35 protein-coding genes and 1 other RNA gene are annotated in these 44,310 nt (G+C 35.9%); 8 read left to right on the plus strand and 28 right to left on the minus strand.

The window, feature by feature from the left end; genetic code table 11:
• On the minus strand, positions 1-1,238 hold a 1,238-nt coding region (locus O99_RS06870), incomplete at its 3' end, for a hypothetical protein (protein ID WP_035006165.1).
• Between the two features lie 377 nt (positions 1,239-1,615).
• Between O99_RS06870 and O99_RS02505 the strand changes: the two genes are divergently transcribed.
• Genes O99_RS02505 through O99_RS02515 form a run of 3 tightly spaced genes read left to right on the plus strand, consistent with a single transcriptional unit; the run spans position 1,616 to position 4,930 of the window.
• The gene (locus tag O99_RS02505) at positions 1,616-2,215 is read left to right on the plus strand and encodes an SCO family protein (RefSeq protein ID WP_035006167.1); all 600 of its coding nucleotides are present in this window, start codon (positions 1,616-1,618) and stop codon (positions 2,213-2,215) included.
• 1 nt (position 2,216) lies between these two features.
• Positions 2,217-3,086, plus strand: a complete 870-nt coding sequence (locus tag O99_RS02510) for a 50S ribosomal protein L11 methyltransferase (RefSeq protein WP_035006169.1) — start codon at positions 2,217-2,219, stop codon at positions 3,084-3,086.
• A 17-nt stretch (positions 3,087-3,103) separates the two neighbouring features.
• The gene (locus O99_RS02515; protein ID WP_035006170.1) at positions 3,104-4,930 is read left to right on the plus strand and encodes an aminopeptidase P family protein; all 1,827 of its coding nucleotides are present in this window, start codon (positions 3,104-3,106) and stop codon (positions 4,928-4,930) included.
• Between the two features lie 181 nt (positions 4,931-5,111).
• Here the strand turns inward: O99_RS02515 and O99_RS02520 are convergent, their stop codons facing one another.
• From O99_RS02520 to O99_RS02620, 22 genes are all read right to left on the minus strand, one after another.
• The gene (locus tag O99_RS02520; RefSeq protein ID WP_051668840.1) at positions 5,112-8,225 is read right to left on the minus strand and encodes an autotransporter outer membrane beta-barrel domain-containing protein; all 3,114 of its coding nucleotides are present in this window, start codon (positions 8,223-8,225) and stop codon (positions 5,112-5,114) included.
• Positions 8,226-8,735: 510 nt separating this feature from the next.
• Positions 8,736-10,913, minus strand: coding sequence for an NAD-dependent DNA ligase LigA (ligA, locus tag O99_RS02525; protein ID WP_035006171.1), 2,178 nt, complete (start codon positions 10,911-10,913; stop codon positions 8,736-8,738).
• A 106-nt stretch (positions 10,914-11,019) separates the two neighbouring features.
• Positions 11,020-12,687, minus strand: coding sequence for a DNA repair protein RecN (gene recN, locus O99_RS02530; RefSeq protein ID WP_035006173.1), 1,668 nt, complete (start codon positions 12,685-12,687; stop codon positions 11,020-11,022).
• A gap of 6 nt (positions 12,688-12,693) precedes the next feature.
• Positions 12,694-13,587 carry an outer membrane protein assembly factor BamD gene (locus O99_RS02535; protein ID WP_035006174.1) on the minus strand — a complete coding sequence of 298 codons (894 nt, stop codon included), beginning with the start codon at positions 13,585-13,587 and terminating at the stop codon, positions 12,694-12,696.
• A gap of 156 nt (positions 13,588-13,743) precedes the next feature.
• Positions 13,744-14,610, minus strand: a complete 867-nt coding sequence (gene lpxC, locus O99_RS02540; protein ID WP_035006176.1) for a UDP-3-O-acyl-N-acetylglucosamine deacetylase — start codon at positions 14,608-14,610, stop codon at positions 13,744-13,746.
• Positions 14,611-14,815: 205 nt separating this feature from the next.
• Positions 14,816-16,567: a cell division protein FtsZ gene (ftsZ, locus tag O99_RS02545; RefSeq protein WP_035006178.1), complete on the minus strand. Its 1,752-nt coding sequence runs from the start codon at positions 16,565-16,567 to the stop codon at positions 14,816-14,818.
• 66 nt (positions 16,568-16,633) lie between these two features.
• On the minus strand, positions 16,634-17,929 hold the full coding sequence (gene ftsA / locus O99_RS02550; RefSeq protein ID WP_035006179.1) for a cell division protein FtsA: 1,296 nt from the start codon (positions 17,927-17,929) through the stop codon (positions 16,634-16,636).
• Positions 17,926-18,834, minus strand: a complete 909-nt coding sequence (locus O99_RS02555; protein ID WP_035006181.1) for a cell division protein FtsQ/DivIB — start codon at positions 18,832-18,834, stop codon at positions 17,926-17,928. The genes ftsA and O99_RS02555 overlap by 4 nt, the downstream gene beginning before the upstream one ends.
• Positions 18,822-19,742, minus strand: a complete 921-nt coding sequence (locus O99_RS02560; RefSeq protein ID WP_035006183.1) for a D-alanine--D-alanine ligase — start codon at positions 19,740-19,742, stop codon at positions 18,822-18,824. The genes O99_RS02555 and O99_RS02560 overlap by 13 nt, the downstream gene beginning before the upstream one ends.
• A 224-nt stretch (positions 19,743-19,966) precedes the next feature.
• Entirely contained in the window at positions 19,967-20,944 is a 978-nt protein-coding gene (gene murB, locus O99_RS02565; protein ID WP_035006184.1) for a UDP-N-acetylmuramate dehydrogenase, read from the minus strand.
• Positions 20,922-22,349, minus strand: coding sequence for a UDP-N-acetylmuramate--L-alanine ligase (gene murC, locus O99_RS02570; protein WP_035006186.1), 1,428 nt, complete (start codon positions 22,347-22,349; stop codon positions 20,922-20,924). The genes murB and murC overlap by 23 nt, the downstream gene beginning before the upstream one ends.
• Complete coding sequence (gene murG, locus O99_RS02575) at positions 22,333-23,469, minus strand: undecaprenyldiphospho-muramoylpentapeptide beta-N-acetylglucosaminyltransferase (RefSeq protein ID WP_035006187.1); 1,137 nt, start codon at positions 23,467-23,469, stop codon at positions 22,333-22,335. Before murG ends, murC begins: the two co-directional genes overlap by 17 nt.
• Complete coding sequence (locus O99_RS02580; protein ID WP_078674088.1) at positions 23,459-24,616, minus strand: FtsW/RodA/SpoVE family cell cycle protein; 1,158 nt, start codon at positions 24,614-24,616, stop codon at positions 23,459-23,461. Before O99_RS02580 ends, murG begins: the two co-directional genes overlap by 11 nt.
• A gap of 126 nt (positions 24,617-24,742) precedes the next feature.
• Positions 24,743-26,149, minus strand: a complete 1,407-nt coding sequence (gene murD / locus O99_RS02585) for a UDP-N-acetylmuramoyl-L-alanine--D-glutamate ligase (RefSeq protein ID WP_035006191.1) — start codon at positions 26,147-26,149, stop codon at positions 24,743-24,745.
• A 4-nt stretch (positions 26,150-26,153) separates the two neighbouring features.
• Positions 26,154-27,224 carry a phospho-N-acetylmuramoyl-pentapeptide-transferase gene (mraY, locus tag O99_RS02590; RefSeq protein WP_035006694.1) on the minus strand — a complete coding sequence of 357 codons (1,071 nt, stop codon included), beginning with the start codon at positions 27,222-27,224 and terminating at the stop codon, positions 26,154-26,156.
• Between the two features lie 23 nt (positions 27,225-27,247).
• Positions 27,248-28,666 (minus strand): UDP-N-acetylmuramoyl-tripeptide--D-alanyl-D-alanine ligase, encoded by a 1,419-nt coding sequence (locus O99_RS02595; RefSeq protein ID WP_035006192.1) that lies wholly within the window; start codon positions 28,664-28,666, stop codon positions 27,248-27,250.
• Positions 28,663-30,117 carry a UDP-N-acetylmuramoyl-L-alanyl-D-glutamate--2,6-diaminopimelate ligase gene (locus tag O99_RS02600; protein WP_035006194.1) on the minus strand — a complete coding sequence of 485 codons (1,455 nt, stop codon included), beginning with the start codon at positions 30,115-30,117 and terminating at the stop codon, positions 28,663-28,665. The genes O99_RS02595 and O99_RS02600 overlap by 4 nt, the downstream gene beginning before the upstream one ends.
• Positions 30,118-30,134: 17 nt before the next feature.
• The gene (locus O99_RS02605) at positions 30,135-31,886 is read right to left on the minus strand and encodes a peptidoglycan D,D-transpeptidase FtsI family protein (RefSeq protein WP_035006196.1); all 1,752 of its coding nucleotides are present in this window, start codon (positions 31,884-31,886) and stop codon (positions 30,135-30,137) included.
• A complete protein-coding gene (gene ftsL, locus O99_RS02610) occupies positions 31,886-32,293 on the minus strand; it encodes a cell division protein FtsL (RefSeq protein WP_035006197.1) in 408 nt (135 codons plus the stop codon). Before ftsL ends, O99_RS02605 begins: the two co-directional genes overlap by 1 nt.
• Positions 32,290-33,330, minus strand: coding sequence for a 16S rRNA (cytosine(1402)-N(4))-methyltransferase RsmH (rsmH, locus tag O99_RS02615; RefSeq protein ID WP_035006695.1), 1,041 nt, complete (start codon positions 33,328-33,330; stop codon positions 32,290-32,292). The genes ftsL and rsmH overlap by 4 nt, the downstream gene beginning before the upstream one ends.
• A gap of 213 nt (positions 33,331-33,543) precedes the next feature.
• An RNA gene (gene rnpB, locus O99_RS06650) (RNase P RNA component class A) lies at positions 33,544-33,932 on the minus strand.
• A 95-nt stretch (positions 33,933-34,027) separates the two neighbouring features.
• Entirely contained in the window at positions 34,028-34,546 is a 519-nt protein-coding gene (locus O99_RS02620) for a lytic transglycosylase domain-containing protein (protein ID WP_035006199.1), read from the minus strand.
• A 571-nt stretch (positions 34,547-35,117) separates the two neighbouring features.
• Between O99_RS02620 and O99_RS02625 the strand changes: the two genes are divergently transcribed.
• Entirely contained in the window at positions 35,118-35,465 is a 348-nt protein-coding gene (locus tag O99_RS02625; protein ID WP_051668841.1) for a hypothetical protein, read from the plus strand.
• Positions 35,466-36,671: 1,206 nt separating this feature from the next.
• Entirely contained in the window at positions 36,672-37,028 is a 357-nt protein-coding gene (locus tag O99_RS02635) for a DUF2293 domain-containing protein (RefSeq protein ID WP_035006202.1), read from the plus strand.
• On the opposite strand, the gene ettA is transcribed toward O99_RS02635, so the two are convergent.
• On the minus strand, positions 37,018-38,667 hold the full coding sequence (gene ettA, locus O99_RS02640; protein WP_035006204.1) for an energy-dependent translational throttle protein EttA: 1,650 nt from the start codon (positions 38,665-38,667) through the stop codon (positions 37,018-37,020). The two genes, O99_RS02635 and ettA, sit on opposite strands and share 11 nt — an antisense overlap.
• 142 nt (positions 38,668-38,809) lie before the next feature.
• On the opposite strand from ettA, the gene O99_RS02645 reads away from it, so the two are divergent.
• Positions 38,810-39,346 carry a hypothetical protein gene (locus O99_RS02645; protein ID WP_035006205.1) on the plus strand — a complete coding sequence of 179 codons (537 nt, stop codon included), beginning with the start codon at positions 38,810-38,812 and terminating at the stop codon, positions 39,344-39,346.
• Between the two features lie 50 nt (positions 39,347-39,396).
• Positions 39,397-40,005, plus strand: coding sequence for a bifunctional nicotinamidase/pyrazinamidase (gene pncA / locus O99_RS02650; RefSeq protein WP_035006207.1), 609 nt, complete (start codon positions 39,397-39,399; stop codon positions 40,003-40,005).
• A 67-nt stretch (positions 40,006-40,072) separates the two neighbouring features.
• Here the strand turns inward: pncA and O99_RS02655 are convergent, their stop codons facing one another.
• Positions 40,073-41,107, minus strand: a complete 1,035-nt coding sequence (locus tag O99_RS02655; protein ID WP_035006209.1) for a DUF475 domain-containing protein — start codon at positions 41,105-41,107, stop codon at positions 40,073-40,075.
• 359 nt (positions 41,108-41,466) lie between these two features.
• On the opposite strand from O99_RS02655, the gene O99_RS02660 reads away from it, so the two are divergent.
• A complete protein-coding gene (locus O99_RS02660; RefSeq protein WP_035006210.1) occupies positions 41,467-42,006 on the plus strand; it encodes a helix-turn-helix domain-containing protein in 540 nt (179 codons plus the stop codon).
• Between the two features lie 613 nt (positions 42,007-42,619).
• Here O99_RS02660 and O99_RS02665 read toward each other — a convergent pair.
• The 3 genes from O99_RS02665 to O99_RS06820 all read right to left on the minus strand — a co-directional run bounded on the left by O99_RS02665 (position 42,620) and on the right by O99_RS06820 (position 44,102).
• Positions 42,620-42,922 carry a PfkB family carbohydrate kinase gene (locus O99_RS02665; RefSeq protein WP_153300823.1) on the minus strand — a complete coding sequence of 101 codons (303 nt, stop codon included), beginning with the start codon at positions 42,920-42,922 and terminating at the stop codon, positions 42,620-42,622.
• Between the two features lie 722 nt (positions 42,923-43,644).
• Positions 43,645-43,800, minus strand: a complete 156-nt coding sequence (locus O99_RS06815; protein WP_153300824.1) for a hypothetical protein — start codon at positions 43,798-43,800, stop codon at positions 43,645-43,647.
• A gap of 152 nt (positions 43,801-43,952) precedes the next feature.
• Positions 43,953-44,102 carry a hypothetical protein gene (locus O99_RS06820; RefSeq protein WP_153300825.1) on the minus strand — a complete coding sequence of 50 codons (150 nt, stop codon included), beginning with the start codon at positions 44,100-44,102 and terminating at the stop codon, positions 43,953-43,955.
• Between the last annotated feature and the right edge of the window lie 208 nt (positions 44,103-44,310).

A 44,310-nucleotide genomic window follows, 5' to 3' on the forward strand; every position in this document is an offset into this window, starting at 1 on the left:
TCTGATAAATTAAAAATAAGCTCCGCCTTAACACCATTATAAATAGCGGTACTATTAGGAACAATAAAATTTGTTTTTTTCAAAGAAATAGTTGCAGATCTTTCAAACTCCTTGTCCTTGTCATCACTAACAGAAGGTACTCCATACATGCCATAATATTTATCACCCTCTATTTTAACGTCTACATTTTCAAGATTTACATTCTCTTTCTCCTCCTCCTCCTCATCATCTTCTTCATCGTCACTCTCATCTTCATCACCATCTTCATCTGCTGTCTCATAATCTTCTGTATCCTCATATGGTGAAAAGTCAAATACAAATCCATTCCCACTTTTGAGATGAACTTTCCCTTCCTTCATCTCAAAAGTACTCTGTGGATGCATATAAACGGCAGCACTACGACTATAATCTACATTCTCGTTCGTCTGGACAGAAGTATTATCATTAATAGTATCATTAATAATATTAACTTTCTCTAAAGAAACCTCTCCTGTATTCATATAAACTGCGGAACTTAGAGTAAAATTAATGCCTGCATCCGATTTATCTATACCCTGCATATCAATATAGCCACCTTTTGTAGTGAAAAGACCTTTACCCCCTTTTAATACTAAAATATTTGTATCCAATAGCTCAACTATAGAACTTGAACCCTTAGCTTTAACAGCAATCTTATTATTACTTATCAATGTCTTATCTGCGTTTACCGAACTATTTTCTACAACAGAAATACCTATCGTTAGGTCTTTTAAGGTCAATTCATTAGCAACAATTGTTCCCCATTCCCCGAGCAGTATACCAATATAAATATCATCATCACTGTGTACGGGGCCTAGAATTTGCACTTTATTTACATTAACATTACTAGTATTTACATTCTCTTCATCACTCGAACTCGAATATATACCAATTACTCCACCGGTTTCAGAAGTTTCACTGTCTGTCCGTTTCCTACTATTATTCCGGTTAGAATTATTTCCCATTTGATATTTTCGGTCATTTATCTGTCCATTTACACTTTCTTTACACTCTTTCACAATGAAAGTACGGCTACCCAATTTCATAGTGGTCTTGTTCGAACTTGAAGAAGCTTTACCGTTCGCAGCGTTACTTTTCTGACACTTCTTAACAGAACCAGCCTCATTAGCAAAAGAAACATTAGAAGGACTAACTAAAAGAGTATTAAGTATGAGAAAGAAAGAAAGAAAGAAAGAAAGAAAGAAAGAAACGCGCAACATTAAAATACCAATAACTTTTCAAAATAAACTGAATACATTATGGATTATATTAAATAAATAAACACATTTCAAGTTATTATCATAACATAAGTTTTTCACATATTGAACTTATCTATTAACATTTATTGAATAAATATAAATAAAGTTAAACTTTACACTTAAATACAAAAAATTCTTTCGAATACCTATTCATTTTTCACATATTGCTTTTGCAATAAAATATACGAAACGATAGTATGCAATATTTTATCTAGATAAAATATCTCTTTGTTTATATATTTTTGGGTACTCATCAACATACACACTTTTTATCCAAAACAGTGATTGCAAAATTAAGTTATAATTGCTATAATTTTTGTATATGAAAGAGTTAATTTATGAAAAATATAATACGGATACTAGGGCTAACTGTTATATTTCTTGCTGGTGTTTTCACCTATGATGCGTTTAGAAATAAGCCTTTAGGTGAGAATTTTACGCTCATTGCTTCTAATGGTAAAATCGTCACTGAAGCCGACATACGAGATAAACCTGCAGTAATCTTTTTTGGTTATACTATGTGCCCTGATAGTTGCCCTACTACACTTATGGATCTTAATCGGTGGCTTATGGAAATTGGTCCAGATGCAGATAGATTGGGTGTATGGTTTGTCACGGTTGATCCTGAACGCGATACACCAGAGGTGCTTCATGAATATTTAAGCAATTTTACTGATAAAATTATTGGTATAAGTGGAGATCCTAACGCAGTTCATAAGATGGTTGCCTCTTTTAATATTGTTTCTGAAAAAGTAATCGGAACAGATGACAGCAACTATACCTATAACCACACAGCTGCCATTTTTTTGCTAAAAAAAGGTGGTAAACTAGCCGGAATTATTCCATATAATGTTGAAGAAAACGAGAATAAATTAAAAGACGATATTGCTATTACACGGCTTAAAAAGCTCGTTTCAAGTTCCACTAATAAAAAATAGTATGTCACAACAAATTCGTCTATATTGGACAGCTCTTAAAAATGAAGCAGAGAAATTTTACGCTCGTATGGAAGTAGCCTTTGAAGAGGAAGGTTATCCTCTTGCTCTTACAGAAATAGACGACAAAAATGCTATTTATGAGATTTCACTCTATGTTGATCAAAAAAATCAGAAAAGTGCTTCTCAACGTTTTTCAAGCATTCTTGCAATAGATCCACATAAAATTAATATAGAAATCTTGCCTAATATTGATTGGGTAAAAAAAAGTCTTGCAGAATTGAAACCGGTATGTGCTGGTCCTTTTTTTATTCACGGTAGCCATGAACGACAAAACATTCCACCTAATGTTTTGCCTATCGAAATTGAAGCTAATCAAGCTTTTGGTACAGGTCATCACGGAACGACATTTGGCTGCTTAGAAATGATTACCAAAGTAATACAAAATGAAAACCCGAAAAATGCCCTTGATATCGGTACAGGTAGTGGAATATTAGCTATTGGTATCGCGATGCTTAAACCTATTGTTGTGCTTGCAGCTGATATAGATCCAATAGCTATTAAAGTTGCACAACAAAATATCAGATTTAATGGTGTTACAGACTATGTTACAGCTATTACAATTACAGGTTTTAGCGATAATAAAGTCGCATCACGCGCTCCCTTTGATCTTATTGTTGCTAATATTCTTGCAAACCCTTTAATCGAGCTTGCACATAATATGGTGCAAGCATTGCGAAAAGGTGGATCTATTATACTATCTGGAATTATTGAAGAGCAGCATGATGATGTTTTAAAAGCTTACGTAAAACAAGGTTTAAAACATATTGAAACATATTCCCAACAAGGGTGGATTACTTTGCATCTGAAATAAAAGAAAAGAACATCTTTATGTATCAATCTTTTGAAATAAGCACAAATCCCACTTATGCTGCAAAACGCGTTGCGGCTCTTCGTAAAAAAATTGATCACTTTGGACTAGATGGCTTTTTAGTACCGCATACAGATGAACATCAAGGAGAATATGTTCCTAAACATGCTCAACGTCTTGGTTGGCTTACTGGTTTCACTGGATCAGCTGGTATAGCATTGATTTTAAAAGATCAGGCTATTATATTTACAGATGGACGTTATAAACTTCAAGTCCGTCAACAAACAGATTCCTGTATCTTTAATTATGAAGATTTAGCAATCTGCTCACCAGCACAATGGCTCGAGAAAAATAAACAAAAACTTTCAATTGGTTTTGATCCATGGCTTCATACTATTAATGCTACAGCTATATTGAGGCAAGCATTAGAATTGAAAATAGGTGGGAAACTTATAGAAAGTGAAACCAACCTCATTGATCTTATTTGGAATGATCAACCCAAATATCCACGAACTCCTTTATCAATTCATCCTCTCAAATATACAGGGTGCAGCACCAATGAAAAGCTATCACAAATTCGCAAAAACATAAAGCAATCTGGTGCAAATGCTTTTATTTTTACAGATCCGTCTTCTATTGCATGGACATTCAATATACGTGGCAAAGATGTTTCTAATTCTCCCTTTTCCCTTTGTTTTGCTATCATTTCAATTACAGAAAAACCAATCTTATTTATTGATAGTAAAAAAGTTGGTAGTAAGCAAAGACAATACCTAAAAAGTTATGCAAAACTATATGAACCAGAAGAACTTATTTCAAATATCAAAGATCATGTTCAACAAGGTACTGTTTTTGCTTTAGATCCATTTTTAACGTGCGAAAAGTTACGTACTGTTATTGAAGATACAGGAGGGTCTTTCGTTAGACTAAGGGATCCTGTTATCTTACCACGTGCCATTAAAAATACTACAGAGCTCAATGGTTCACGCAGAGCACATTTATGTGATGGTATAGCTCTTACTCGTTTTTTGTCCTGGCTCGATAGACAAATACCAGGTACAATTGATGAAATTTCAGCTGCTAAAAAATTAGAAAAATTTCGTATTATAACAACACAAGAAATGGGAATGAAACTCGAAGATCTTTCCTTTGATACGATTTCAGCAGCAGGTAAAAATGGTGCAATTATTCATTATCGTGTAACCACTCAGACAAATAAACGACTGAATGCAGGTGAACTTTATCTTGTTGATTCAGGTGGACAATATCGAGAGGGCACAACAGATGTGACTCGTACAGTAGCGATTGGAAACATTGGAGAAGAAGAAAAGCGCTGTTTTACCCTTGTTCTCAAAGGCATGATTGCTCTTTCAAGTGCAAGATTTCCGAAAGGGACACGCGGACAAGATATTGATGTTTTAGCACGTAATGCTTTATGGAAAGCTGGTTTTGATTATGCACATGGCACTGGCCATGGAGTTGGTTCTTACCTCTCTGTTCATGAAGGACCACAAAATCTCTCACGCTATGGAAGCCAAGAACTTATTCCCGGTATGATTATCTCTAACGAACCTGGATATTACCGTGAAAAAGCTTTTGGTATTCGTATTGAAAATTTGATGATTGTCAAACCAGCACAAAAAATTACTAATGGCGATATAGATATGCTATCATTTGAAACGCTCACATATTGTCCTATTGATCGACAATTAATTCTGATAGAGCTTTTAACGACACAAGAGAAACAATGGCTTAACGACTATCATGCCCGTGTTTATCAAGTTAATGCACCCTACCTTGATAAAGAAGATAAAAAATGGCTGAAAAAAGCTACAATGCCTCTTTGAGAGTAAAGACACCTTTAAATTAAATATCTAATCTAAAGAAATCTTCAAAAAACTCATTTTCATTCTATAAATAGAGTGCAAAATAAAATACTCTCATTCCTAGAAATCAGAGCTAAAGCTTTATCAACCAAATTTTCTAGGACTTGAGCAAAACTGATAAATATAAAACCAATCCTTGCTTTTAAAATTGATAACGTAAGCCACCCGAAACACTAATTCCAGAAAAGCCAGCTTTGGTTAATTTATGTTGGTATAACAAATCACCATGAAGTGCTATCCTATTAGACAATTGGGCATAAACACCCGCACCTGTTTCAACTGTAGAACCGAATGCACCTAACTGAAATGCATCTTTAAAATGCACTATCCGCTTCTTTTCATAACTATGCGCAACATGAAGTTTACTATAAAAGGAAACAACATGTCCCTTTTCGGAAGAAGCAAAAGCTTTTATTAAACGACCACCTATCCGCCCTATCAATTGATCATGCTTTCCTAAATCAATATCAAACCGATCAATATCACGCGCTTCATCAAACAGGAGAGACTGGTAAATAACTTGAAGCTGTGGCTCAAGAATAAAACCATGATAGCCTGTGATAATGGCCTGACCACCCGATAAAGCAGCATTCAAAAGTCTCCCTTTTAATTCTGCTGTTTTTCCACGAGAAAGAGTGACAACATCGCCCTTAAAAAAATCATACGAGAGAAAGCCATTCGCATAAAAGCCTGTATCATGATCCAAATTCGCATAAAGCTTGCCTGACCATTTATCAAAAACACTCTTTTGACTGTGTTTAACTGCACGAGGATGAAGAGAGAGCTGACCATAACCGCCCATAACTCCAAAGGACGAAGCACTATCTTTACTCTCTAATGTATTGAATACAATTCCTGCTGTCGCATTATTATAGTCAAGATCAGCTCCATAACCATATTCAAAAACAGACAAATTGGAAGTATAACTATGGTTGCTACCATAACCACGGATGAAAAAGTTTGTCTTTCTCTTTTTAGCCGCTTCATGAAAAGCACTTTGCATGATTTCCAACAGTTCATGTTGATTACTTACATCGACCAAACCTGTATGAAATAAAGCATGAGGTAAAAGCAAATAACTTGGGAGTTGTGGCACAACTGCCGGTACTCTTTTTGCAGGTAAATCTGGTTTTATCGGATCCTCAGGTTCTGAGGGCACTGGTGGTTCCGGCGCTGGTGCTGGTGCTGGTTTCGGCGATGGTGGTAATGGCTCTGGCGATGGCACTGGTGGTACTGGTTCTAGTTCTGGTTCTGATGGAGAAATATATTCACTTTGCAGCCGATAATCCCAAAAATTATTATTAGGTTTACCTTCTTTTTCCTCATTCTTTCCAACCAATTTTTGTCTCGGATCCGATCGCCCTAACTTAGAATTTGGACCATAAGCAAAAAGCTTATATCGATAAGGAGAAGCATCTACTGTAATATAATCACCCTTCAGTTTGAAGGAATCTTCTTGCGCTGTACCTGAAACTTGAATAAGCGAAACACCCTGGGTATTACCTGAACCCGTTTTATCTCCTAGATCTCCTACTGTTGTAGAAACAGAAACTACAGTAACACCAGATACATCACCATCGATTAAAAGTCGATCTGTATCCGAGTTACTTTGATCTAAATAACTATTAAGATAAAGCTCCGCATTCCCTTCTGCTGTATAAACAAGACTATTCCCTATGCCAATAGAGAGTGTTTGATAAACATTATCGCTTGGCTTTTCAAAAATAATTTTACTATTCTTAAGTGTCACAGTAGAAATAAATGATTTATTATTATCAGTTCCCTCATTCCCTCGATTACCCCGTGATTTTCTTTTTGTTAAAGTCCACATCGAGTTATTCTCTAATTTCAAACACGCTTCAGCTGAACCAGAAATTAAAGCACCCCCTTCGAGCTGTGAGTTATTAGCTTTAATGTTTATAATCCCGCTAGTACCTTCTAGCAAAAGACCACCGGAAAGTTTTGTATCTGATAAATTAAAAATAAGCTCCGCCTTAACACCATTATAAATAGCGGTACTATTAGGAACAATAAAATTTGTTTTTTTCAAAGAAATAGTTGCGAATCTTTCGGGCTCCCTATCCTGGCTATTACTAACAGAAGGTACTCCATACATGCCATAATATTTATCACCATCTATTTTAATGTCTACATTTTCAAGCTCTACATTTATCTTTTCTATATTACTATTGATAAATGCAGGTTTTTCTACCGCCTGTGTCTCTTGTGAACTTCTTACCGAAAAGTCAAATAAAAATCCACTCCCACCTTTGAGATCAATCTTTCCTTCCTTCATCTTAAAAGTACTCTGTGGATACATATAAACAGCAACCATATCATAAACAGCAACCATATCAGCACTAGATACAAACCTATTACGAGAAGTATTAATATTTTGGATACCTTCACTAATAATGTTAACTTTCTCTAAAGAAACCTCTCCTGTATCCATATAAACTGCGTAACCTTCGATAAAATTAATACTTGCATTCGATTCATTTACACCCTGCATTTGAATCGAGCCGCCTTTTGTAGTGAAAAGACCTTTGCCCTTTTCAGGCACTGTAATCTCTGTATTGGATACCTCAGCTATAGCTTTTAAACCATTAGCTTCAACAGCAATCTGATTATTACTTATCAATGTATTGTTCACACTTACAAAACTATTTTTTGAAACAAAAATACCTGTCGTTAGGTCTTTTAAGACCAATTTATCAGCGAAAACAAACCCCCATGCTTTTGAAACAGAAATACCTGTCGTTAGGTCTTTTAAGACCAATCCATCAGCGATAACACCCCCCCATTCTCCGGTCAGTATACCAATATAATCATTTTCATTACTGTCATTACTAACTTTTGGACCTAGAATGTTCACGCCATTTACATTAACGTTACCAGTCGTATATATACCAATTTCTCCTTTGCTTTCAACACTGCTGCTCTTTTCTTCACTCTGTTCAGAATTACTCCCCATTTGATATGTTTGATTAGTTAGATATATTTGATTAGTTAGATATGATCGATCAGTTATCTGTCTATCAACTTTACTTTTATCTTCTTTACAAACTTTTACAATGTAAGTATTCTCATCTAATGTTATAGTCATATTGTTGTTTGAACTACTATCTTCACCACTGCTAATTTGCTGACACTTATTAACAACAGTCGGTGAATCAACAACACTAGAAGAATTGCCTAAAAAAGTGCTCAACGCTACAACAAGTTCAGACAATAAAGCTGAAAATATAGCCGGCATAAAACCACCTAGTAATATTAATAAAAGTTAAATACATTGTGCATTTATATTAAATAAATAAATACATTTCAAGTTATTAGCATAAAAATAAATTTTTAGGTATTGGATTTCTCTATTAAGCTTTACTAAATGAAAACTATTCAATAAATAAAGCTAAGCTTTACACTGAATACAAAAAAGCATTTCTGAATAAATTTATGAAGCTGAATTAAACACATTGACAATAGCACATATCGACAAAAAACAATGACACCAAGTTAAGTAAAAAACATCACAGTACAATTTCTGTTAGAAATAGTTTATTTGCAATACCAATAGAATTTTTATACTTTTTCTTCTGCAGATCTGCAAAAAACTTATGTTTTGTATTTTATTATAAATTTCGATATAAAATCAGTTTCTTATAGCATAAAACATACATCCAAGGTATAATTATAAATTAAATAATAGAAAATTTACTAACTTGCTTTCTATAATTTATTATAAGAAATGATAATAACATTATGGGAATCACTGTTTGAGATGAAAATTCTCAATATAATGCTCATCAATTAACTTGAGCCAGTTTTTTTCATCCAGAACCTCAATACCTAATTGCTGTGCTTTAACTAGTTTCGATCCTGCTCCGAAACCTGCAACAAGAAGATCAGTCTTTTTAGAAATAGAATTCGATGTCTTAGCACCTAACCGTTCTGCCAAGGACTTTGCTTCGTCCCTTGACATATGCTCCAAAGTTCCCGTAAAAACAATAATTTTCTCTACTATTGGTGAATAATCTATTGCAATAGGCGCTTCATGAAGAGGAGTTACTTCCTTAAGTAAGGCCGATAAAACATCACGGTTATGCACCTCCTGATAAAAATCAATAATCGCTTCACCAACACGAGATCCAATTCCCTCAATATTGGTTAATTCCTTCCAAATCTCATTACCTTCACTGTTTTTATCAGGCGGCATAATAGCCGTCATCGCTGCAGTTTCAAAAGCAATGTAATTTTGGTAAGCACGAGCAAGACGTTGTGCCTTAACCTCACCAATGTGACGAATGCCTAACGCAAACAAAAAACGACTTAAAGAAATTTCACGACGAGCATTAATAGCATTATAAAGTTTACGAACTGAAACAACTCCAAAACCTTCCATATTTTCCAAACGTCTCAAAGAATTCTCTTGACGTCGTTGTAAAGTGAAAATATCCACCGGCGAACGAATACAAAGCGTTTTATCTTGAGCATGAAAAAAAAATTCCACTTGTTTTCTACCAAATCCTTCAATATCAAAGGCATTACGCGAAACAAAATGACAAATTCGCTCAATTGCTTGCGCGGAGCAAATAAGTCCACCCGTACATCGGCGAACTGTTTCACCTTCTTCACGAACAGCATGACTCCCACAAACAGGACATACGTGAGGAAAAATAAAAGCAGGAGTATCTTTTGAACGCTTTTCAACAAGGACATCGACAATTTGGGGAATCACATCGCCAGCACGTTGTATAATCACAGTATCGCCCACACGGATATCACGTCCTTCACGAATTAGCTCACCCTTATGACCGATTCCTTTAATATAATCTTCATTGTGCAAACTTGCATTAGTAATGACAACCCCACCTACAGTAATAGGTGTAAGACGAGCAACAGGGGTTAATGCCCCAGTTCGACCTACCTGAATATCAATATCTTCTAAAAATGCTATAGCTTTTTCTGCTGGAAATTTATGTGCAATTGCCCAACGTGGTGAACGAGCAACAAACCCTAAACGCGTTTGGAGCATTAAATCATTAACTTTATAAACAATCCCATCAATATCATAATCTAGTGATTGACGACATTCTTCGATAGAATGATAATATGAAATAAGATCTTCTACTTTTTCAAAAACCTTTGTTAATGGATTAATAATAAAGCCATATTCTTTAAGCTTTTTCATCATTCCTATTTGGCTTTCAGCAGGCATTTCACTTACTTCACCCCAAGCATAAGCAAAAAATTTAAGATTTCTGCTAGCGGTTATCCGTGAATCAAGCTGACGTAAGGAACCAGCTGCTGCATTTCTAGGATTTGCGAAAACTAACTTCCCTTCTTTCTGTTGGTTAATATTGAGTAACTGAAAATCTTTCTGTCCCATATAAACTTCACCACGAACCTCAATAATATCAGGAAAATTACCCTGTAAAATCTCTGGAATATCAGCAATTGTTCGCGCATTTGTAGTGACATTTTCACCTATGGATCCATTTCCACGCGTTATAGCACGTACAAGTTTTCCTGCCTCATAGCGTAAAGATAAAGATAAACCGTCAATTTTTGGTTCGGCTGTCATTTCTATTGTCTGTGTTTCTGGCAATCGTAAAAAACGACGAATACGTTCAATAAATTCACTAACATCTTCAAAATTAAATGCATTATCCAAAGACAGCATTGGCTGTGCATGAATAGATTTTTCAAATTTTTCAGAAATCGGTGCACCAATTTTAGATGAAGGAGAGTCCGCACGAATTAATTCAGGAAAAAGAGCTTCAATTTCCTCATTACGACGACAAAGAGCATCATATTCTGCATCAGAAATTTCAGGCTGGTCATCACGATGATACAACACATCATGACGTGCAATTTCTTTTGCCAACCATTCCAACTCACTTGCTGCTTCAAGAGCGGTTAAGTTTTTAATCACATTTTTGTCCATAAATTCTATTCCAAATCTTGAATGATGATTATACACAAATCCCAATGATTATTATAAAAAGAATCTAAATGAACATCTGTTTGTTAGTATTTTCATTACTTCTTAATTATGTCTGCGCTAAAAGCTTTTGGGCTGCTGCACGTGCTTCTTCAGTAACTTGTTCTCCTGCTAACATGCGTGCAATTTCTTCTGCACGTTCGTGAGTTTCTATTTTATTAACACTCGTAACAAAGCATCCTGTATCGCCGCTTTCAACCTTTGAAATCAAAAAATGATTATGGGCCTTAGATGCTACCTGCGGTGCATGCGTGACAGCAAAAACTTGAATATTTTTTGATAAACGCAGCAATCGTTGTCCAATTGCAGCAGCAACAGCTCCACCAACACCTGTATCAATTTCATCAAAGATTAATGTTGGTGCTGATCCACGATCAGCTAATACAACCTTCAATGCTAATAAAAAACGAGACAATTCACCACCAGAAGCCACACTTAATATCGGCCCTGCTTGTGTTCCAGGGTTTGTACGCACCCAATATTCAACACGATCAATACCATCTGGACTATATTTTTCAGCATCACTCTGTATTTCAACGATAAATTCTGCTTTCTCCAATTTCAACGCTGGTAGCTCATCCATAACGCTTGAAGATAAACGACGCGCTACTTCTTGACGTTTTATCGAAAGCGCTTGTGCCAATATATCGTACTCTTTTTGCGCTTTTTGAGCTTCAGTCTCTAAATGAACGAGTGTTGCTTGAGCAGAATCAAAATCAGCCAGTTCAGCACACATCTTATCGCGCAACTGAGCAAGTTCATCTCCAGAAACATGATATTTGCGAGAAAAACCTCGAAGTGCAAAAAGACGTTCTTCTATTCGTTCTAACTCGTTAGTATCAAAATCCAATGCTTGCATTGCAGCTTCAATACAATCTTGCGCTGTTGTGAGTGCACGCAATGCATCGTCAATAGATTTCACTATAGGTATAATCAAATCCTGCGCTTCAGGAATTTTCCGCTCCAAACGTCTTACCAAATTAGCAAGAACAGGGATTGGTGATTTTGAACCTCCTAAGAGATCATCAGCCTCTCTAATATCTGTTGCTATCTTTTCTAATTTAAGCATATCAGCCCGACGAAGAGACAAAGCATCTTCTTCATCAACTTTAAAATCAAACTTATCAAGTTCTTCTACACTTGCACGAAGATAATCAACTTCACGTACCGCACTTTCAACTTTAACATGTTGTTGTTGCACACGTTCTTTTAACGTATGCCATATGCGATAGCACTCGCGCAAATTTTCTACTTCACTTTCAAGACCACCAAAAGCATCTAATAATTGACGATGTGTACTAATATCAACAAATGCACGATCATCATGTTGTCCATGAATTTCGACCAACATACGGCCAATATCGCGCATCAATGTAATGCTAATCACTTGATCATTCAGAAAACCACGACTACGACCATCACTCGATTGTACACGCCGTAGAATGATATCACCTTCACAATCAAAACCATTTTCACATATCAGCCGCCGCACAGGATGCGAAACAGGAACATTAAAAACAGCCGTTACTTGCCCCTGTGTCATACCATGACGCACAAGGGAAGAATCTCCACGTCCACCAAGAGCCAACGATAGAGAGTCAAGCAAAATAGATTTCCCCGTTCCAGTCTCCCCAGTTAAAACGGACAAACCTTCTGTAAAATGAATATCAACTCTTTCGATTAAAACAATATTATGAATCGAAAGCTGGACCAACATATGAAATTAATTCACCTTGCTCTTATTGCCACTCAAAGCACGAGAAATCCAAGAAGATTTGTGCTCTTTAGGCGATATACTATTTTTTTGCAGTAAATCATAAGAAAATTTATACCATTTACTTTCTGGATAATTTCGCCCCAAAATCGCTGCGGCTGTCTGCGCTTCCATAGTTAAACCAAGAGCAAAATTAACTTCTGTCAATCGGAAAAGTGCTTCTTCAATCTGATTTGTATCTGGATATTCTTCAATCACAGTACGAAATCTTCTACTTGCTGCTAAATATCGCTGACCTTCTTCATAATAACGACCAATCTGCATTTCCTTACCAGCTAATTGCTCTCGGCCAAAACGTATTTTAGCCTTAGCATCGCTGACATACTCTGATTCTGGATAGCGCTCTATCAAAACCTGCATAGCAGCAATAGCACGCTTCGTATCCTGCTGATCACGTGTAACATCAGGAATCCGACGGAAAGAAGAGAGACCAATAATATAGTAAGCATAGGCAGAATCATCCGCTAGCGGATAAAGAGAAATATAATGCTGTGCCATAGAAATTGCATCATCATACTTAGCTAACCGATAATTTGTAAAAGCACCCATTATTAACGATTTACGACCCCAATCAGTATAAGCATATTGTTTTTCAATAATAGCAAACTTTTTTGCTGCTTCACTAAGCCGCCCCACATCAAGATTAGCAAGTGCTTGATTATATAAAACATCTGGTGGATCTATTTTTAAAACATGCATAGATGGATCAAGGATATTTTTTCCTTTACCTAAACAACCTGCTAAAAAGCAAGTTCCTCCTAAAAGAACCCCAATCAAAACTTTGCGTACAATGGTCAATTTTCTATGCGCTATATTCCCAATATACTTATCAGGTTTTTTCATAATCTCTCAGCCTCCAGAAAATATCATTTTACAGAAAAATACTCATTAAATTTTGTATCATATCGTTTTCAAAACGACTAACAAAATCTATATACTTTAAATCTATAATCCGCCTTTAAATTATATAAAATAAAGTAAATTTTATTTTTTTCCTACTTACATATTGCTTTTTTCGTAACACGATTCGTCCTGTAAAACAGCCTTAACTAATTTTGAATTAAGAGCATGCCCACTACAATAAGAACGGAATAATCCAATAAAAGGCGCACCAAGTAAAGCAGTATCACCAATAGCATCAAGCATTTTGTGTCGAACAAACTCATTTTCAAAATAAGCGCCAGCTGGATTAATAATTTGATCATCAAGACCAATAATAAGAGAGTTTTCTAAAGAAGAGCTTATTCCTTTTCCAGAAGTCCATAATTTTTCCACATCCTTCACAAAACCAAAAGTGCGCGCACAAGACAAATCATTTTTAAACCCTTGTGCAGTAAGATCAAAGCTCAAATGTTGTTTGCCAATAACAGGAGTAGGAAAAGAAATTGTAACATCAAAACGACACCCATCAAATGGCAAAAACTCAGCCATACCATTTGCTGTTTCAACACGCACTGTTTTTTTTATAACAAAATAAGATCGCAACGCTGTTTGCTGAACAATACCTATCTTTTCAAAACCTTGACAATAATGCCATGAAGCACCATCCAAAATAGGAACTTCATTACTTGACACCTCAATGATGAGATTATCCAGATTATACGCAGCAATTGCGGCCATCAAATGTTCAATTGTCTCAACTCTTATATCTCCATGTCCAAGCACTGTTGATAATTCAGTTGCTCCAACTTGCGATGCATGCGCTGGAAATATTTGCTCTTTTCCATCTATGCCATAACGCTTAAAAACAATACCACATTCAATATCAGCTGGCTCAATCTTCATAACAGATAAATGTCCACTATGAACACCACGCCCTTCAAATATTAATGTATCTTTAAGAGTCGATTGATATTTCTGTCCCAATTAATAATACCACTTCATTAATATTCTTAATAATTTTTTGGAATCTTCATAAGACTATCAAAAATTATCTCTACAATAAATAATAAACCCATTTAATGAATGGATTTATTATTTTCTATAAAAACTCCATAAATTTTACTATAATAAAGCTTCCATTGTATGATGGATAGAAATATAGAGTTCTCTTATTTCAATTTTCTATACATTAATTTGCTTGACGACGCAAAAACGCTGGTATTTCCAACTCGTCCTCTTCACTGATACAAATGTTTTGATCCTGCGATGCAGGTTGCTGCGACTCGGTAGAGTAACGAGGCATATAAACAGAAGTATCTTGAGAAAGATCCTGAGGATTGGCACTAGAAATATGAAAATCTTTATGCGAAGAAGAATTAACAGCAGGCTCTAACCGAGCTTCTGGTTCAATTTCTTCACGATACGTCAAACTTTGTTTCAAACGCTGCCAAAGATTACGTGGTCCTTGATCGACACTAGAAAAATTTGTACTTTGACTCCGAATAGAAGACGGAAAATCTTTTAACTCAGGCATACGCACCGGCGTTGAACAAGATTGTGTTTGCACTTGTTTTTTCTTCTGTTCTGCAACTCCAACCTTGTCATCAAGAACATGTGCTGTTGCTTCCATTCCCACTGCTCTAGCCATAGGCTGTTGAGAAACACAACCAGCCTGCATACGTAGTGAACTTGATGTCTTTGCATGTATATTTTGCCCATAAGGAGCAGTGTTTACAGTTCGTGGAGTATATGTTGTATCTGTAGTCTGCACAAAAAATTGACTTTTTGGACAAAATGGCTCTTCAATTGGCTGTTTCATTTCTACTTCTAGCGCTTCTATAACTTCTACCATTGATTCAGAACGCAAAGATGATGATGACTGAGAAGCAGTCTGCGTTACTCCAGTATCATTTTTACGCATTGAAGCTACAGGCCGATGAAATTTAGGATGTGAAGGTTGTATTATATCATTAATCTCACGATCAATACCAGTAGCAACCACCGATACACGAATAACACCCTCAAGTGACTCATCATCAATAGCACCAAAGATAACATTTGCATCAGCATCAACTTCTTCTCTAATACGATTAGCCGCCTCATCCACTTCAAACAAGGTCATATCACGACCACCCGTAATGGAAATCAAAAGGCCACGGGCTCCACGCATAGAAGTGTCATCTAACAACGGATTTGCAATAGCAGCTTCAGCAGCAGCCAAAGCACGTCCATCACCAGATGCCTCTCCAGTTCCCATCATTGCACGACCCATTTCATGCATAACAGAACGAACATCTGCAAAATCAAGGTTAATCAATCCTTCTTTAATCATCAAATCTGTAATAGAAGCAACACCAGAATAAAGAACTTGGTCGGCCATAGCAAAAGCATCAGAAAATGTTGTTTTTTCGTTCGCAATACGAAAAAGATTTTGATTCGGAATAACGATTAATGTATCAACCGATTTTTGTAATTCTTCTATGCCAGCTTCTGCTGTCTTCATTCGACGTGCACCTTCAAATTGGAAAGGCTTCGTCACAACACCAACAGTCAAAATACCTTTTTCACGTGCCGCATTAGCAACAACAGGTGCGGCTCCGGTTCCCGTGCCTCCACCCATACCTGCTGTAATAAAAACCATATGAGAATCTGCAAGATGATCGATAATTTCATCGATACATTCATCTGCAGCAGCTTGACCAACTTCTGGTAAAGCACCAGCACCTAAACCTTCTGTTACTGCTGCACCTAGCTGGATCACACGTTCAGCTTTTGACATAGCCAAAGCCTGTGCATCTGTATTAGCAACAACAAAGTCAACTCCCTGAAGACCAGCATTTATCATATTATTCACGGCATTTCCGCCACCACCTCCAACACCAAAAACGGTAATACGTGGCTTCAATTCCGCGATATCTGGCCGGTGCAGATTAATTGTCATGTTTTTTTTCCTTCTCATAAAACACCGCAAGCCAAAGCGATGAAAATTAATACCCAAATAGACCTACTAAAAACTCTCACGCAACCACTGACCGACACGTTGAAAATACCCACCTGTGCCAGTTGATAATTGTCTCACTGTTGTATGAATTGTTTTTTCTTCGAAACCCGCTAATTGCGGATAGATTAACAATCCAACAGCTGACGAAAACGCCGCTCCTTTTGCAGAAGCAGGAAGCCTAGAAACACCTAAAGGCCGCCCTATACGAACATTTCTTGCTAATATATTACGCGCCATCTCTGGCAACCCAATTAACTGACTTGCTCCTCCAGTTAAAATAACCCGCTTACCAACAATATGACCAAACCCAGAACAACTCAAACAATCACGAAGCATTTCTAATATTTCTTCAACACGCGCCCGAATAATACGACTAAGAACTGCACATGGATATTGAGTTCGCTCATTTCCAATTTCAGCGACATTAATCATATGATGAGCATCAATACTTTCTGAAAGCGTTGAACCATACATAACTTTTAAACGCTCTGCTTCTTCAATAGACATAGACAATCCCCGTGCAACATCAAGAGTTATATGGTGCCCACCAATTGAAAGTGTATCTGCATGAACAAATTTTCCTTCAGAAAATATTGAAAATGTTGTTGTTCCAGCCCCAAAATCAATACATGCAGCTCCTAAACGTGCCTCATCATTAATCAAAACTGCAAGACCACTCGCAAAAGGTGTTGCGACCATTGCTTCAACACTTAAATGAGCACGATTAATACAAGCTTCCAAATTACGTAAAGATGCTGTTTCTGCTGTCACCACATGCACATCCACCCCAAACAATTCACCCATCATTCCAACGGGATCAGAGATTCCTTTATCTCCATCCAATATATAAGATATCGGAACGGAATGCATAATATGCCGTTCAGCCTCAAAAGCTTTACGCGAAACATTTGCCAAGGCCATACGCATATCACGCGCAGTAACTTCACGCCCGCCCAAATGTACTGTACCGTTAACAAAAGTACTTTTTAATCGGTTTGAGGAAAAATTTACAATAACTGAATCTACCACCAAACCAGCCATTTTCTCTGCAGCATTAACAGCTAAACGTATTGATTGTTCCGCTGCAAGCATATCCATAACAACACCAGATTTAATTCCACACGAGCGCTGTACACCAAAACCCAAAACCTCCATAAAATGTGTACGACCGTGTAAATGTTGCGGATATTTCAAAGGACGTAAACAAGCAATAAGACAAACAACCTTACTTGAACCCACATCAAGAACTGTTAGAAAACGCGTCTTGCGCCCCCTCCCATGATGTGATTTCAAAAACATCATATATTCCTTTCTTTTAATACCTTTAAAATACGTTCTTCTTCCATTACCGTCGCACGATGCTGTGCTAACACTTCATCTGACAAAGCAATCGTTATTCGATCAGAAAGACGTAAATCAATGCTTAAAGCATCGCGAGAAAAAAGATCTTTTGCTGTATTTGTCTTTAAAAGAGCAACAAGCCTTTCAACAGCGCCTTGCTCAGGCAACATAATACGCACCCCATTTTCTAAAAAAATATCCCAACGTCGATCACCCACACGCACATAAGCACGAATACGATCACGGAATTGCGAATATGGTAACAACGACTGAATAAATAACTTCGCTGCTTTTTGCGCTCCCTGACCAACAACAAGTGGTAAATTCTGAACTAAACCCGCCTGAAATGGTAAAATAATACGCCCTGTATCATCAATCACATCCATTACACCATCATGTTGCCAAATTGCGTATGGCTCACGCTCTACCATTGAAATACATATCCGGTTAGGATAAATTTTCCGAATATCAACCGATTGAATCCAAATTTGTTGTTCTAAAGTAGAACGTGCTTTATCAACATCAAAGCTAATAATTGATGGATGAACATCAAGCCCTAAAAGCTTCAAAATATATTGTTTTGTCATATTTTTATTGCCACTCATATCAACATGAGTAATCACAAAACCAAAATTTAATGTCACAAGCCTTATAATTCTATTCACATGACCGCTAGAAACAATGCCATAAAATAAGGAAAGCAAGAAAAAAGAAAAAACAGCAAAAGAGCCAAAATAACGCGGCACATGAATATCAGAAAATACAAATTGCAATATAAATCGGAGAAAGCAACGATAAAAACGTGGGAAAATTGGCGTTGATAGCGCCTTTAAAATTCCCATTTCGCCAACATTTAACGCATACATGACGCGTCCTCCACTATCCATTTAACAATGTCGCTATAAGTACGACCACTTGCTTTTGCAATATCTGGCACAAGAGAGGTTGATGTCATACCAGGCTGCGTATTAATTTCGAGCCAAATCAGCTCTTCCGTTTCTTCATTAAAACGAAAATCAGAACGACTAACACCTCGACAACCTATCGCTTGATGCGCTGCTAAAGACATTCTTTGCACTTTTTGGTAAATATTTAATGAAAGTTGTGCAGGACAAATGTGAATAGAACCTCCGGACTTGTATTTTGAATCATAATCATAAAACTGGAAATGTTGATCAGGTATAATCTCACAGACATCTAAAACTTCATCACCCAAAACAGCGCAAGTAAGCTCCCGACCAGGAATATACTTTTCAACGATTACCTCATCTTTATCCATCCGCTCAGAGCTTACTATATTATGAGGTGGAAATGCTTCATCGCCATTCACAATAATAACACCAATGCTCGATCCTTCATGCACAGGTTTAATTACATAAGGTGGTTCCAAAGGATGTTGTGATCCAATTGCACAACGATCCATTACATAAGAAGGAGCAACAGGAACACCAGCACTAGCAGCAATAATTTTTGCCCGCCCTTTATCCATTGCTAATGCTGACGCCATCACTCCAGAATGCGTATAAGGAATTTTCAAATATTCAAGAATGCCTTGAATACGTCCATCTTCACCAAACGAACCATGTAATGCATTAAAAACTATATGTGGTTGTAATTTCTCAAGAACAGAAGCAATACGACTATCAACATCTACACGAGTTACAGAATAGCCATGAGCTTCAAGAATATCAGCGCAAGCAGAACCAGAAGATAAACTTACAGACCGTTCTGATGAAAGTCCTCCCATCAATACAGCTATATGCTTACCTCTCATAACGACTTATCCTTCTTCATATACTAAATACAGAATATATAAAAATAAAAATACTATATATAGGAAAAAGCTAGATTTATCTTTGCGAATCAATAACCTAGCGTCCTCTCTAATGAATCAGACTCAAGGGCTTGATGCAAGAGCTTCTCTGTTAATTTATTGATTTTTAATAGATTTTTTTCTTATCTCTTTGAAATGACTCAATTTTTTTAGTTATAAAAAAATCAATTATTCTGATCAAAAAGAGAGACTATACGATCTTGTTCAAATTGGCCAATACGCTGTATTTCCCACTGTAATAAATGTCCTGAATGAGCAAAAACACGAGCACGTACTGTTTCTCCTAATTTTTCAAGATCATAACCTGTTGCTTGATCAATATTAATCATAAAATTACAGTGCATCTCACTCATTTGAGCACCCCCAATTTTTAAACCACGGCACCCAGCCTCATCAATAACACGCCATGCAGATGTACCTACAGGATTACGAAAAGTGGATCCACCTGTTTTTTCACGAATAGGTTGTACCTTCTGCCGATGCAAAGCAACTTCCTCCATAGCTGCGCGGATATGATGTCTATTCCCTTGCTCCCCTTCCAATAAGGCAGCAACAAAAACAAAATCATCAGGAACATCGCAACAACGATAAGAATAATGTATATCGTTCACACTCAATATATGGCGTTGTCCTTTACGATCAAGCGCATAAACTTCAACAACACGCTCAGCAGTTTCAATACCATTAGCTCCAGCATTCATTTTTAATGCTCCTCCACAACCACCAGGAATACCATGATAAAAATGAAAACCAGAAAGTTCCGCTTCTAAAGCTGCTGCAGCCAAATGTTTACCCGCTACCGCAGCACCAACCAAAAAGCGTTTTGATGACACTTGCTTCAACTGCCCAAAACCTTTTGCGGAAAGACGAACAACAATACCAGGGATACCTCCATCACGGACCAGAAGATTAGAACCAATCCCCACAATCGTTACAGGAATGGTTTCAGGCAAAGACTGAAAAAATAAAACTAAATCTGCTTCATCAGAAGGTTGATAAAAAATCTCAGCGAGTCCACCGGTGCGAAACCATGTTACCTTACGCATATTGACATTAGGCATTAATTTGCCTCGTATACCACGTAACGCCGGCTGTAATTTCTTTAACAGCCCTTCACCATCAATCGGCCGAAAATTTGTCATTGTTATCAAGTACCATTAATTGATCGGGCAGTGCGTAAGCCCATTGTGTGATGCTACCAGCACCCAGAAAAACCACATAATCACCAGATTTAGCTAACCTAGATACAATAGAAATAATATCTTCTAAACTATTAATCAGATGCACATCACGGTGGCCAGCCATCTGAATATGCTCAACTAATTCTTTAGAACCAAAACCAGCTATTGGCTCTTCACCAGCTGCATAAACCGGTGTAATCATCACTGTATCCGCATCATTAAAACAAGTAGAAAAATCATCAAATAGATGATACAAGCGCGTATAACGATGTGGTTGCATAATCGCAATGATATTTCCTTTTGCGCTCTCACGTGCTGCATGCAAAACTGCTTTTATTTCAACTGGATGATGCCCATAATCATCAAATATCTCAACTCCGTTCCAATTCCCTGTTTTCGTAAAACGCCGTTTAACACCACCAAACTCTGCTAATCCTTTCTTTATAGCTTCAGGTGAAATGCCGAGTTCATGTGCAATAGCAATTGCTGCAGTAGCATTAGAAACATTATGCTTCCCCGACATCGGTAAAATCAAATTGTTGATTTCAGTTTTTTCACCTGTTTTTCGTGATCGAATAAGAATATCGAAACACGCTTTTTGACCCTCCATTGAAAGATTAAGAAAACGAATATCTGCTTGTGGATTTGCGCCATACGTAATCACCCAACGATCATGAATACGACTAGCTAATGTCTGAACTTCTGGGTGGTCAATACACATAACGGCAAAACCATAAAAAGGCACATTTTCTACAAACTGCCGAAAAGCTTCACGTATAGCATTAAAATTGCCATAATGGTCTAAATGCTCAACATCGATATTGGTAACAACTGCTATATCAGCTGGCAATTTTAAAAACGTCCCATCACTTTCATCAGCCTCAACCACCATCCAATCCCCATCTCCCATACGTGCATTAGTCCCGTAAGCATTTATAATACCGCCATTAATGACTATCGGATCAAAATGACCTGCATCAAGAAGTGCAGCTACCATTGACGTAGTTGTTGTTTTTCCGTGCGTACCACCAATAGCAATTGTCCGACGAAAACGCATTAACTCAGCAAGCATTTCTGCTCGCTTAACAACTGGTAAATGCCTTTTTTGGGCAGCAATATATTCAGGATTTGTTTTCTTAATAGCAGTAGAAATAATAACAACTTCCGCTGCTCCCAAATTTTCAGCACGATGTCCTATACAAATATTAATTCCCTTATTCTGTAAGCGTTCAACATTTGCGTTATAAGTTTGATCAGATCCTTGAACTTTATAACCAAGATTATGAAGAACTTCAGCAATTCCGCTCATACCTATACCTCCAATTCCTACAAAGTGGATAAGGCCAATATTAAGCGGCATTTTCATCAAATAACTCCTTTTTAATATCTAATAATGATCGTTCTAAAATCAATGCTTCAACCATATTTGCCAAAATAACGGTTGCATAAGGTTGCCCAACTTTTTTTGCAGACAGTGCTTGTTTTTCCAATAAGTGTGGCTCACAACAAACTTTTGTCAAGAGAGAAGCAAGTCTTTGCGTATCTAAATTTTTTTCTACTATAATCTGTGCTCCTCCTATTTCAGAAAGTTTAGCAGCATTCTCTGCTTGATCGTGATCTAGAGCGTAAGGATATGGAATAAATAAAGCTGGCCGACCAATCACAGCTATTTCACAAACTGTCGAAGCACCAGCACGTGACATAATAAAATGGGATTGAGCGATATGTTCAGCCATATTATCAAAAAAACGTGCAACTTCTGCCTGCACTCCCATATCATGATAAATTTTCATGAGATCTATGGTTTCATCATAAACCTGCTGAACAATGCGTAAACGTTTCCGTATACTTTGATCAAGTAAGGTAACTGCTCCAGGAACAACTTGTGAAAAAAAAGCTGCCCCTTGGCTTCCACCAAAAACCAAAAAATGAAATGGTTGTTCACCTATAGAAGGACAATAAGGAATCTTTGCAGCTTGAAGAATAGCCTTACGAACAGGATTACCTGTTATGAATGTTTTATGAGCATAAACACTGTTAGCTGATAATAAACCACCGGCAATAGCATTGACTCTAGACGCCAATAATCTATTAGCACGTCCCATAACAGCATTTTGCTCATGAATAAATGTCTTATATCCTATTAAGGTAGCAACTAAAAGTGGTGGAAAGGTAGGATAACCACCAAACCCACCGACAAGAACAGGTTGCAATTTATAAAAAAGCATCCATGATTGAAACATTCCCTTTAGCAAATACCAAAATGTTTTTATAAGTGCAAAAGGATGACGTCTTACAAAGGTTGCCGATGAAATAACATGAATATGTTTCTCATCAAAATGGCGGACAAAACGCTTAGCTCTTTTATCTGTCATCAAATGAACATCGTATCCACGCTCTCTCAGTTCAACAGCAAGCGCTTCTGCAGGGAAAAGATGCCCACCTGTACCACCAGCAGATAAAACAATAACTTTTTTATGTGTCATCAGCAGTATCCGAAACAAAAGTTGATAAAACAGTTGAAATACGCGCTTCTGGCCAACGACGTGTCAAACTCAGTAAAATACCTATCGAAATTGCAATTGCTACCATAGATGAGCCACCATAAGAAATAAAGGGTAGCGTCATACCCTTTGGAGGCATTAGGTGAAGATTAACCGCCATATTAATTGCTGATTGAAAACCAATTATCATTGCTATACCAGCAATACCAAAACGTGTGAAGATATCACGAGTGTTCAACGCTATATAAAGAGAACGTATAACAATAAAACCAAAAAGTGCTGTAATCAATAAACACAAAATAATACCATATTCTTCAGCTGCAACAGAAAATACAAAATCTGTATGGCTATCAGGAATAATACGTTTCACTGTACCCTCACCAGGACCTCTACCAAACCATCCACCATTTAAAATAGCTTCACGCCCTACATCAACCTGAAATGTATTACCTTCCCCTGTTAAAAAACCATTGATACGTTCACGGACATGATGAACAAAAAAATAAGCTAAAAAGCCTCCTAAAATGCCCAAAATAAGAAATAAGAAGACGACAATAAGAGGCATACCTGCAATAAAAAATAAGCCACCCCATGTTGCACTTATTAAAAGTGTTTGACCAATATCTGGTTGCAAAATAAGAAGCGTACAACAAATCACATATAGTGCAATAACCAATATACAGATAAGAACGCTTTTACGCTGTAGCTGTTCCGCAAAAAGCCAAGCAGATATAATAACAAAAGCCGGTTTCATAAATTCCGATGCTTGTAAAGAAATACCAAACACAGAAATCCAACGCCGTGCCCCTTTTAACTCAAGACCAAATAATAAAGTTGCAATCATAAGTACAAGCGTTGCAAACAATAACAAAATACATAAGCGGCGAATATTACGAGGCGAAAAAAAAGAAATAGTAATCATAATCACAAATGCAGGAATACTAAAAATAATATGCCAACGAACAAAATAAAAACTATCAGAAATTCCAATTTTTTTTGCAACAGAGGGGCTAGCTGCAAAAGATAGCATGATACCAATTCCCATAAGGATCAAACAAGCAGTAAAGATAGAGCGATCAATTGTCCACCACCAATTAGAGATTGGGCCTCGATCTGCACGAGTTATCATCATCTTCACTTTACCTTTTATAATCACATCTAAAAGAAATAATGTGATTTTCCTAATATCTTTGATGAGCAATTTAATCTAAATTACACTCAAAAAGATTCTCGACGGTTAACATAAAATAACTTTTTACAATTCTTGCTTCTTTAACTGCATAACAAGAGAAACAAAAGTCTCTCCACGTACCTCATAATTCTTAAATTGATCATAACTTGCACAAGCTGGAGAAAACAGAACCACAGCTTCTTTCTCCATATCACGGGCTGCATCACTAGCCGCTTCGCGGACTGCATTTTCTAAAGTCAAACTCATCGAAAAAGGAAAAGCAGAACCGATAATGCGCGCAAAATTTTCCGCTGTACTACCAATTAAATATGCTTTACGAATTTTATAAAAAAATCCTTTAAGAGCATCAATCCCACCTTCTTTTGCCTGCCCTCCAACAATCCAAAAAATATTATTAAAAGTAGTCAGTGCAGGAACAGATGCCTCTGCATTGGTAGCCTTACTATCATTAATAAACAAAATAGATCCAATTTTACACACCTGTTGCATTCGATGCGCAAGCCCTAAATAGCTTGCTAAATGCTCTTCTATATCTAAGGTAGTAATTTTTAATATCTGCAAAGTTGCTAAAGCCATAAGAGCATTTTCTGCATTATGACTTCCACGTAACGAAGCTATATTTGCCAAATCTGCAAGCATATGATGTTGCCCATAATAAATAGCAAAAAGTTTTGTTCCTTCTACATAAAAACCATTTTTAACAACATGCTCTTTAGACACTGGATCAATTGGATAACCTTCATCAAAAAGCTTTTGATATAAAGCACAGCAAACCAAACTATCAATTGAAATAAGAGCACGAGAAGCTCTAGAAACAACGCGTTCTTTGACCTGCACATAGCGTTCAAAGCTACCATGGCGATCAATATGATCAGGTGTTAAATTCAACAAAAGACCAACAGTTGGCTGAAGAGACGGAGCTAATTCTATTTGAAATGACGAACATTCAATAACATAAATACGTTTTTTTACAAATGGCTTAAGCGTTAATATTGCTGTTCCAATATTACCTCCCATTTGCACATCATAACCCATTTTTTCTAAAAGATGAGCAAGTAAAGCAGTGGTTGTTGATTTACCATTTGTACCTGTAATAGCAATAAATGGAACATCCTGGTCATCAAAACCATTTTGCTGTAAAAAAAGATTACGTGCACGAACAAATAGCTCAATATCACCGATAATTTCGATATTTTCTTGACGCGCTTTTTCAACAACCCAATGTGGCCTTGGATAAGTTAAAGGCACTCCAGGAGCTAAAATCAACGCAACAAATTCTGTCCAATCTTCATAATACAGATTCTTTGTGGGAATATTTTCCTTACAAGCAGCTTCCACACTAGAACAATTATCATCCCAAGCAATTACTTCTGTACCACAAGCAATTAAAACTTTTGCTGTAGCTATTCCTGATTTCCCTAACCCAAATACAGCAACTTTTTGACCTTTATAACACTCAACAGAAATCAAGATTTCACCTCAATTTAAGTGTTGAAAGACCAATCAATGCTAAGACAATCGTAATAATCCAAAAACGTATCACAATCTGACTTTCTGTCCAACCTTTTTTCTCAAAATGATGGTGAATTGGCGCCATAAGAAACACACGCGTTTTCGTCAGTTTGAACCAACCTACTTGAATAATAACTGACATCGCTTCTAAAACAAAAAGTCCACCAATAATAGCTAAAACAATTTCGTGCTTCGTGGCAACAGCAATAACACCTAGCAACCCGCCAAGAGCCAAAGAACCAGTATCTCCCATAAAAATAGCTGCTGGAGGTGCATTATACCATAAAAAGCCCAGTCCAGAACCAAAAACTGCTCCAAGTAAAACAGCTAACTCACCCGTGCCTGCCACATAATGAATTTGTAAATAATCAGCAAAATTCATATTCCCAGACAGATAAGCAATCAATGCAAAAGATAAAGAGACAACCATCACAGGAACAATAGCAAGCCCATCAAGACCGTCCGTTAAATTAACAGCATTACCAGTACCTACGATAACACAAGCAGTAAAAGGAATAAAAAACCAACCCAAATTAATAAAATAATCCTTTACAAAAGGCAAAGCTAATCCTGGTGAGCCAACTTTTAAAATAATAAAACACGCAATGACTGCGATTACAAATTCCAAACTTAATCGCGCTTTTCCAGAAAAACCTTTATGCGTTTGCTTTGTCACTTTAAGATAATCATCATAAAAACCGATTATCCCAAAAGAAAGCATAACAAATAACGAAACCCAAAAATAAATATTTAATAAATCACACCATAAAAATGCCGATACCATAATACCAATTAAAATCATTAATCCACCCATAGTAGGTGTTCCAGCTTTTTTAAAGTGAGTTTGAGGTCCATCAGTTCGAATTGGTTGTCCTTTCCCCTGCCGACTTTTGAGAAAAGCAATAATACTTGGACTAAACAAAAAAACAATCAAACCTGATGTCAAGATAGCTGCAACAGTCCGAAAAGTAATATACCGAAAAACATTAACACCTGGAATCCAATCATTCAGCAAGGAAAAAAATAGCATCATAGCGAAAAAACCTAATAAAATTATCAAGAAATGACTTTATAGCGATTAAGAATTTCAGCCACAATATTTGATAAATAAATATGGTGTGATGATTTAATCATAATAAGATCCCCATTTGAAATTTCTGAAAAAACAAGCGGAACAATTTCCTCAATATTTTCAGCATGATAAACAGTAACATAAGCAGAAAGATCACTGGCTAAAACGCCCATTTCTTTACCAACCAAAAAAACCAAATCAGCACCAGAAACACGAATGGGTTCCAACAAATCACGATGTAATTTTTCACTATGGTCCCCTAATTCAAGCATATCACCCAAAATAGCAATTCGTCTCCCACCTACACCTATTGGTCCTGTTGCAAGAAGATCAAGAGCAGTCCTCATAGAAACAGGATTAGCATTGTAACTTTCATCGATTAAATGAAACATACCACCATTTGATAAAGACAGCTTATAAAGAGCTCCACGGCCTTTTTGAAGAGAAAAACGACCCAAAGCGAGCGTAACATGTGCCAAATCAGCACAAACCGTATCACAAGCTGCAAGAACACTTAAACCATTTTGTACCATATGTTGACCAGGCGCACCAATTTTAATCATCATATCTTTCTGATCAAAATGTACAACCATACAAGAGCAATTCTCTAAAAGGTGAACCTCCTTCACTTGATAATCAGCAGAATTAGAACGGCCAAAACTTCGAATTTCTTTCACACCACATTGTTTTGCTTTTTTAAGCAAATAAGAAAAAAAATGATCATCTGCGTTTAAAAGAGCTATACCATTTTTGTCTAATCCTTCAAAAATTTCAGCCTTGGCATCTGCAACTTCTTCAAGATCTTTGAAAAATTCCATATGCCCAGCTGCAATACGAGTGATTAATACCACATGCGGACAAACCAACTTCACCAAAGGACGAATTTCATTTTTATGATTCATACCAATTTCAAAGATACCATAATCACTATCTATAGGCATTCGTGCCAAAGTCAGTGGAACACCCCAACAATTATTCAAAGAAGCAAGATTAGCATGAACCTTTCCAACAGTTTCAAGTGCTTGTTTAAGAGCTTCTTTTGTAGTTGTTTTTCCCACAGAGCCTGTAATAGCTATAATTCTAGCTTTTGAACGTTTACGTGCTGCTTGCGCGAGCTTTTCTAATGCCTGCAAAACATCAGGAACGACAATCAATGGAGCTGTTATTTTTTTCATTTCGTCTAAACGATTTTGTGCAACCACTAAAACTCCAGCACCTTGTGCATAGGCGTGCGCCGCAAAATCATGACCATCAAGATGGTGCCCTTTAATGCAGAAAAAAACATCACCTGCAACAAGAGTCCGACTATCAATAGAAACCCCAGAAAAAATTTCTGGTAAACATCCAACTGTAAAACCATCCATTGCAGAAATGAGTGCCTGTTTATCCCATAAAGCTATCACTTATTCCGCTCCTTTAAAGCAGCAATCACTTTCAAACGATCTGAAAAAGGATATATCTCTTGGCCTATAATTTGTCCATTTTCATGACCTTTACCTGCAACAATTAATGTATCTCCAGCTTTCAGCAATCCCACCGCATACTCAATTGCTTGACCACGATCCGCTATTTCTATTGCTTCCGGCACTGCTTGTAAAATATCTTTTCGAATTTTCTCCGGTGCTTCCGTGCGAGGATTATCATCGGTTACAATCATAATATCAGCTTTATTTCCTGCAATTTTTCCCATCAAAGCTCTCTTTCCTTGATCACGATCACCACCACAACCAAAAACAAGAATTAAACGTCCCTGTGTAAAAGGACGAACAGAAAGTAACACCTGCTCTAAAGCTTCTGGCTTGTGCGCATAATCAACGTAAACAGGTGCACCATCTTCTGTGTTTCCAACTAATTCTAATCGGCCAGGTGCCCCTTGCAATTTTTCAAGAGAACGAAAAACCATATCTGGAGGTGCATTTGTCGCAATCGCTAAACCTGCAGCCATAAGTGCATTAGTTACTTGAAAATCACCAGCAAGTGGCAAATCAAATGTATAAATATTATTTCCCATCCGACATTCAACACATTGTTTTAATCGTTGATGTTCAACACGATTAAGCGTGATGAATTTTCCTGTGCGACCAATTGTCAGAACTTGCCGATGAGCTTGTCTAACAGTATCGATAACCTTTTGTGAGTAAACATCATCTGCAAAGATAAGAGCAGGTGCATCTTGCGGTAAAAGCGTATGAAATAGTCTCATCTTAGCATGGAAATAATGCTCTATGGACTTGTGATAATCCATATGATCACGCCCTAAATTGGTAAAAGCAGCTGCCGCTAAATGCACTCCATCAATCCGACATTGATCAAGCCCATGTGAAGAAGCTTCAAAGGCTGCATGTGTAACACCTTCATCATTAGCAATTTCACATAATAAACGCTGTAACATTACTGGATCAGGTGTGGTTAGAGAACCAATATCATGACGTTTAGGTGATACAACGCCTACTGTTCCTATACTAGCAGCACAAAAACCAATATATTCCCAAATTTGCCGAACAAAAGACACAACCGATGTCTTACCGCTTGTACCTGTAACAGCAACCACTGTTTCAGGTTGAGAATTATAAAAACGGGCAGCTGCTATAGCTAATTTATGACGTACATCCAACACATGAATAACAGGAATAGATAAGTTCTCGAAAACAAAATTATTATCTGTAATAATGACCCGTGCACCACGCTGTATGGCATCATTTACATACTTTTTGCCGTCGCTTTGATTTCCCTTAAGGGCCACAAAAACATAACCCGGTAATACTTGACGAGAATCAGCACTTATCCCTGTAATTTCGATTGAGGCAAGACAATCATCTTTAATACACTCTATAAATAATTCTCCAAGCAACACGGCTATTTACCTTTATATTAGTTTTTCATTGTTGTTTTCGGTAATCTCAAATTGCTTTTTGTTCTTACAATTGGTTGATACTCTTTTTTAAAATCCGGTTCTATTCCAAGAAAAATAGCTGAACGTCGAATGATGTTGGCAAGCATTGGAGCTGCATTCATTGCTGCTGTTGCTGAATGTTTTCCATCTTCTGGCTTAGGCTCATCAATAATTGTTAAGACAATATAAGAAGGATTATCTATAGGAAAAGCAGCCAAAAAGCTATTAAAGTTCTTTACTTTAGAATACTTTCCATTTTCAACTTTTTCAGATGTTCCTGTCTTACCACCAATACGATAACCTACTACCTTTGCATTACGCCCCGAACCAATATCACTATTTAACTTATAAAGATAACGCATATCTTGGCTTGTTTGAGGATGAAGAACCTGCTTAGCATATTTCAAAGCCTCTTTTTTAGAGCGTTTTAAAAATGTAGGATCAATTAACAAACCACTATTCATTAAAGCAGCAGCAGCCACTGCTGTTTGCAATGGCGTTGTTGCCATACCATGTCCAAAAGAAATCGTCATAGAATTGATATCCTTCCAATAATGGGGATAAATCGGTTGGGCCACTTCAGGCAATTCCGTTGATATACGCTCAAGTAAACCAAGTCGTTTTAAAAAATTACGATGTCCATCTACTCCTATTGCCAATGCCTCTCTAGCAGAACCAATATTAGAAGAATAAATAAAAACTTCCCACAATTTTAAAAGGCGATTTTTCCCATGAAAATCACGAATAAAATGATTACGACTTGCTTGAATTGGTTGGGAAGCATCAATAATACTGTTTAAATCAAAAAGCCCTGAATCAAGCGCCATTGCTGTGGTGAAACTTTTAATAATTGACCCCATTTCAAAAGTTCCAGCGGTCATGCGATTAAAGCGGTCACTTTTAAGAGCATCAACAGGATTTGCAGGAGAAAAATCTGGCACTGATGCCAATGCTAAAACTTCACCTGTATAAATGTTTAAAATAATAGCACCCGCAGCAATTGCTCGATAACGTTTCATGGCTTCCATCAATTCATCATGTACAATTGCCTGAACACGTATATCAATAGAAAGTTGCACTGGCTTCAATGATTCCTCTGTAGCAAGACCGGTAGCACGAAGAACACTCAATCCATTATCATCAATATATTTTTCCATGCCAGCCAAGCCTTGATTATCAACATTGACCATACCAAGAATATGTGAAGCTATAGATCCTCCTGGATAAAAACGACGTATTTCAGTACGAAAACCAATACCTGGAATGCCAAGTTCCATAATTTGCGCCTTTTGCGTTGGAGTTAATCCACGTTGGATCCAAGAAAAACCAGAATTTCTTTTTAAACGTTTATGGACTTCCTGCCAATTCAGTTTTGGCAAAACTGTTGAGATTAATTCGATCGTCTCATCTACATCAATAATACGACGTGGTTCAGCAAAAAGCGAATAAGTTGTAATATCTTTTGCTAATAAACGCCCATTGCGATCAACAATATCAGGTCGAGAAGCTAATTGCACTATCAACGGCCCTTTTCCTTCTTCAATTTGACCACCTTTAATCCCATAAAAAATAAGGCATTTCCCTATAAGCCCATAAAGAAAAAGAAAACACAATAAAGCAAAAATCAAACGTGGACGATTAGAATACGGCTGATACATAGAAGAAGGTAAAGATTTTAACTGATTATTTGAATAATTGTTCTTTTGTGAAAATAAGAACGACAATTGCATCACCGCCCACCTTTTGGAACAAAACTATTTCTATGAACACTACGATTCTCAGCTAAAAAAGCTTTATCATCATCTTCAAAGGTATTCTGCTTGATCAATTCTTCAATTTTATCTTGCAAACGCATTGGAATATCTTTTAATTTTACAACTTGACGTGGCTGTATTAACTCTAAACTCAGTTCTTTTTTGTAACGTTCTGCAAGTTTTCTCATGCGTGAAGGATCAATCATTACAGCCCATTCAGTATGAAGCAAATTAACCATATTTTTTTCTTCTGCAATTTCCCGCTCAATACGTTTCACTTCACCAATCTGTTTTTGGACCCCATATTTAACCTTGTAAGTAAGACTCGCTATACAAATCATGACCACTACTAAAATCATATCGAATGTGCGAAAAATTATCATTTCTTACTGCCTTCAAAACGAACAATTTCTGCCAAACCAAATAATTTCATATCTGCTGCAATAGCAACTTCTTGAGTCCGTACCCCCATACGCAACCTCGCAGAACGTGCACGAGGATTTTGCTGTAACTCTTCTTGAGTTGGGGTTTTCACACCTTTAAACAAAGGAATAAAGGTTGCTGGAGCTGATTTTATTTCAGGAAGATAACGTGATCCCTTTTTATGACCAGAACGAGCAGAGAAAAATTTTTTTACCATGCGATCTTCAAGAGAATGAAAGCTAACGACTGCCAATCGTCCTCCTGCTTTTAAAACACGCTCAGCAGCGAATAAACCACATGCAAGCTCGGCAAGCTCATTATTAACATAAATGCGTAATGCTTGAAATACACGCGTTGCAGGATGAATATGATCGCCTGGTTTTCTTCCTATTAAAGATTCAACAGCATGAGCAAGATCAATTGTACGCAAAAAAGGGCGAATACAACGACGTTTCTCAATCATCCGAGCAATTCGAACTGCGTAACGCTCTTCCCCAAATGTTTTAAACAGTTGCGCCAAATCATCCGCCTTTAAATAATTAACAACATCAGCTGCTGTAAAACCAATCTGCCCCATTCGCATATCTAATGGACCGTCTTTTTGAAAAGAAAAACCACGTTCAGGTTCATCAAGTTGCATGGAAGAAACACCAATATCAAGAATAACGGCGTCGACTTTCTCTTCTACTATATGATCCAACTGTGAAAACTCTGCTTGAACTAAACGGAGACGTGGAAAAAATTGATCAACAAGTGCTTGTCCCTCACGAATTGCATGAGGATCACGATCAAGAGCGATAACTTCTGCACCCGCATTCAATAGGGCGCATGAATAACCACCAGCACCAAAAGTGCCATCAATCACTTTTGATCCAGCTAATGGTGCAAGCTCAGCTAATACTGACTGCAACAATACTGGAATATGGCGTTCGACTCCACTATCCTGCCTTCTCAAAATACCCCATCTTGATCTATGTTTTACAAAATCATTAACCATCGACGGCATATGAGATTATCATATGCCAAAACTTTAACTCTCATTTTTACTACAAAGAGCAAGTCAAGTTAAAGCTGAATCACTATATACATTGGCTTATTAATACTTAAAGAAATGTTATAATTTTTTAAAAAAATGCTTTATTTTTGAGCGTAAAAACTCTCAAAATATGCACTTTTATCAAAATATATGTAAATTTTTTATTATATATCAAATATCAGTCGGCCTATAAGCCGGGTTCTGTTAGTAAAGTTATGCTTTACATGGCAACCATTCATCTAGGACGGATGTTACCATCCGCCTCATGCAACCTACCCAAATGACTCGCCTGGAAACTGGCTGCAAGTCAAGCCTTGCGCATCATTTCTATTCGGTCTTGCTCCCGATGGGGTTTACCTTGCCACACTCATTACTGAGTGTGCGGTGGGCTCTTACCCCACCCTTTCACCCTTACCTATAAAAATAGGCGGTTTGCTTTCTGTGGCACTTTCCCTAGGGTCACCCCCGCCGGGTGTTACCCGGCATCGTTTTTCCATGGAGCCCGGACTTTCCTCACCTATTACTTTTTAATATTTAATAGGCGCGGCTGCCCAGCCGACTGATTTTTTATTTATACAATATTTTTCATCAAGTGAAAATAGCAACAAAAGGATATTTTTAAGCCTTATCAAAATAATTAGACTACTTACAAAGCATATTACTGCTTTAATGAAGCTAAATATGTTTTAACTTTTAAACAATATCTCGCTGAAATAGAATTCATTTTTTTTGCAGAATGACCTGCATTATATTTAAGAACTGTACGACACGTATCTCCCCTACTAAGTTTATGCGCCCGCGCTAAATAACGCATACCATATTCAAGATTAATTGCAGGCTCATAAAGATCTTTTACAGAACCGTTAAAACCCAACCATCGTGCAGTAGACGGCTTAATTTGCATCAATCCTATTTCACCAGAAGAACCTTTTGTATGAGCATTATAGTTGCTCTCAACACTGATAACAGCATGCACCAAATTTATAGGAACTTTATGTTTAATTGCAATTTTTTTGATAAGATCTTCATAAGGACGAACAGAAGCCTTAGAATTAGAAGAAGAAAACTCTAAGTTCTTACTTGAATCTACAATACTAATTACTGCAAAAGCTATTTTAATATTTAACACAAAAAATACAGCAAATGCTGTACTAAAAAAGATTTTTAAAAATTGCATTCTTTCTCTCTTCACTAATACATTCGTAACCTGAACCATAATGATTTTAAAAATGTATTTTATTGAATAAAAAAGCCAAAAAACGTCATAAAAATGAAAATATTAAGATAATTTCAAGATATCTCTAATAGTTAGAGAAGGATTTTTTAAAATTTTGATTATATTTTTCATTTTATACAGTAAAAAATATAACACATTTATCATTGATATCTTATGATAATAAATTTAAATTAGAAAAATAGCACCGAGACAATTCGATTACTTACAACACAAGCTTATCAAGGTTTTATTAGTAATAATTTCATCACTCTATTGTGATCAGATCAACTGAAATCTTCCATTCATCGCATATAATGGCTAAAAACCAGTGCTCAAAAAATTACTTATTGTAATCAATATTTTTAAATACACATTCATATAAAAATATAATTGAATTTTATCTTAAAAGAGCAATATATGTCTTTTATATATTATTTTATATATTATTTCCAAAATAGCAGATATGAAATTATAATTTAAAAATTATGTGATTTAGATGTAATCTTATATGTTATAATTTTAGGATTTAGAAATGATCAAATTCCGCTGGCGTAACATTATTCTGATTTTGCTATTTATCTTGATAGCTGGTTTACTAGCTTATCGCTTTGTATTTAATAGAATAATTGTTTCTCACCAGATGAATAAAACAAAGAATATGCAGTTAGAAGAAGCAATATCTTTCCCGAATGTTACAATGCACCTTTTCAAAATGAATGATCAACAAAAACAAAGAATTGTTTATCAAGCGCGTAAAGATGCTATTTCTTCTGCTCTTGCAAGCGGACAAAATAATGAACAAGCTCAAAAATTTGCTGAAATCGTTATCAGAACTGTATCAGAAGAAATTTTACATCCTTCTACTGTAAACTCTTATTAATTATTTTCTGCATAATTTTAAGACAATTATATGTTTACCAATGATTTTAAGTCTATTTTGCCATATTCTCCACTAATTCTAAAAACCATAGAGACACACTAAACTCAAAATTTTAATTCTTATATTAAGAAAGTACAATCAAGATATAACATGTACTCAAAACTTATCTTTTATAACGTTCTCTTTTTCTTTCTAAAAAACGAAGTTGATTAATCACCTTTTTGCTCTGTTTACCGCTCAAGATTTTCTGCACAGATTGAATACTATGTTCTATATAATCCATATATTAAGAGAAACAAAATCTATCCACTATAAAATATCGAAGTCTCATATCATTAAACCTCTTCTATTTTTTCGTGAAATTAAAAACCAACCTTATAAATTTTGATACAAACCTATGCTTGTTGTACTTAATTAACGTGGTTGTCCTGTTATACTCAACAAAATTCTTAGATAGCCTATTTCTTTTTTCAAGAATAAAGTTATAGAACTCATATAATAAAAAACCCGACTGAAAGATTCTTCCAGCCGGGTTAGACAATCTGAGGGATCCACGCGGGGGGGGGGGAGAGGTTCCCTGATTGTCTGCTCGCATCACTCATTAAAGTAAATGACACAGTTTTTTTATATAAAATATTTTAAACGACAAGAAATTCTTATGATTGTTTATAAAAAACATAAAAAAAATTGCAATTTGAGTATAAAAATGGAAAAATTAAGGCAAAAAATATTCAAAAATGATCCAATTTGGAGCAAATCCATTCAAAAATCTGTCATCAGACTCTTTCTAATCATCTTAACTTTTATAAAAACTTCACTAAATATTAAAATTTCACCAAATTTTTTTTTACAATTTAAAATTGTTATGAACAACTGTCTAAACCAGTAATAAGCTGTAATAAACTACTGATAAATACACATGCTTCTTTTCTCTTCCATAGGATGATAAAATGGCAAATACCTAATATGAAATTGCGACATAACCTAGCTATTAGAGCAAACATCACATAAGTTTAACGATAAACACGCTAAAAAAATTATCTTTATTTCTATAAAAATACATTTGACTATATACTTTATATTCCTAAGCGCCAAATTACTGATACTAAAATCTATAAATAAAATGTGTTAATCAACACACTAGCCATTAAATGATCAATTAAAGTACCATTTTTGTGTTATCAAATAAAATGAAAATAAACTCCTATGACAATACGCAGAAAACAGAAAATTTCTAAAGAACTAATAACTCTTATCCCACAAGTTCCATACCTTGATAGCCAATGTATTTATACTGCTGCTACACGAACCTCTATGAAATATCTTCCTCCTTCCATTGCAGTTTGGCTCGCAACAATTGCTCATATACGACATCAACATACAGAGTATGATAATTTACTTTGTGAAGGTTATGATCGAGATTCAGCGCTCTTTTTTGTCTTTGATGCAATTAACAAAACACTCATTGAATGGGGCGCAAATCGCCTTTTAAAACGTGAAGAAAACACGAACGATATCAATATCACCTCAGTACCACTTAAAACAAATAGTTTTAACGTGTAAGAGGTTTGTAATTGGCACGCCTAGAATTAATAGAATCTGGCCCAAGACGGCTAACCTTATCTGCTTCATATTCAGAAAAATTACCTTCAAACCATTCCACATGGCCATTTCCTTCAAAAGCCAAAATATGTGTTGCCAATCGATCTAAAAACATACGATCATGCGATATAATAACCGCACAACCAGCGAAACTCTCTAATGCATCTTCTAACGCACCCAATGTTTCTGTATCAAGATCATTTGTTGGCTCATCAAGAAGAAGAACATTTCCTCCTTCTTTCAAAAGTTTAGCCAAATGCACACGATTGCGCTGTCCTCCTGACAGCTGCGCTACTTTCTGCTGCTGATCTGTACCTTTAAAGTTAAAAGCACCACAATAAGCACGACTATTCACTTCATGTTTACCTAACTTAATGATTTCATTTCCGCCGGAAATTTCTTCCCAAACAGTCTTATCACCTGCCAATGCATCACGGCTTTGGTCAACATAACTCACTTGAACTGTTTCTCCAATACGAATCTGTCCTGAATCTAATTTCTCTTGCCCAGTCAACATCTTAAATAAGGTCGATTTTCCCATACCATTAGGACCAATAACTCCAACAATACCGCCTGCAGGCAACTTGAAAGAAAGAGAATCAATTAATACACGATTACCATATGCTTTTGACAAATTATCAACTTCAATAACAACCTGTCCCAATCTCTCGCCAATAGGAATAATAATCTGCGCCTCCCCAGGATGACGCTCATGCGCTGCCTGAACCAATGTATCATAAGCCTTAATACGGGCTTTCGATTTTGCTTGACGAGCCTTTGGACTAGAGGCTATCCACTCTTTCTCGCGTGACAATACACGCTGGCGAGCAACTTCCTCGCGACTTTCTTGTGCTATACGTTTAGCTTTAGCGTCCAAATAAGCAGAATAATTACCCTCATAAGGGATTCCTTTACCGCGATCTAATTCTAAAATCCAACCTGTTACATTGTCAAGAAAGTAACGATCATGGGTAATTAAAAGCACTGCACCTGGATATTCACGTAAATGCCTTTCAAGCCAAGCTGTTGTTTCAGCATCTAAATGATTTGTCGGTTCATCCAAAAGCAATAAGTCAGGTTTTGATAAAAGCAATTTACAAAGGGCAACACGCCGTTTTTCACCTCCTGAAAGTTTTGTCACATCCTCATTCCCTGATGGACAACCAAGAGCAGCCATAGCCATTTCTACTTGGCTTTCTAAATCCCAAAGATTCTGACTATCAATAATATCCTGAAGTCGAGCACCTTCATCAGCTGTTTCATCACTATAATTCATCATCAGTTCATTGTAACGATCTACAATTGCTTGCTTATCAGCAAGCCCTTCCATCACATTTCCACGCACATCTTTATGTGTATTAAGAACAGGTTCTTGCGGAAGATAGCCACAACGTGCTCCTTCAGCAAGCCATGCTTCTCCTGTATATTCTTTATCTAATCCAGCCATAATACGTAAAATGGTTGATTTACCTGCACCATTTGGACCTAAAATACCAATTTTTGCATCTGGATAAAAAGACAGATGGATATTCTCCAAAATTTTCTTATTGCCATAAGCCTTATTAAGCCCAGCCATATGATAGATAAATTGACGTGCCATAAATTTCTCTTTATTATTGCAACTTGCGTTATGGAGCTTTTCTTAAATTTTGTAACGTATAATATTTAATTATTGCTCTAATAGCTCCTTGTTCTATATTGGTATATTTTTTCTGATCTCACAAGCCCTACTGCGACTTTAAATGCAAAAAAACATTCCTTTGAAAAGAAAAAAGCAAATACTCTTAGCTCTGCCTGAGACGTGTTATAAAAAATCATCTCTTTTTTCTATACCAGATTTGAAATTATGTTCTTACCGTATCAAACCAATCTATCAATGCCATACAGAACTACAAGATAAGCCTATCCTTTATGCCCCTTCTTTCCTCATCCTATGGGCTATACAATATGCTATAAAAAATCCCTATCTCTTTTCTTCGCTCTTGTGTCATAAACCAAAATGGGATTCATTCTTTCCTTTGATGTGGTACGAACTGCGTTTAAAAAACGAATGCTATCTCCTAGGATCTGACGTCCAAAGTCCTATGATTAACAAAGCTCTGCGCAAACATATGGCAGTTACTGACTACCATTCTCTATCTATTGGCAAATGGTTACAATTGATAAAAAATTATCACAATTACCGTAAAGATTTATCTATTCCTTTTTTTGGGTTTGATGATAATAAAATGAGTACTGACATTCATCATATCATTTCAAAACTTCATGATGAAACATAATCTTTTAAAACACAAAGCGTCTACCAGCTCACTGGAACTGGAATAAGTTCATGAAAAAACAAACCTTAATCGTTATTGATGTTCAAAATGATTTCTTACCAGGCGGAGCACTTGCAGTACCACAAGGCGATGCCATTATCCCTGCTGTCAATAACCTTATAGCTCGTTTTGATCATATTATTTTCACCCAAGATTGGCACCCCAAAAACCACTGTAGCTTTGCGTCTTTTCATCCAGAGAAAACTCCTTATGATACTGTTAATCTTGACTATGGCCCTCAAATACTTTGGCCTAATCATTGTATACAAGGAACACAAGGAGCGGAATTTCATCCATCTCTCAAAATTGAAAAAGCGCAACTTATCCTTCGGAAAGGCTATAATAAAGAAATTGATAGTTATTCCGCCTTCTTTGAAAATGACCAGAAAACACCAACAGGATTACACGGTTATCTTAAAGAACATGATTTTACAACTTTAGTTATGTGCGGTTTAGCAACTGACTTCTGTGTTGGATTCTCTGCACTGCATGCTGTAAAATGCGGTTTTAAAGTCAAGGTTTTGTTAAACGCTTGTGCTGGTATTGATCTAAATGGATCACTCGATACGATGCTCAAAGCTATGAATGAAGTTGGTGTAGAATTATTGATGGTCTCTTAATCTCCCTCCAACTACTATGATAGCAATCAAAAAGTCTTCATATTCTTATTATTGCAATGTAATTTATTCATCTGAGATTATTAGATTTAAAACGAAGAGAAGAATAAAATGCCATTCCAATAATACATATGCCAATGAGCCCTGTTAATGCTTCAGGAATAGATATAATAATTTGCATATACATAATCACAGCCAAGACTAAAATTGCATAAAAAGCACCATGCTCTAGATAACGATAATGCAATAATGTTCCTGTTTCAAACAACATAATCGTTATAGCTCTTACGTAAAATGCACCAATACCAAGACCAATAGCAATGATAAAAAGATTATGAGAAAAGGCAAAAGCACCTACAACACCATCAAAAGAAAAACTAGCATCTAAAACTTCTAAATACAGAAACAAACCTGCTCCTCCTTTAGAAACTGTAATCAAAGTATTTTTTTGAGAATCCAAAAGTGAACAAGTTGCTTCGACAATCAAAAATGTCAAAAGCCCATAAAGCATTGCTAATAAAACAGTTAACTTATTTTCTGCTACAATCTGACCTGAAAAAAATAACATGAGAATCAGAATAATTATAATATCAATCCTCACGAATGAACTCAGCCTTTGAGCTGGCTTTTCTATAAAAGTCAGCCAATGTACTTTTTTTTCTGGATCAAAAAAATATTTTAAGCCAACCATCATAAGGAAGGTTCCACCAAAAGCTGCAATACTGTCATGAGTATCCGTTAAAATTGCAGCATATTGATGAGGCTCCCATATTGCCAATTGAACTGCAGCAATTGGATTAATCCAAGCAGCAACAGCAACCACCAACAATGGAAAAATAATTCGCATACCAAACACCGCGATCAAAATGCCCCATGTCAAAAAACGATGACGCCATAATTGATTCATTTTTCCAAGAAAACGTGCATTGATAATAGAATTATCAAAAGATAAAGAAATTTCTAAAATTCCTAAAACACAGCAAATAAAAAAATATTTAAAACAGCCAACAATGGTCCCTGTTTCCAGCCAACCAATAAGCCCTCCTCCCAAAATACCGATAATTGTGAAGAAAAAAGCCCATCTAAAATAACCTAACAGGGCCATGATTGTTCCTCAAAGTCCATCTCTTCAACCTACATTTGTATAATCGAAGTACCGTATCGTAAGACACAATATAAAATGCATAATACACACAAAAGGAATTATATGGAATCTCTTTGAGAAAAAACAAGAGAAAATTTGACAAATTTATTTTTTTCAAGATAAGAAAGATAAATAATTATAAAATACTAATAAAAATTTATAGTTTTTTTTAATTTTCACTAAAAAGTTAAAAAAATAAGAAAACTAAAATTATAAATGTTGACTACAAATGTTATTATAAAGTAATGGTATAATGGTACATTGTGTGCCTTTATGGACAAAAGCCCACACCGTAATGATTTATTTGAGGGAGATAATTCATGGCGCGTCCTGAAACAGAAGCGAAAACTATATTTGGAAAACGTCTACGTCATATACGTATTGCCTTAGGTGATCCACCGCGTGAAACGTTAGCCAAACAATTTAATATGACAAAAAACTCTATTGCTTTTTATGAGCGTGGAGAAAGAGAGCCTAATCTCAGTGTATTACAAACATATCGTATGTTGTATGGGGTCAATATCAATTGGCTTTTAACTGGGCAAGGTAAAATGTTCGATACTGAATACACTAAAGGGGAATTTGACTGGGACTATTTCATTAAAAAAATCGAAGGGCTTGAAGATATTCTCACAAATAGTGTAAATAGTGATGAGCCAAACCAAGAAAAAATCGAAAGCTCTTATGAGAAATTACAGCAATACTTATTATCACAAGGTGTTCCTAACGGTCTTAATCCTAAAGCAGCAACTTCCCTTGTTAATATGAAAGCAAAGCTAGCTAACTCTTACGCTCTTAGTTTATTTATCGATTTACTCATTCGTAGTATAGCACATAAAGAAACACTTTCTAATCAATAGCTTTTATATTTTAAATATACACGATTGCCTTGTTATCAGGTAATAAGGACGCTCTTGGTCTTTATTACCTGGTAAAATTAGCTTTTTTATGGCATCTCACCATTGTGTATGGAAAAGTAATTAAGCGTTATCTGCATCTGTTGATAATAATTTAAAAAAATTACATATTACAAATCATTTCCAAAAATTTTGTTTAAAATCACAGAAGTTTAAAAAACATATTGATTTTCTATCATATTAGTCTCTCTTTTGAGATCGGAGATATATTGAAAGTTTTTTCAAGTAACTATTGTGAAAAATCAATATGTTTTTAGGTATTTCAGGATGTTCATAATCAATGGTACTGTACTGGCGTTCAATCTCAAAAGGCCAGAAAAATTTATTTTTTCTAGTCGAAACTATTCAACAAAAAAGACACTTTAATGGAAATTGAATAAATTAAAAAAGTTACACGCAATACTTCTATTAAAGAATTGCGACCTTAATATTTATGAACGCAGCAATAAAAAATTTTTATCTTATGTATTGAATTTGTACTACGCTCTGACTTTGAAGAAGAGCATTAATTTCTTCCCACGATAGAGCGGAATCAGATGCTCCTTTTTTGCAGTTGCTAAAGAACCACATGCAGCTGCCAAACGAATTCTTTCTGCAAAAGCATGTTTTTTATTAAACCAGTAACTAAACCAACATTAAAGCTATCGTCAGCTGCAACAGTATCAATTCTCTTTAGCTTAAAAGAAAGAACAACAACGGCTTTACTCTTTGTGAAAAAGAGACTCCTTCGTTCCCCATGTTTATAACAAATATTTCTAATCCACGCTCTAAAAATACTTTTTACTACTAAATGAGCTGTTTTTATATCCGCTGGATAAATATCTGTTAATTTCTTGGTTTTTGTTTCATCAAGTGTCATAACACGAGCCAAATGATAAAATTCTTGAGGAAATCATTTACAGATACTGAATCTCTACTAAGTGTCATACCCAACTTTAGCTGCAGCCAATATTAAATCCATTGAACTTTCTAGCTGCATTATCAAAATCTTAGAACAACAAATTACTTTTCTTGTCTACTCGATATCTTCTAACTTAACACCCATATTAGATATCCCCTGCAATAATAATTGTATTTCCTCCACTTCGGATTAACATGCAATTTGAAAATCTGCAGCTCAAATCAACAGAAGATTTTCAAAGTACTAACGAGCAAACATTCTTAAAGCATCATTCCCACTCTAACTAGCAAACCCGATAGACAGACCTCTTCTACTCATCGCAACGGTTTTAATTAGCTTCCTTCCCTCCTACTTCCATAAAAAAAATTTTTAAACGAAGTATCTCGTCTTTTAAGAGATAATCAAAAACCTAGCATATAATATCAATGTCAACATTGCTAAAAACAGCGATAAAAAGTGTAGGCATATATAATTTTTTGCCTTATTTTTCTAGAAAGCTCTCTATGAGAAACATACAACTTTATTTACTGTCCTTTTCTTTATTCTTTATCACTAATTTTAATGAAATAGAAATTAATTTTCCACTGCTTTACCTGTAATGAGTTTATATACTATTTTCCACACCTAATGTCCAAAATTTCACTTAATTTCTAAAAAATCGTTGCATAAAGCATACTAATTTACGAAGCTACCTCCTCATCTGTACCCTCAAAACCAATCACTATAATGTGACGTCCACGCCTATATAGAAAGCACTCCTCTCTCAAAGCCATCTCTTCATTCTGTGCAAAAATAGTATAAACATCCTTATACATTTGTAAAAAATTTTCAGTCATATTAATCTCTTGGATACGATCAAAATTTGCTGATTACTTTGCAGTTATATTCAATTCTAAAGAAGCTCCTGCTTCATTAAAACCCTGTCCTCGTTCACGTGCGACGAACGCTCAAGAAATTCTTTCCTAGTTCGATAACTTTCCTTTTCCACCTAAATTTCAAACAAAACCTCAGCAGCTATTTTACCACCTTCAACATTATTAAAAGCAATATGCGTTTCAACTTTAGCTCCATTCATAGAATGATCAAAAGTAATAACAAGAATTTCAAAATGATTAACTACTGAAATTAAACTACGCATAAAATCAAAATATCTGTGAATTTGGCTAAACAACTTAACTAAACTCACAAATAACTGTTTAATTGTTCAAAATAAAAACAAGACTAATCTTTAAAGGCTAAAATTGATAACGTAAGCCACCCGAAATACTAATTCCAGAAAAGCCAGCTTTGGTTAATTTATGTTGGTATAACAAATCACCATGAAGTGCTATAGCATTAGACAATTG

It is taken from the genome of Bartonella rochalimae ATCC BAA-1498 (assembly GCF_000706645.1).
Classification (GTDB): domain Bacteria; phylum Pseudomonadota; class Alphaproteobacteria; order Rhizobiales; family Rhizobiaceae; genus Bartonella; species Bartonella rochalimae.

Bases quoted from the DNA above. Each gene is read 5' to 3' on its own strand.
- O99_RS06815 (WP_153300824.1), bottom strand. From the start codon at position 43,800: ATGACTGAAAATTTTTTACAAATGTATAAGGATGTTTATACTATTTTT.
- rsmH (WP_035006695.1), bottom strand. From the start codon at position 33,330: ATGGTTAATGATTTTGTAAAACATAGATCAAGATGGGGTATTTTGAGA.
- pncA (WP_035006207.1), top strand. From the start codon at position 39,397: ATGAAAAAACAAACCTTAATCGTTATTGATGTTCAAAATGATTTCTTA.
- murG (WP_035006187.1), bottom strand. From the start codon at position 23,469: ATGACACATAAAAAAGTTATTGTTTTATCTGCTGGTGGTACAGGTGGG.
- ligA (WP_035006171.1), bottom strand. From the start codon at position 10,913: ATGGACAAAAATGTGATTAAAAACTTAACCGCTCTTGAAGCAGCAAGT.
- O99_RS06820 (WP_153300825.1), bottom strand. From the start codon at position 44,102: ATGCGTAGTTTAATTTCAGTAGTTAATCATTTTGAAATTCTTGTTATT.
- O99_RS02625 (WP_051668841.1), top strand. From the start codon at position 35,118: ATGATCAAATTCCGCTGGCGTAACATTATTCTGATTTTGCTATTTATC.
- mraY (WP_035006694.1), bottom strand. From the start codon at position 27,224: ATGATGCTATTTTTTTCCTTGCTGAATGATTGGATTCCAGGTGTTAAT.
- O99_RS02520 (WP_051668840.1), bottom strand. From the start codon at position 8,225: ATGCCGGCTATATTTTCAGCTTTATTGTCTGAACTTGTTGTAGCGTTG.
- ftsZ (WP_035006178.1), bottom strand. From the start codon at position 16,567: ATGACAATTAATCTGCACCGGCCAGATATCGCGGAATTGAAGCCACGT.
- O99_RS02605 (WP_035006196.1), bottom strand. From the start codon at position 31,886: ATGCAATTGTCGTTCTTATTTTCACAAAAGAACAATTATTCAAATAAT.
- murC (WP_035006186.1), bottom strand. From the start codon at position 22,349: ATGAAAATGCCGCTTAATATTGGCCTTATCCACTTTGTAGGAATTGGA.
- murB (WP_035006184.1), bottom strand. From the start codon at position 20,944: ATGACAAATTTTCGGCCGATTGATGGTGAAGGGCTGTTAAAGAAATTA.
- ftsL (WP_035006197.1), bottom strand. From the start codon at position 32,293: ATGATAATTTTTCGCACATTCGATATGATTTTAGTAGTGGTCATGATT.
- O99_RS02660 (WP_035006210.1), top strand. From the start codon at position 41,467: ATGGCGCGTCCTGAAACAGAAGCGAAAACTATATTTGGAAAACGTCTA.
- O99_RS02505 (WP_035006167.1), top strand. From the start codon at position 1,616: ATGAAAAATATAATACGGATACTAGGGCTAACTGTTATATTTCTTGCT.
- O99_RS02620 (WP_035006199.1), bottom strand. From the start codon at position 34,546: ATGCAATTTTTAAAAATCTTTTTTAGTACAGCATTTGCTGTATTTTTT.
- O99_RS02645 (WP_035006205.1), top strand. From the start codon at position 38,810: ATGCAAAAAAACATTCCTTTGAAAAGAAAAAAGCAAATACTCTTAGCT.
- ftsA (WP_035006179.1), bottom strand. From the start codon at position 17,929: ATGATGTTTTTGAAATCACATCATGGGAGGGGGCGCAAGACGCGTTTT.
- O99_RS02515 (WP_035006170.1), top strand. From the start codon at position 3,104: ATGTATCAATCTTTTGAAATAAGCACAAATCCCACTTATGCTGCAAAA.
- O99_RS02560 (WP_035006183.1), bottom strand. From the start codon at position 19,742: ATGAGAGGTAAGCATATAGCTGTATTGATGGGAGGACTTTCATCAGAA.
- ettA (WP_035006204.1), bottom strand. From the start codon at position 38,667: ATGGCACGTCAATTTATCTATCATATGGCTGGGCTTAATAAGGCTTAT.
- O99_RS02555 (WP_035006181.1), bottom strand. From the start codon at position 18,834: ATGTATGCGTTAAATGTTGGCGAAATGGGAATTTTAAAGGCGCTATCA.
- O99_RS02655 (WP_035006209.1), bottom strand. From the start codon at position 41,107: ATGGCCCTGTTAGGTTATTTTAGATGGGCTTTTTTCTTCACAATTATC.
- O99_RS02535 (WP_035006174.1), bottom strand. From the start codon at position 13,587: ATGAAAAAACCTGATAAGTATATTGGGAATATAGCGCATAGAAAATTG.
- O99_RS02580 (WP_078674088.1), bottom strand. From the start codon at position 24,616: ATGATAACTCGTGCAGATCGAGGCCCAATCTCTAATTGGTGGTGGACA.
- O99_RS02510 (WP_035006169.1), top strand. From the start codon at position 2,217: ATGTCACAACAAATTCGTCTATATTGGACAGCTCTTAAAAATGAAGCA.
- recN (WP_035006173.1), bottom strand. From the start codon at position 12,687: ATGTTGGTCCAGCTTTCGATTCATAATATTGTTTTAATCGAAAGAGTT.
- O99_RS02635 (WP_035006202.1), top strand. From the start codon at position 36,672: ATGACAATACGCAGAAAACAGAAAATTTCTAAAGAACTAATAACTCTT.
- O99_RS02665 (WP_153300823.1), bottom strand. From the start codon at position 42,922: ATGACACTTGATGAAACAAAAACCAAGAAATTAACAGATATTTATCCA.